The organism is Leclercia sp. UBA2479 (assembly GCF_002341985.1).
GTDB lineage: Bacteria > Pseudomonadota > Gammaproteobacteria > Enterobacterales > Enterobacteriaceae > Enterobacter > Enterobacter pneumoniae.
On sequence record NZ_DDPB01000009.1, the window covers coordinates 1,078,932 to 1,136,386 of the forward strand.

Genomic DNA, 57,455 nt, shown 5'->3' on the forward strand with positions numbered 1-57,455 from the left:
CGCCCAGCGCGCGGTCTGTGCCAGCGTTTCCTGCTGGAACGGCACCACTTCACTGGCCAGCAGCGGCGCATCCGCCCGAGAAAGCTGCAGCGCCAGCAACCCGCCGGTGAACTGTTCGCTCAGCGTGACGCTTAGCTGGCGAGCCTTCAGGGTGCGGGCAATCTGCGCAGGCAGCCCTTCTGTTCCCTCAAAGATCAGGCTCTCTCCCGCCACGCGCTGCACCTCAGGCCATAGCGCCAGCATGGCCTCCTTTTGCGTCGCCGGGCCGGTCAGCTTCAGTTCAATAATCGGCATGGAGGAGCGGTAGCCCATCGAGACGCCTGGCGGCAGCGGCAGGCTGTCGAGGCTCTGGGCAAGATCGCTTTCAGAGCGGCCAAAGGTGGTCAAACGCAGACACAGCGGCGGCTCAGGCAGAGTGAAACGCGCGCGCAGGCGCGGCAGAATTTGCTGCTCGACCATCACTTTAAATTCAGACGGCACGCCCGGGGTGAAGAACATCAGGCAGCGGTTAAGTTTAATGGCAAAGCCACAGGCAGTGCCGACGGGGTTATCCACCAGCTCGGCGCTGGCCGGGATTTCGGCCTGCTTGCGGTTGCTGGGGGCCATGACGCGACCGCGCTCGGAGAAAAAGCGCTCCATCTGCGCCAGCCACGCTTCGTGGAGGACCAGCCCTTCGCCTTTCGCCGTGGCGGCGGCCAGCGCGCTAAGATCGTCCCCGGTTGGGCCAAGGCCGCCGTTCACAATCAGCACGTCAGCGTGCTCGCTGCGTTCGCGCAGAATGTTCACCAGCGACTCAAGGTCGTCGCCTACCGTATTGCGGCGCGTTAACGGTAATCCCTGTTCAAAGAATAAATCGGCGAGCCAGGCCGCATTGGTATCGATAATTTGACCATGCAGCACTTCATCGCCGGTGGATAACATCTCCACGTTAATCATTGTGTTCTCCCGCTTTAATAGTCAAAACACTATAGCGCAATTGGGAGAGGGGGGAAGCGATAAACTGGCGCGGCAGGCCGCCGCGCCGGGGGGATTAGAAGCCTGCGCTCACGCCCACGTATGGTCCGTCGGCCAGGGCGTTGTCGCGGTTGCCGTTTTTACCGGCCAGGTTCAGATAGCGGTAGCCTGCTTCGATGGTAACAGGACGCATGATGGTCCAGCGCGCACCGGCGTTAGCTTCCTGATAGCTGTCGATACCGCTGGAGAGCGAGTCCGGAGAGTAGTAGTACTCGCCGAACAGGCCGAAGCTGTCGCCAATTTTCCACTGCAGCCCGCCGCCAACGGCCGCCGCGTACCCTTCGTCACCGTCGTTCGGGTTGGTGTAGATACCTTTACCGCCCACGGTTGCCAGGAATGGCCCCAGCGGAACGTTAAGGCCAAGGCCGAGGCTTGCCGCATCGCCGTCGTCGTCGTTATGCGTCCAGCCGCCCGTCATCGCCAGGCCGGAGGTTTCCGTCCCCAGGCCAAAGCCCAGATGGGTGTACTCTTTACCCGCCGAGCCGTTAAAGGAAATTGCGTTTGCTGCTACTGAAACAAACATCAGGCCTGCGCCCAAAAATGCCACTTTTTTCATTGTCGTGTCCCGCACGTAATAATTAGAGATCTCCCAAAACCGCGAGATTTTAACCTGCGTGTCTTTGGGATCAAGCACTCTGTGTGCGTCAGGCAATTAGTTTGTAACGGTTTGATAATTTCGGTATTTACAGCATCAATAAAAAGCGCATTTTCACTGCGCGTTAACTGAAGGTGGGCGCTTACCCTCTACAACATCTCACCGGGTCTGGCGATGTACACCGAACAGCCGGATTTCGGCTAACTATCTTCTCAGCAGGGCATTAACCCACTGTTTTAACGCCTGGCGGGAGATCTTTATCCCGCCATTTTTCAGCTCTGGCGGCAGCACCAGCCAGTGGACCGGCTGCTCAAAGCGCGCCAGCTTACCCTGAACCCACTCCGGTAATTCCGTGATGTCCGTGCCCGGCTCACATTCCACCACCGCGACCGGGCGTTGCCCGAACTCTGCGTCGTCCAGCGGGACGATAAACACCTGGTTTACCCGCGGATGGGTGACGATGATGCGCTCCAGCGATTCCGGCTGGATCCCCTCTCCCCCACTGAAAAAGAGATTGTCCATGCGGCCCAGAATGGTCAGGCGACCGTTGTGCCACTCACCGCGATCGCGGGTGGCAAACCAGCCCTGCTCGTTGACCAGCGGCAAGAGTGCGCCGTCTCGCCAGTAGCCCGCCGCCATGCTCTGCGCCCTGATCCAGACTTCACCGTTCACCACCTGCACCTCTCTGCCCGGGAGCGCGCTACCCACGTCCGGCGCGCCGTCAGCCTCTTTGGCGCAGACGGTGGAGGCAAACTCGGTCAGTCCATAGCCGCAAAAAGTCCGAATACCTGCTTCGCGTGCCCGTGCAGTCAGTTCAACGGGGATTTCCGCCCCGCCGAGCAGCACGGCTTTCAGCGCGATGCGGCACTCGCCATTAAGCAGTCGCCACAGCTGTGTTGGCACCAGCGAGGCGTGGGTGCAGCCCTGTAGCGCCTGCTCCAGAGGCTGCTTCTCACGCACCGTTAGACGCGCCCCGGCCTGGAGCCAGCGCCACAAAATCCCCTGGCCGGAGACGTGAAACAGCGGCAGGGATAGCAGCCAGTCGTCGTCATCGCCGTAAGGCATCAGCGACAACACGCCTGCCGCGCTGGCAAGATGCGCCGCACAGGTGTGTACCGCCGCCTTGGGTAAGCCGGTAGAGCCGGAGGTGAGCGTCATCGACGCCAGACGCTCCGGCTGCCACGGGGCGGCATAATCACCGGGTTGGTCATCCAGTGTGAGCCGCGAAAGCCCGTCAAACGCGCCGTCAAGCAGCAGCGCGAAGCGCAGCGTCATCTGCGGGATCAGGACGTCAAGCAGAGGGCGCGGAAGCTGCGGATTGACCGGAAGAATACGCGCGCCGCACTGCAACAGCGCCAGCCACGCCAGCAGCGTCTGGGGATGGTTATGGGCGAGCAGCATCACGCCGTCGCCCTCACCTAGCCCCTGACGCTGGAAGCCTGTCGCCAGCCTGTCCACCCGCTCGCACAGCTGCTGCCAGCTCAGCGCATCGTCGTTTAACCGCAGCGCGGGTTTATCCGCACGCTGCGCGCGCCAGTGTCGCCAGGGCCAGTCGGTAAAGATCATAGCAACGGCTCCAGCGCCTCGACCCCGAGGCACGGCAGAGCACTGTCCGGCCATGTGCGGATCAGCTGCGCCTGCATCAGGTTCAGCGTGTCGAGACCCGGAATGGTTTCCGGTGTTAACCACGCGGCGAGGCGCGCCAGTTGAGTCAGTCCGAGGCTGGACTCAATAGACGAGCTGATCACCGCCGTCAGCCCTACGGCATGGGCCGCCGCGACCTGCTCGCGCACTTTCTCCAGGCTGCCGGTAAGCGTGGGTTTGATCACCACCGCGCTCACGCCAGGCTCGGCAATGAATGCAAAATCCGCCTCGCGCAGGCTTTCATCCCACGCAATTGCAATGCCCGTTTCACGGGCAAAGGCACGGGAGTCATCGCGGGTTTTGCAGGGCTCTTCAAGGAAGGCGATACGGTTGCGGTACGCAGGATTAACGTACTTCGCAAACTGCTGAGCCTTGAGCGGCGTCCAGGCGCGGTTGGCGTCCAGACGCAGGTGCAAATCGGGGATCGCTTCGAGCAGCAGATTCGCCACCATGCCGTCGCGCACCGCTTCGTACAGTCCGACCTTAATTTTCGCCACTTTTTCGCCGGGCATGGCGGAGAGCAGCGCAAATAGCTCATCCGGATCGCCGGTACAGAGCGGTGCGGCGCGATAGTTCGCCGCGTCGGGCAAGCGGCCCTCAAGCTCAGCCAGCGCGCAGCTGACACCGAAGGCAGCGGAGGGGATGTCCGGCAGTGCCGGTTCGGCCCCCTCGCGCCAGGCGCGCGCCCAGGCAAGCACTGCAGCCTGCGCCTCCTCCAGCGACTCCTGACTAAAGCCCGGAAGGGGCGAAACCTCGCCCCACCCTTCGCGCTCGCCCTGCCGGAGATGCACGAACAGCCCGTCACGGGTTTTTAATCGCCGTTCACGCAGTACCACGCCCGCGTCCATGGGTATCTGCCAGCGGTAAACCTGCGCGCAACGCATTACGGGTTCCGTTTGTATTTGCTGAAGTCTGGCTGACGTTTTTCGTTGAACGCGTTACGTCCTTCCTGACCCTCTTCGGTCATATAGAACAGCATGGTGGCGTTACCCGCCAGCTCCTGCAGACCCGCCTGGCCGTCGCAGTCGGCATTGAGTGCCGCCTTCAGGCAGCGCAGCGCCATGGGGCTGTTTTGCAGCATTTCGCGACACCAGCGGACGGTCTCTTTTTCGAGATCGGCGATAGGTACCACGGTGTTCACCAGGCCCATATCCAGCGCTTCCTGAGCGTTGTACTGACGGCACAGAAACCAGATTTCGCGCGCTTTTTTCTGACCCACGATGCGAGCCATATAGGACGCCCCCCAGCCGCCGTCGAACGAGCCGACTTTCGGGCCGGTCTGGCCGAAGATGGCGTTTTCAGCGGCAATGGTCAGGTCACACATCATGTGCAGCACGTGGCCGCCGCCGATGGAGTAGCCCGCGACCATGGCAACAACTGGTTTTGGACAGGTGCGGATCTGGCGCTGGAAATCGAGCACGTTCAGGTGGTGCGTACCGGCATCATCCTGGTATCCACCGTAATCGCCACGCACTTTCTGGTCACCGCCGGAGCAGAAGGCTTTGTCGCCTTCACCGGTCAGAACGATGACACCGATATTGTCGTCATAGCGTGCATCCGCCAGCGCCTGAATCATCTCTTTTACGGTCAGCGGGCGAAACGCGTTGCGCACCTGCGGGCGGTTGATAGTGATTTTGGCAATGCCATCAGCTGATTTGTGGTAACGAATGTCGGTATAGCCTTCGGAGCAGTCTTGCCATTCAACCGGTGCGTAGAGCATGTTTTCATCAGGATAGATCATAGCGTTTCCTTAACGGGAAGTCGGAGTATCTGACACAGCCGGGCAGTCACCGCAGCGGGATTATCCCGATGGGCGTTGTGTCCGGCATGAGGAATTGCGAAACAGGTGGCGGCAAGTTCGCCAGCGATGTGAGCGAATTTGTTATCCCGCTCGCCAAAGAGATAATAAAAAGGGAAAGCGGGCTGGCTGATGCCCGGACGCAGGTCCGGCTGCTCTGCCAGCGAAGTTGCCTGTAACATGGCGGCCAGCGTGCGGCCATTGTTCTTACTACGCAGGGCAATGAGCTGTTGGCTCTGCCCCGCCGTGAGCGAGGCAAAAACGGGCTGCTGATACCAGTCGGTAAAGACTTCCGGCAGGGGTTCATGGCGAAACCGCTCCGCCCAGCCGGCATCCGACACCCTGCGCTGGTGACGTTCGTCAGGGTGGCTCAGGCCCGGATGCGCGCCTTCGACAATCAGGCCCTGCAGCCCTTTCGGCCCCTGACAGGCATGATACATTGCAATGCGGCCGCCGAGGGAGTACCCCACCAGCCAGTAATTTAGTATGTTGTAACTAATTAGCGTAGCACGCAGTAGCCCATCGACCTGGGCGAAATCCGCGACGGCAATATCGGCCGACCCGCCATGGCCCGGGAGGTCAAGATAGAGCCGGGGCATAGCGCTAAGTTGCTCGCCCACCGGCTGCCACTCGGCAGCATCGCCGGAAAAACCATGCAGAAATACCAGCCAGGGTTGGCCGACTGTGCCCGCCTGCACTTCTCCGGTGAGGATCACAGGTGGCTTACCTGTGCGAGCATGTTCTGTAGCATCTGCGCGCCGTCGCTGTCATTAACAATAACCTCGATCAGCGTGGCGCCCGGCTTACTCCAGGCACTGTTAAGCGCCATATCAAGCTCGGCCCAACTTTGTGGGCGCTGGTATTTAAGGCTAAACATGGCCGCCGCATGTTCAAAGTTTATGTTCTGCGGCATGAGGTAGAACTGCTCGCGTTCGCGCGGCGGTGTGGGTAACAGAGAGAAAATTTGCCCGCCATTATTATTCACCACCAGCAGCACAAAAGGTGCCGAAGCCTGGCGCAGCAGCGCCAGCGCATTCAAATCGTATAACGCAGAGAGATCGCCCACGATAGCCAGCGTGGCTTTGGCGGTCGCACGCTGCACCCCTGTAGCGGTCGAGATCAAGCCGTCGATGCCGCTTGCTCCCCGATTACTGTAAACCGGATAGCCCGCCGGCAATCGGGAAAAGGCGTCGATCAGGCGGACAACAAGGCTATTACCGACAAAGAGCTGCCCCTGCTCGGGCAGACAGTGCCGGATACGGTGCGCCAGCTGCGCTTCACCAAACTGCTCGCTATGTTGCTCGACGAGCGCCCAGGCCTGGCGGGAGAGTTCAGGAATAGTCGTCGCCCAGGGTTTACGCTTTTCAGCCGGATGCAGGTCGAGCCACTCCGCAACCCCCGATACCAGGCGGCGCCCGCGGTGGTGGGCCGGATCGAGTCGCCCTTCGCGGTTTTCGACCAGCCAGTACTCTTCGGGTTCGCAGGTGGCCTGCCACTGCAGCAGCCGTTTGCCCGTCAGACTACTGCCCAACTGTACGACGATTTGCGCCTGCTGGAGTTCGGTCACCGCGCGGGCGTTTCCGAGCCAGAGGTCGGCGCAGGGTAACGGCTGCCCGGTCTGGGATAACACATCGCCAATCAGCGGCCAACCCAGAGTCTGGGCCCATTCGGCCACCCGCTTTCCTTCGGCGGCGCTCATTCTGCCTGCCACGATCACCCCGCGTTTCTGGCGCCAGAAGAACCAGTCGCGCTGTTTCGGGCTGACAAGCTCAGCGGGGGCGCTCAGCCAGGGTTTATCGCTCTGCCACCAGTCGCCCAGCGCCTGCTGCCAGTCAAGATCGGCATTATCCATTTCGCCATACAAAGGCTCGGCGAAAGGACAGTTAATGTGCAGTGCGCCCTGACGCAGTGATCCCACGGCGTTATCGACCGTGGATACCAGCCAGCGCGCGGGGATATCCCGCGTTGGCCGAGGAAGTGAGAGCGTTTGTGAGGGGTGGGTAGCGAACATAGCCTGCTGGCGGATGGCCTGATTCGCGCCGCAGTCGATCAACTCCGGAGGACGGTCAGCGGTCAGCAGGATCAGTTTTTCCCCCGTCAGCCCGGCCTCAATCAGTGCCGGATAAAGATTAGCCACCGCCGTGCCGGAGGTCACAATTACCGCCACCGGCTCGCGGCTCGCTTTTGCCAGCCCAAGCGCCAGATGTCCCAGACCACGCTCATCAAAATGGGTGTGATGTATAAAAGCCGGGTTGTCGGCAGCGGCCAGCGTCAGCGGCGTAGAGCGGGAACCCGGTGCGATACAAATATGCCTGACGCCATGGCGAGTCAGGGCTTCAAGAATGACCGTCGCCCAGCGCCGGTTAAAAGAACTTACTGACATGAGGTTGTCCGGTATCAAATATGCGACACAGTATAAATAATAGAAAAAATCGTAATTTTGATATGAATCGGTATTGCGCGACTTTGACTTAATCCCTAAGGAGCAAAGAGCGCAGCCCTGCGGCTTTGTTTTCTATCTCTTGCCACTCCTGTTCGGGATCGGAGCCGCTGACGATCCCCGCTCCGGCGTACAGACGGACACGGTTTGCCGTCACCCGCGCTGAACGCAGCGACACGCAAAACTCGCTCTGCTCGAGGCTGAGATACCCGGCGGAACCGGCATACCACTCCCGGTCAAAGGATTCATGATGGGCGATAAAGTCCCAGGCCGCCTGACGCGGCAACCCCGCCACGGCGGCGGTCGGCTGTAACAACAGCAGGCACTGTTCATCATCCGGCTGTCGTAGTGCGGTCCAGATGCAGCGACGCAGATGCTGCACTTTACGCAGGCGCACAACCTGCGGGGGCAACACCTCCAGCGGCTGGGTGTGATGCTGCAAGCGCTGACAGATATCTTCGACCACCAGCATATTTTCACGCTGGTTCTTGTCGTCGTTCATCAGCCAGTCGGCCAGGCGGCCCGCGCGATAATCATCGCTGTGGCTGGCAACGGTGCCTGCCAGTGCCTCGGTGCGCAGTAACTCGCCCCTGCGCCGCCACAGGCGTTCAGGCGTAGAACCGAGAAAGGCGTTATCAGCATCAAGCTGCATAAAGAAGTGGAAGCAGCGTAAGTTAACGCGCCGACTGGCAGCCATCAGTGCCGCAGGATTGACCGGGCGGTTAAACTGCAGGTCGGTGGCCCGCGCCAGCACCACTTTGTCAAAATCATGGCGGGCGATAGCCTCTGTGGCGCTGGTTACCAGCGCTAACCATGCGGCCTTGTCAGGGAGATGCGTTTCGCTCACGCTGTGCAGGGAGAGCGGAACAATCGGCCTGGCGACATTTAGCGAAAGTAAAAATGCGCGGGCGGTTTTAGCGTCGTCATGCAGAGAAGTGTCGCTCCAGAGCTGCAGGCGAAGAGTGGCGCGCCCGCCATGCCGCAGCCAGGTCAGCCGCGGCAGGAAGAGTTTGCCCTGATGCGGATCGAAGGCGTTTAAGCCGACAATGCGGGTAGCCGGGCTGTCGGGAAACAGATGTAAAAACTGCCGGGCGGCCGCCAGCGATGAAAAACGTTGAATAGCCCCCAGCGCCGCCAGCTCTTCATCGCCGTTGCGCTGCTGCCAGTAGAATTGCGGATAATATTGCTGCGCGTTGAGCCACGCGAGCGGGTCGAAGGCATCATTAAGCGGGAAGGTGACGTCATATTGGCGTAAGCCTGGCGTCGCGGGAATATCCTGGTCCAGCTGGCTGCAGAGTCCCTGCAGCGCGGTAGTCATTGAATGCACGCAAACCTCTCCCTGCTAAAACCCTACATTATACGGGGTACTAGCATTAAAAGGCAGTACCCCCGATTTAGCAGGGAGAAGGATGAGTGCGATTAGCGGCGAGCGAGCAGGAGACCCAGAATCAGACCTGCGGCCGCGCCGACGCCAACGCCTTGCCACGGTTTTTCATGCACATAGTCATCTGCGCGATAAACCGCCTGTTTCGCCCGATAGTAATAGTTATCGGAGGCATTACTGACGCGAGCCTTCACTTCGTGCAGCGCCTGCTCGGCGCGCGCTTTAAGCTCAATGTATTTTTGATCGGCCGGATCGCCAGAAGAGCGCAGTACCTCTTCCAGCGTTTCGCTTAACAGCGCCAGATCGTCATCGACACGAGAATCCCAGGATTGATATGACATAGTTATCTCCATGTAGTTGTACCAGTTCGCTAACTATAGACAATGCCTGGCGATTTCGCCTGTTACGCTTCCTTCGCCATGCCGACGTGAGGAATGCCATCTTCGTCATAGATTTCGGTGACCGGGCGGAAGCCAAAGTGAGCATAGAACGGCTGAAGATGTGCCTGCGCCCCCAGATATAACGCCTTGTCAGGCCACTGTTTTTGACACGCAGCCAGCGCTTGCTCCATCAGTTGATATCCCATTTTTTCGCCCCGCGCTTTGCTGCTGACGATTACCCGCCCGATGGCCACCGGCTCCAGATCATCCTCACTTTTCAGAATCCTCGCATACGCCACCAGTTCGTTATCTCTCCAGCCCAAAATGTGGCGGTTCTCCCCCACCAGATCGTCACCGTCAATATCCAGATAGGGGCAGGTTTGCTCAACGACGAACACTTCACAGCGCAGTTTAAGCAGGGCATAGAGGGTCGAAACGGTAAGCTCGCGATGGTGTAAATCTTGCCACTGAATCATGTCAGGCTCCTTATGGGTTATCATCCCGTTATACTAAATGCTTTCGGTTCGGCAAAGGGTGTTACCGCGTTATGGAACTGCTTTTTCTGGGTACGTCTGCAGGCGTACCGACACGACAACGAAATGTGACGGCCATGCTGCTCGATTTACAGCATCCTACCCATGCAGGGTTGTGGTTATTCGACTGCGGCGAAGGCACCCAGCATCAACTGCTTGAAACGGCTTATCATCCGGGCAAACTTGATAAGATTTTTATTACCCACCTGCACGGCGATCACCTTTTCGGCCTGCCGGGTTTGCTGTGCAGTCGCTCGATGGCAGGCAATGCCCGGCCGCTGACCCTCTACGGCCCGGCGGGCATTCGCGAATTTGTCGATACCACGCTGCGTCTGAGCGGCTCCTGGACGGACTACCCTCTTGAGATCGTCGAGATAGGCGAAGGGATCGTCCTGGATGATGGGCTGTACCGCGTTACTGCCCTGCCGCTTAATCATCCCGTCGAGTGCTATGGCTACCGCATAGAGGAGCAAGATAAACCGGGCGCGCTGGATGCGGCCGCCCTGGTCGCCGAGGGTATTGTGCCCGGCCCCTTATTCCAGCGCCTGAAACGTGGCGAAACCGTGACGCTGGAGGACGGGCGCGTCATTAATGGGCAGGATTATCTCTCTGCCCCACTGCCCGGGAAGAAACTGGCCATTTTCGGGGATACCGCCCCCTGCCCTGCCGCACATCTGCTGGCAGAGAGCGTCGATTTGCTGGTGCACGAGGCCACGCTGGAAACGGCGATGGAAGAGAAAGCCAACAGTCGCGGGCACAGCTCTACCCGTCAGGCGGGGCAATTAGCGCGTCAGGCTGGAGTGAAAAAGCTGATAGTGACCCACGTCAGCTCACGCTATGACGCGCAGGGTTGCCAGACGCTACTGGCAGAGTGTCGTGAATACTTTGCGAATACCGAGTTAGCCGACGATTTCACTCAAGTCAGCGTTTAGTCCTTCACTTTTCCCTCCGCGTGCCGATAACGATTAAAAGGCAGGCATTTCACTTGAGGGTAAAATGGATAATTTCCAGAAAGACATTGATGACAGGGCGAATCTCACCCTGTCGAACCGATTTGAGCTATTGCTGTTCCGTCTCGGCACCTCGATGCACGAAAACAAGTCCGAGCTGTTTGGCATTAACGTATTTAAGCTGCGTGAAATTGTGCCGATGCCGGAGTTCACCAAACCTGCGGGCATGAAGTCACCGCTGATGGGGATGGTGAATATTCGCGACCAGGTGATCCCGGTTATCGACCTGGCCGCCGTGGCTGGCTGTAAACCCTCCACCGGCCTCAATATCCTACTGATTACCGAATACGCCCGTAGCGTACAGGCATTTGCGGTTGAGTCCGTCGAGAACATTATGCGTCTGGACTGGAAGCAGGTTCATGCTGCCGAAACCGCCGTCAGCGGCCGTTACATTACCAGTATTGCCTGCCTGGACGAGCAGACGGACACCAACGATCTGGCGATGGTGCTGGATGTGGAACAGATCCTGTACGATATCACCCCGGCCAATCACGATCTGCATGCTACCAACCTGAAAACCACCAAGTTCAATATCAAACCTGGTGCGGTGGCCATCGTGGCGGAAGATTCTAAGGTTGCGCGCTCAATGCTGGAGAAGGGTCTGCAGGCGATGGCGATCCCGGCACAGCTGCATATCACTGGGAAAGAGGCCTGGGAAAAGATTGGTGTGCTGGCGGCTCAGGCGCAGGCAGAAGGGGTGCCGATCACCGACAAGATCTCGCTGGTGCTGACCGACCTGGAAATGCCCGAGATGGACGGCTTTACGCTGACGCGTAAGATCAAAACCGACCCGGTGTTGAAGGACATTCCGGTGGTGATCCACTCTTCACTGTCAGGAAATGCTAACGAAGATCATATTCGTAAAGTGAAGGCCGACGGGTATGTGGCGAAGTTCGAACTGAATGAACTGTCGTCGGTGATTGAAGAGGTGCTGGACCGTTCAATGAAGAGAATTGACGGGCCGCTGATCAGCCGTAAGCAGCTGGCGTAAGATCGGTGCGGGCTGATGCCCTCACCCACGGGGAGAGGGAGTAAACATCAAAAACCCGCCGAGGCGGGTTTTTATTTGGTGCGGGTCTGGTGCCCTTTCCGCGGCGAGAGGGTGTAAACATAAAAAAACCCGCCGGAGCGGGTTTTTGTTTTTAGCTTGCTTACATCAGCGGCATCGCGTGTTGCACGATGGTGATAAGCGGCTGCGGCCAGATACCAAAGATCAGCACCAGCAGCGCGGAGATCAGCACCACGATACCACCGGCGCTGTACTGCCAGTTAGACGGCGCATCGCGGTTGAGCTGCTGAGGCGCGCTCAGGTAAAGGCTCACGGCAACACGCAGGTAGTAGTACAGACCAATCGCGGAACCGATAACCACACCGGCGGTCAGCCACCACAGGCCAGCCTGCACACCGACGGCCAGCACGTAGAACTTACCGATAAAGCCCAGGGTCATCGGAATACCTGCCAGGGACAGCATCATCACCGTCATCACCGCAGACAGAATCGGACGGTGCCAGAACAGACCACGGTAGGAGAACAGTGAGTCGGCATCCGGGCCACGGTATGGGCTGGACATCAGGCTCACCACGCCGAACGCGCCGAGGCTGCTGAACAGATAACCGGCCAGATAGACGCCTACGGTTTCCATCGACATTTCACCGCTCTGCAGCGCAATCAGCGCCACCAGCAGATAACCCAGATGGGAAATAGACGAGTAGCCCAGCAGACGCTTGATGTTGGTCTGGCTCAGCGCCATCAGGTTACCGAAGATGATGGAGACAAACGCAATAATGCCCAGCACCACGCGTACCGCTTCGCTATCACCCACCGGTGCGTACAGGAACAGACGCATCACCACCCCGAAGATAGCGATTTTGCTCGCCGTCGCCAGGAAGGTCGATACCGGTGCCGGAGCACCCTGGTAAACGTCTGGCGTCCACAGGTGGAACGGCACCAGAGAGAGCTTGAAGCCCAGGCCAACAATCATCATACCCAGGCCTGCCAACAGCAGCGGCTCATGCAGCATACCGTCGCCCAGGCTCTTGCCGATAGCCAGGAAGGAGAGGTTACCCGTCTGTGCGTACAGCAGTGCGATACCGAACAGCAGGAACGACGACGCGGCAGCGGACAGGATCGTGTACTTGATCGCCGCTTCCAGCGAGCGTTTCTGGCGGAAGGCGTAGCCAATCAGACCGAACAGCGGCAGCGAGATCAGCTCAATACCGAGGAACAGCGCGGCCAGGTGGTTCGCATTCGCCAGCAGAATGCCGCCCAGTGCGGCAATCAGTACCAGCAGGTAAAACTCTTCTTTGTTGTCCTTGTAACCTTCCAGCCACGGATAAGCAAAGGTACAGGTCGCCAGGCTCGCCAGCAGAACCAGACCGGTGTACAGCATGGCGTAGCCGTCAACGCGCATTAGCGGCGTGACATCCATCGCGCCCGCCTGGCCAACAAACCAGAGGGAAACCAACGCAGCGTTCATACCCAGAACCGACAGGGTCGCATTCAGGAAGTGATTGCGTCGCCACGCAATGGAGAGCATCACAACCACCACCGTCAATCCGACGATCAGCAGCGGTAGCAGCGCAATCAGTTGTTGTGGAGTTATTGTCATGGCGATTTACGGCCTTGTAGTAGAAGCAGAATTAACAAACCACTGCTGGATGTTACCCATCGCGCTGTGCGAGGTATCCAGAATCGGCTGCGGGAAGAAGCCCAACAGCACCAGCAGTACGACCAGCAGCAGGATGATGAACAGCTCACGCAGCGACATCCCCGGCAGCTCTTTGGCAGCGATTTCACTCTTCGCTTTACCGAAATAAGCGCGGTGCAGCATCGCCAGGGAGTAGACGGAAGCGAACACCAGACCAAAGGTAGAAATCACGGTAATAACCGGCACCACTTTGAAGCTGCCGAACAGAATCATAAATTCGCCGACGAAGTTACCGGTGCCAGGCATCCCCAGCGTCGCCACCGCGAAGAACATCGACATCGCCGGCAGCCACTTAATTTTGCTCCACAGACCACCCATCTGACGCATGTCGCGGGTGTGCAGACGTTCGTACAGCTGACCACACAGGATGAAGAGACCGGCCGCAGAGAGACCGTGCGCAATCATCTGAATCACCGCACCCTGGTACGCCAGCTGGCTGCCGGTGTAGATAGCAATCAGCACGAAGCCCATGTGGGAGACAGAGGTGTAAGCAATCAGACGCTTGATGTCGTACTGCGTGAAAGCCATCCACGCGCCGTAGAAGATACCGATCACACCGAGCCACATCGCAATCGGCGCAAATTCAGCAGAGGCGTTCGGGAACAGCGGCAGTGCGAAACGCAGCAGACCATAGGCCGCGGTTTTCAGCAGGATGCCTGCCAGGTCAACGGAACCTGCCGTCGGTGCCTGAGAGTGCGCATCCGGCAGCCAGCCGTGCAGAGGAACCACCGGCATTTTCACCGCGAAGGCAATGAAGAAGCCCAGCATCAGCAGATATTCAACACCGTGAGACATTGGCGTCTTCAGCAGATCCTGGTAGTTGAAGGTCCAGACACCGGTCGCGTTGTAGTGCACGAATACCAGCGCCAGAATCGCAATCAACATCACCAGACCGCTCGCCTGGGTATAGATGAAGAATTTGGTAGCCGCCGTGATACGCGTTTTACCGTCGGATGCCTTATGGCCCCACAGCGCGATCAGGAAGTACATCGGCACCAGCATCATCTCCCAGAAGAAGAAGAACAGGAACATGTCGATGGCAAGGAACACGCCGATAACGCCGCCCAGGATCCACATCAGGTTCAGGTGGAAGAAGCCCTGGTACTTTTCGATTTCTCGCCAGGAGCAGAGCACCGCCAGAACACCGAGCAGACCCGTCAACACCACCATCAGCAGCGACAGGCCGTCAATAGCCAGGTGAATGGTTATGCCAAAGCGTGGGATCCACGGCAGAATAAACTCCGACTGCCACTGCGGAATGCCCGCAGACTGCGTCAGGGAGTAGCCACCCTGCAACCACAGTTGCAGGCCAAGCGCGAGCGTCAATCCCATGGTAATCAGCGCAATCCAGCGCGGCATCTTCACGCCAAAGCGTTCAGTCTGCCAGCACAGGAAGCCGCCGATGAAGGGAATTAATATTAGCCAGGGTAGTAACATGGCGATTTGCATTCCTTTTTAAGGCCCCCAGCAGGGGCCTGATTTTCAACGAATTCGAATAAAATTCACTTAACGATCAACGCAATACCATCAGCAGCGCCAGCACGACAACCGCACCGATACTCATGGACGCTACATACCAGCGCAGATAACCGTTCTCGCTGAACAGCAGGCCTTTACCTGCAAAGCGAGAGAGGATTGCCGGGATGTTCATCAGGGAGTTCAGTGGATCGCGCTTAATCAGCCACGCAATGCCGAGGAACGGTTTCACGAAGATCATGTCGTACAGCCAGTCGAAGCCCCACGCGTTGTACCACCAGGTGCCCAGCAGACGGCCCGGCGCGCTGTTAGCAACCGCAGTCACCAACGTACGTTTGCCCAGCCACAGCCATGCCGCAATCAGGATGCCCGCAATCGCGACCACACCGGAGGTGATTTCGAGGGTCAGAACGCGACCGTGCTCAAGCTCGGTGGTTGCCGGCAGTACGCCCTGCAGCGGTGGCACGATCATCGCGCCAACGAAGGTGGAGAGTACCAGCAGTACAATCAGCGGCAGGTGGTGGGTAATCCCCTTCCCTGCGTGAGCGTGAATTTGTTCTTTACCGTGGAAGACGATGAAAATCATACGGAAGGTGTACAGGGAGGTCATGAATGCACCGACCAGACCCGCAACCATCAGATTGATATGACCATTCGCCATGGCGCCCGCAAGGATTTCGTCCTTACTGAAGAAGCCCGCGGTGATCAGCGGCAGTGCCGCCAGCGCCGCGCCGCCCACCAGGAAGCAAGCGTAAACCAGCGGGATGGACTTACGCAGTCCGCCCATTTTGAAGATATTTTGCTCGTGGTGGCAGGCCAGAATCACCGAACCGGATGAGAGGAACAGCAGCGCTTTAAAGAACGCGTGAGTCATCAGGTGGAAAATGGCCGCGTCCCACGCCTGAACGCCCAGCGCCAGGAACATGTAGCCGATCTGGCTCATGGTGGAATACGCGAGAACACGCTTGATGTCGGTCTGCACCAGAGCGGCGAAACCTGCCAGCACCAGCGTTACGGCACCCACGATACCCACCAGATGCAGAATTTCCGGGGTCATCAGGAACAGACCATGGGTACGCGCAATCAGATAAACCCCTGCGGTCACCATGGTTGCGGCGTGGATCAGCGCGGAGACAGGCGTTGGGCCCGCCATCGCGTCGGCCAGCCATGTCTGCAGCGGCAGCTGTGCGGATTTACCCACAGCACCACCCAGCAGCATCAGCGTCGCCCACCACAGCATGTTATTACCTGCCTCGAAGTGCGCCGGCGCCAGTTCCACCATTTCGCGGAAGTTCAGCGTGCCCAGTTCGTTGTAGAGAATGAACAGCGCAAAGGCGAGGAAGACGTCACCCACGCGGGTTACGACAAACGCTTTCATGGCCGCTGCGCCATTCTTCGGATCGGTGTAGTAGAAACCGATCAGCAGGTAAGAGCAGAGCCCCACCCCTTCCCAGCCGAGATACATCAGCAGCAGGTTATCGGCCAGCACCAGAACAACCATGCTGGCGATAAACAGGTTGGTGTAGGCGAAGAAGCGGGAGTAACCCTCTTCACCGCGCATATACCAGGAGGCGAACATGTGGATCAGGAATCCCACGCCGGTGACCACAGAGAGCATGGTCAGCGACAGTCCGTCCAGCACCAGGTTAAAGCCGATGTTGAAATCACCGACCGACATCCAGGTCCACAGTGGAACGCTAAAGGCCTGACGCCCGTTATTAAAGAAGTCGATACCCGCATACGCCGTCACCAGCGCAGCCAGACCGACAGACCCCATACCAACGGTGGCAGAGAGATTCTCAGACCAGCGGCCGCGTGAGAACGACAGCAGCAGGAAGCCAATCAGCGGAAAAATAATGGTTAAGGCAAGCATGTTCATCCACGCAACTCACTTACTGAATCGATGTTCAGGTTCTGGCGGCGACGATGGAGCTGCAGCAACAGCGCCAGGCCAATACTCGCTTCGGCAGCCGCGAGGCTGATAGCAAGAATGTACATCACTTGACCATCGGCCTGGCCCCAGTAGCTCCCGGCGACCACAAAGGCCAGCGCCGAAGCGTTAATCATGATTTCCAGTCCAATCAGCATAAACAGCAGATTGCGGCGGATAACCAGACAGGTTAAGCCCAGGACGAACAAAATCGCAGCGAGGATCAGTCCATGTGTTAAGGGGATCATGCGCGCTCCTCCGTTTTTCTTTTCGCGCGGTCGTCAGTGCGGTTGCTCAGCACCTCGCCGACGCGCTCTTCGCGGCCAACGTGGAAGGCAACAACCAGGCCCGCCAGCAGCAGCATTGAGGCCAGCTCAACCGCCAGAACGTACGGGCCAAACAGGGCAATACCCACGGTTTTAGCGCTGATCGGCGTGCCGTCGATGCCCTGATCGTTAACGCCCAGAATGGCGTAAACAATCACCGCCAGCATGATGGCCGACAGAATCGCCGGGCCAATCCACACCTGCGGTTTTAACCACTGACGTTCCTGCTCAATTTCGGAGCCGCCCAGGTTCAGCATCATCACCACGAAGACGAACAGCACCATAATGGCACCGGCGTAAACGATGATTTCCAGCGCACCGGCGAAGTGCGCGCCCAGCGCAAAGAACACCCCGGAAATAGCCAGCAGCGAGATGATTAAATAGAGCAGCGCATGCACCGGGTTGGTGTGCGTAATCACTCGCAGCGTAGCCAGGATGGCGATAAGGCCACAGATATAAAAAGCGAATTCCATTGCCCTCTCCTTACGGTAACAGGCTCTTGACGTCGATAGGCTTAGCTTCGTTCTCTGCTTCGCCCTTATCTTTGCCGTCGATTGCCATACCCGCCATCCGGTAGAAGTTATATTCCGGGTATTTGCCCGGACCGGAAATCAGCAGATCCTCTTTCTCGTACACCAGATCCTGACGCTTGTACTCACCCAGCTCGAAGTCTGGAGTCAGCTGAATCGCCGTGGTTGGGCACGCTTCTTCACACAGACCGCAGAAGATGCAGCGTGAGAAGTTGATGCGGAAAAACTCCGGGTACCAGCGGCCATCGACCGTCTCTGCTTTCTGCAGAGAGATACAGCCTACCGGACAGGCTACCGCACACAGGTTACAGGCTACGCAGCGCTCTGAACCGTCCGGATCGCGCGTCAGCACGATACGGCCACGGTAGCGCGGCGGCAGATATACCGGCTCTTCCGGGTACATCCGGGTTTCGCGTTTTGCAAACGCGTGCAGGCCGATCATCCAGATACTGCGTACCTGGGTGCCGAAACCTACCAATAATTCTTTTAAGGTCATGGTCTAAAGCCCCTTATGGCTGCTGCCAGAGAATGACAGCCGCCGTTACCAATAAATTGACGAGCGTCAGCGGCAGGCACACTTTCCAGCCGAAGGACATTACCTGGTCATAACGAGGACGCGGTAACGCTGCACGAATCAAAATAAACATCATCATAAAGAACGCGGTTTTCAGCGCGAACCAGATGAATGGCGGTAAGAACGGGCCATGCCAGCCACCAAAGAACAGCGTTACCATCAACGCGGAAATGGTGACGATACCGATGTACTCGCCCACGAAGAACAGACCGAACTTCATACCGGAATATTCAATGTGATAACCGTCGGCCAGTTCCTGTTCGGCTTCTGGCTGGTCAAACGGGTGACGGTGACACACCGCCACGCCTGCGATAGCAAAGGTAACAAAACCAAAGAACTGCGGGATAACGTTCCAGATGTCGGCCTGGTTGTTGACGATGTCGGTCATATTGAATGAACCGGCCTGCGCCACCACGCCCATCAGGGAGAGCCCCAGGAACACCTCGTAGCTCAGGGTCTGCGCGGAAGCACGCATCGCACCCAGCAGTGAGTATTTGTTGTTACTGGACCAGCCTGCGAACAGTACCGCGTAAACCGCGAGGCCTGCCATCATCAGGAAGAACAGGATGCCGATGTTCAGGTCAGCCACAACCCAGGTCGGGCTGACGGGAACGATAGCAAACGCCAGCAGCAGCGAGGTAAAGGCGATCATTGGGGCCAGCGTAAAGATGACGCGATCCGAGAATTTCGGGATCCAGTCCTCTTTAAAGAACATCTTGATCATGTCCGCGACCAGCTGGAGTGAACCACCCCAGCCCACGCGGTTCGGCCCGTAACGGTTCTGGAACAGACCGAGCAGGCGACGTTCACCAAAGCTCATGAATGCACCGCAGGTGACCACCACCAGCAGAATCACAACCGCCTTCAGAATGCTCAGCAGGATGTCGATAAGATCCGGCGTTAACCAACTCATGCTTTTGCCTCCTGCAGGTTATCAAGACGCGCACCCGCCAGAACTGGCGCGATGCCAGGCATACCCATCGGCAGACCCACCTGGCCGGCGGTCAAACCTTCGGAGATAATCAGCGGCAGGCTGATCGTCTGGCCATCGTAGCTGAAAGCGATGTTCGCACCCGCGTTAACGCCAAGCTTCGCGGCGTCCGCCGGATTGAGCTTGATGTACGGCTGCGGCATACGGGTCTGGAAGACCGGAGAGCGCTGGGACATTTCATCGCTACCGAACAGATGGTAGTAAGGTGCAATACGCCAGTTACCCTCTTCCGCCTGGAAGCTCGCCGGCACGGTCGTGAAGAAGTCCAGACCGGTTTCAGAGGCTTCAATCAGGCGTACGCCCGGATCGCCGTGGCGCAGGGAGCCGCCCACTTCAGCCTGGAACTTGTTCCATGCCTGCGGTGAGTTCCAGCCCGGAGCCCATGCGAACGGAATCTGTGAACGCGGTGCAGACGGCTGGTTGTTCCCTTCCATCGAGAAGGCAAACATCGTGTCTTTGTCCTGCGGCTGACGAGGCTCATGCACGCTGATGTTGGCACGCATCGCGGTACGGCCGCTGTAGCGGTGCGGCTCACGCGCCAGTTTCTGACCGCGAATACGGAAGCTCGCTTCCGGCGCCGCGTCTTTGATACCGGCCAGTTGAGGCAGTTTTTCGACTACCGCATCAATAACGTGGTCGAGCTGCGTCCAGTCCACTTCACGGCTGAGCAGGGTGCTGTGCAGCGAGTGCAGCCAGCGCCAGCTTTCCAGCATGATAATGTTGTTGTCGTAGTAGGCCGGGTCGTAAACCTGGAAGAAGCGCTGTGCGCGTCCTTCGTTGTTGATGACCGTACCGTCGCTTTCGGCGAAACTTGCCGCAGAGAGCACCAGGTGCGCTTTGTCCATAATCGCGGTGCGCTGATGGTCAATGACCATCACCAGCGGCGCTTTTGAAAGCGCTGCGTCAACGCGAGCGGCAGAGGCGTGGCGATGCAGGTCGTTTTCCAACACCACAACGGCGTCAGCAGAACCGGATTCCAGTTCGCTTAACGCGTCTTCCAGCGAGCCGCCGCCAATCATACCCAGACCGATGCTGTTCACCGCACGGGCAATCATGGTGATACCCACGTCCGCGCCGCGGCCTTTCAGGGCTTTAGCAACGTTCGCTGCCGCCTGAATGATTTCGGCACTACCGGCGTTGGTGCCGGAAATAATCAGCGGTTTCTTCGCGCCCGCCAGGGCCTGAACAATTACGTCAACCTTGTTTTGCAGGTCTCGATCCAGTTCAACGGCCGGAGAGTTACTATCGAGCGCATGCGCGATGGCGAAGCCCAGGCGTGCCTGATCTTCCACCGGTGCACAGTAGGTCCACGCGGCGATGTCGTCCAGACGGGTATTGTCGACGTTGGTTACAAACAGCGGATGCTTCGCGCGCTGACCGATGTTCAGGATCGCCGCAATCTGCCAGTCAGCCACTTTCTGGGCCGCTGCCATTTCACGCGCTTTACCTTTCACCGCCTGACGAACCGCCAGAGCCGCACGTGCGCCGGTCTGAGTCAGATCTTCACCCAGCACCAGCACCGCGTCATAAGATTCAATTTCGCGCAGCGCAGGGGTGTGAACGCCACCTTCACGCAGCACTTTCAGTACCAGCTGCAGACGTTCCTGCTCTGACTTCGCGATACCGGTATAGAAGTTTTCTGCCCCAACCAGCTCGCGCAGCGCGAAGTTGCTTTCGATGCTGGCGCGCGGGGAGCCGATACCGATCACCTTCTTCGACTGACGCAAAATATCAGCCGCGCCCTGCATCGCCTGCTCGGCGTTCAGGGTGATGACGTCATCGCCACGGCGCTGAACCGGCTGACGCGGACGGTCTTTCAGGTTCACGTAGCCATAGCCGAAACGACCGCGGTCGCAGAGGAAGTAGTGGTTAACGGTACCGTTGTAACGGTTTTCGATACGACGCAGTTCGCCGTAACGCTCACCCGGGCTGGTGTTACAGCCGAGGGAACACTGCTGGCAGATGCTTGGTGCAAACTGCATGTCCCATTTACGGTTGTAGCGCTCGGAGTGCGTTTTATCTGTGAATACGCCGGTCGGGCAGATTTCTACCAGGTTACCGGAGAATTCGCTTTCCAGCACGCCATCTTCCGGACGACCGAAGTAGACGTTGTCATGCGCGCCATACACGCCCAGATCCTGACCGTCTGCGTAATCTTTGTAGTAACGCACGCAGCGGTAGCAGGCGATGCAGCGGTTCATTTCGTGAGAGATGAACGGCCCCAGGTCCTGGTTACGGTGGGTACGCTTAGTAAAGCGATAGCGACGGAAGCTGTGACCGGTCATGACGGTCATATCCTGAAGGTGGCAGTTACCGCCCTCTTCACACACCGGACAGTCGTGCGGGTGGTTGGTCATCAACCACTCCACCACGCTTTCGCGGAACTGTTTGGCTTCTTCGTCATCAATCGAAATAAACGTGCCTTCGGTGGCCGGCGTCATACAGGACATCACCAGGCGACCACGCGTGTCTTCCGCGTTTTGATATTGCTTTACCGCACACTGGCGGCAAGCACCGACGCTGCCCAGCGCCGGATGCCAGCAAAAGTACGGAATATCGAGGCCAAGAGACAGACAAGCTTCTAGCAGGTTGTCCGCCCCGTTGACTTCGTATTCTTTGCCGTCTACATGAATCGTAGCCATTAGCATGCTTCCAGTTGGCTCGAATTGCTTCGAGCGTTAATCAAAATTCTTTTTATCACCCTTACCCTACCCCTCTCCCTGAAGGAGAGGATAGAGCCCGGTTTTCTCCCTCTCCCTTGAGGAAGAGGTCCGGGGCAAGGGGGAATTACCAGCGTGCTTTGAGCAGGTTCGGCTGAATACCATTGATCGAATGGGTATTGCTGAACGGCTGCTTGATGCCCGCTTCGAATTCTTCGCGGAAATATTTAATCGCGCTCTGCAGCGGCTCGACGGCACCCGGTGCGTGGGCACAGAAGGTTTTACCTGGGCCCAGGAATCGACACAGTTGCTCAAGTGTCTCGATATCACCAGGCTGACCTTCGCCACGTTCGATAGCACGCAGAATTTTCACGCTCCACGGCAGTCCGTCACGGCATGGCGTACACCAGCCGCAGGACTCGCGGGCAAAGAACTCTTCCAGGTTACGCACCAGCGGAACCATGCCGATCTCGTGGTCGACGGCCATCGCCAGCGCCGTACCCAGACGGCTACCCGCTTTACCAATGCTTTCAAATTCCATCGGCAGGTCGAGGTGAGCTTCGGTCAGGAAGTCTGTTCCTGCTCCACCCGGCTGCCAGGCTTTGAACTTCAGGCCATCACGCATGCCGCCCGCGTAGTCTTCAAGAATCTCACGCGCGGTGGTACCGAACGGCAGTTCCCAGACGCCAGGATTCTTCACGCGGCCGGAGAAGCCCATCAGCTTGGTGCCGGCATCTTTGCTTGAAGAGATGCCCTGATACCACTCCACGCCATTGGCGAGGATCGCCGGAACGTTACACAGGGTTTCGACGTTGTTAACGCAGGTCGGTTTACCCCACACGCCGGAGCTGGCCGGGAACGGCGGCTTGGAACGTGGGTTCGCACGGCGACCTTCCAGGGAGTTAATCAGCGCGGTCTCTTCACCGCAGATATAACGCCCTGCCCCGGTGTGCACGAACAGTTCGAAGTCAAAACCGGTGCCCAGAATGTTTTTACCGAGCAGACCGGCTTCGGTCGCTTCGGCAATCGCGCGACGCAGGTTTTCTGCCGCTTCGATATACTCGCCGCGCAGGAAGATGTAGCCACGGTAGGCTTTCAGCGCAAACGCGGAGATCAGCATGCCTTCCACCAGCAGGTGCGGCAGCTGCTCCATCAGCAGGCGGTCTTTATAGGTACCTGGCTCCATTTCATCAGCGTTACACAGCAGGTAACGGATGTTCATGGATTCGTCTTTTGGCATCAGGCTCCACTTCAGACCGGTGGAGAAGCCCGCGCCGCCGCGCCCTTTCAGGCCAGCATCTTTAACCGCATTGACGATCTCATCCGGGGCCATACCGCCGAGCGCCTTGCGCGCGCCAGCATAGCCGTTTTTCGCCTGATACTCTTCCAGCCACACCGGCTGCTTGTCGTCGCGAAGACGCCAGGTCAGCGGATGGGTTTCGGGAGTCAGAATAATATTTTTCATTATTTATACTGCTCCAGCAGGTCAGGAATCGCTTCCGGCGTCAGATGGCTGTGAGTGTCCTCATCAATCATCATGGTCGGCCCCTTGTCGCAGTTACCCAGGCAGCAGGTTGGCAGCAGGGTAAAGCGACCATCAAAGGTTGTCTGGCCCGGCTTGATATTGAGTTTCTTCTCAATGGCGGCCTGAATGCCCTGATAGCCCGTGATGTGACAAACAACGCTGTCACAGTAGCGGATCACATGGCGGCCTACCGGCTGACGGAAGATCTGGCTGTAGAACGTGGCTACGCCTTCAACGTCACTTGCCGGAATACCCAGCACTTTTGCAATCTCATAGATCGCCCCATCCGGCACCCAGCCACGCTGTTTCTGAACGATTTTCAGCGCTTCAATGGACGCCGCACGCGGGTCTTCGTAGTGGTGCATCTCGTGCTCAATGGCGGCACGCTCTGCTTCACTCAGCTCAAAAGCCTCGGTCTGTGGTTGTTGATTCTCGTGCATAATTAGCGGTCCACATCTGACATAACAAAATCGATACTACCCAGATAAACAATCAGGTCGGAGACCAGACTGCCGCGAATGGCGGCCGGGATCTGTTGCAGGTGCGCAAAACTTGGCGTACGCACGCGGGTACGGTAGCTCATGGTGCTGCCGTCGCTGGTCAGGTAGTAACTGTTGATACCCTTGGTCGCTTCAATCATCTGGAAGGATTCTTGCGCCGGCATGACCGGACCCCAGGAAACCTGCAGGAAGTGGGTGATCAGGGTTTCGATATGTTGCAGCGTGCGCTCTTTCGGCGGTGGCGTGGTCAGCGGGTGATCCGCTTTAAACGGCCCTTCCGGCATGTTGTTGAGGCACTGCTCAAGGATGCGCAGACTCTGACGCAGCTCTTCCACTTTCAGCATCACGCGGGTATAGCAGTCGGAAACACCACCGCCAACCGGGATTTCAAAGTCGAAGTTCTCGTAGCCAGAGTATGGACGGGCTTTACGCACGTCGAAATCGATACCGGTAGCGCGCAGACCTGCACCTGTTGTGCCCCACTCAAGCGCTTCTTTCGCGCCATAGGCAGCAACGCCCTGAGAGCGGCCTTTCAGAATGGAGTTGCGTAGCGCAGCTTTCTCGTAGGAGGCGAGACGTTTCGGCATCCAGTCGAGGAACTCACGCAGCAGACGGTCCCAGCCGCGCGGCAGGTCGTGTGCGACGCCGCCAATACGGAACCAGGCCGGGTGCATACGGAAACCGGTGATTGCTTCCACCAGATCGTAAATTTTCTGACGGTCGGTAAAGGCGAAGAAGACCGGGGTCATCGCACCGACGTCCTGAATGAACGTGGAGATGTACAGCAGATGGCTGTTGATACGGAACAGTTCAGACAGCATAACGCGGATTACGTTAACGCGATCCGGCGTGGTGATCCCTGCCAGTTTCTCAACGGCCAGCACGTATGGCATTTCGTTAACGCAGCCGCCCAGATACTCGATACGGTCGGTATACGGAATATAGCTGTGCCAGGACTGACGCTCGCCCATCTTCTCAGCACCACGGTGGTGGTAACCGATGTCCGGAACACAGTCGACAATCTCTTCGCCATCAAGCTGAAGAATAATACGGAAGGCACCGTGCGCAGACGGGTGGTTTGGACCGAGGTTGAGGAACATGAAGTCCTCGTTATCGGTACCGCGCTTCATGCCCCAGTCTTCCGGCTTGAAGGTCAGCGCTTCCATCTCCAGATCCTGCTTGGCTTTGGTCAGCTCAAACGGGTCGAATTCGGTCGCACGGGCCGGATAGTCTTTACGCAGCGGGTGGCCGGTCCAGGTCTGCGGCATCATGATGCGCGTCAGATTTGGGTGGCCATCGAAAGTCATACCAAACATTTCCCAGGTTTCACGCTCATACCAGTTCGCGTTCGGGAAAATTTTGGTGATCGTCGGCAGATGCATGTCGTTTTCAGACAAGGCCACCTTGAGCATGATATCCGTGTTGCGGTCTATTGAGATCAGGTGGTAGAAAACGGAAAAATCCGCCGCGGGTAACCCGTGACGGTGCGTACGCAGACGTTCATCCATGCCGTGTAAGTCAAACAGCATGACGTAAGGTTTTGGCAATTTCTTGAGGAAATCGACAACTTCCAGTAATTGCTCACGCTTCACCCAAACAACGGGTACCCCGGTGCGGGTGGCCTGAACAGTAAAGGCATCCGGCCCAAAACGGTTGCGCAGTTCGCCAATGACCGGGTCATCCAGGTGATCCCGTGTTTGCCATGCGGCGTCTTGCGCGGTTAAGTCGGTCATATTGTTCACCATTGCAAATGGTCCGTGGTGACTGCCAGGCGGGGCTTCGCGCTATTTGAATAGTGATGTACGAAGCTTTTCTCCACCGCCCGCAGGCGCAAATTAAATTTCGTCAGGCGTACGCAGGTTGGTCACTGCAATACGTTCGCCGCGTTTACGCTCGCGCTCAGACTGCATGTTCGCGCGATAGACACCCTGGTCGCCTACCACCCAGGAGAGCGGACGGCGTTCTTTGCCAATCGACTCCTGCAGCAGCATCAGCGCCTGCATGTAAGCTTCCGGGCGCGGCGGGCAACCTGGGATGTACACATCAACCGGGATGAACTTATCTACGCCCTGGACAACGGAGTAAATGTCGTACATTCCGCCTGAGTTTGCACAAGCGCCCATGGAAATAACCCATTTTGGCTCGAGCATCTGGTCGTACAGACGCTGAATGACCGGTGCCATTTTGGTAAAGCAGGTACCGGCCACCACCATCAGGTCAGCCTGACGCGGAGAGGCACGCAGTACTTCTGCACCAAAACGCGCAACGTCATGCACCGCAGTGAATGACGTCACCATTTCAACGTAGCAGCAAGAAAGACCAAAGTTATACGGCCAGATGGAGTTTTTACGACCCCAGTTGACCATATCGTGCATGGCATTTTCGAGTTTGCCCATGTACACGCTTTTATTGACTTCTTGCTCCAGGGGGTCGGTTACGATCTCCTGTTTTTGCAGGGGGTAACGGTCATTCTCACCGTTAGGATCTATGCGGGTGAGCGTATAATCCATCTTATTGCCTCGCTGTTACTGCTGACGATTAGAGATACTGTTTTCCGGGTTGATACGTTCACGACGTGAACGTGCAGGTGTCCAGTCCAGCGCGCCAATACGCACCAGATAAACCAGACCGGCCAGTAACACTAAAATGAAAATTGCGGCCTCGACAAAGCCTACCCAACCACTTTCACGAATGGAGGTAGACCATGCGAAAAGATAGAGCGCTTCAACGTCGAAGATGACGAAGAACATGGCTACCAGATAGAACTTGGCAGACAGGCGTAAGCGAGCAGTACCTACAGAATCAATACCTGATTCAAAAGGTGTGTTTTTGTGCCTTGCGCGGGCGCGACCGCCCAGGAACCAGCCGCCGACTAACATCAGGCAGCACAGGCCAATGGCTACAATAAGAAAGATTGCGAATGCCCAGTGATGAGCGATGACTTCTGTGGATGTTGACATACTCATTGCTTACTCATCAAAAGTGATACCGACGACACTGCTCTTGCTGGCAGATGGGCATCACATCGATTCATGGGGAGGAACAAATAACCTTACACCAACTGTCAGAAATGAGACATAGACAGCAAAATGATGTGGTTTTTTACTCCTTTCTATAACCTTTTGTCAACTTTAACAAAGGTTTCTTCACATTAAATTACATCGAACGATTCTCGTTAACATTTAATGCCCTTTAACCCTGGCGGGAACATGACATTTGGTCAACTGCATACTGTTGAATCGTGTCCGTTTTGATGTAAAAAAAAGATACCCTCCTATTTTGACAGGATTTGTCGCTGATTCCTCCCCCCAAAGAGGAGTATTTTCTTGATCTGAGACACGCTTTTGTTAATTCAATCAAAAAAACGGCAACATCTTCGCTGTTTTTTTAACATGCAAATTGACAACCATAAGCTGTAAGAATGGGAGTAACGAATACAGCGCGTAGTCCATATAATGTTGATAAACAATAAAATTAACTTTACTTAACAGAAACTTTTCAAATCGAATTGCAAAAAAAGAACCACAGCGCGCGAAAGTGGCGTCAGTGGCTCTTTTTTAACACTTACATTTTGTTACGAGGAAATTGCCGAACTTTTATTCAAAATCTCCTTCGATGACGAGAGAGTCATCCCCTCCTTCCGGGGTAACATTATTGTACTGCCATGGATTCTGATAATTTTCCATTGCCGAGAAGATGGTTTGCGCTAACTCGTTCTGACGAGTCGCGTTATGACACAGCAAATATTCAGTATCGGGCAGCATCGGCAGCCCGTCTGATTTGCCTAATACTCGTAAATCCGGGCTCATCATCTCAACCGGGCGCGCGGTGACCCCCAGTCCGGCTTTCACCGCCGCACGGACGGCTGGCAGGGTTGTTGCTACGTAGGCGAGACGCCAGGGAATATTGGCGGCATTTAATGTGGCCAGAACCATGTCGCGGAACGGGCTGGGGTCATCCATCAGTACCAGCGGGATGGGCTCGCCGCGCTGCAGTTGATACTCGGCTGCACAATACCAGTGAGTAGGTGACGTACGGAGCGTCAGGCAACTGAAATGCTCCATTCGTTGGGTTGTGACGACCAGGTCTACTTCCTGCTCCTGCAGCATCTCCATCATAAACGCATTGCGTTTAACCCTGACGTCCAACGCAATCTTCGGATAAACCGAACTAATACGATTAAGCAGGAAAGGCAAAATAGTATCAGCCGACTCATCAGACGCCCCTACGGTTAAGACACCCTGTAGGTTACTAAACATTAGCGACGTGCAGGCTTCATCGTTGAAGCGAAGTATTTTTCTGGCATAGCCCAGCAGCTGAATACCATGTTCAGTCAGGAGTTTATTGCGGCCGTGGCGGGCAAAAAGCTCTTTTCCGACCAGTTGTTCCAGTCGTTGCATTTGTTGGCTAACAGCCGATTGGGTACGGCAGACTGCCGCAGCCGCAGCTGCAAATGTATTCAGATCGGCGACTGCAACAAAAGTTCTCAGCAGATCGAGATCGAGGTTCAGTATCGGACGATTTGCATTCATCATATCTTTTCACTTACAGGTGGCTCATGCGGAGCTGCCTCGGGTAGAAGCTGTGTGCGTAAAAGTAAAACAGGTCCTTCTGAACAAGAATCCTTGTAATCCCGACCGGCAGACTGCCAGACAGAAAGTTGAAGTCCAGGTATATCCGTCGTCAAACACAACGTATCTGACGATATTTTTATTGGCTTTACGTTCAGTAAATATAAATTTTTACCGGATTAGGTAATGCACGAAAGGCAGTGGCGCTTCAGGCTCAACTTTATCGTAGTCAAGCTAAAGCAGCAATGGGCGTCGCTTCGCTTCTCCGGGTAAAGATAAATCTATTAATAACAATATGCTATTAATGGAGGCACAACTAAGATTTACAACAAGCCGCAATCGCGTACTGCAGGCCTGTTGCATCATCTTAACCTAAATCCATTTTATTTATAAGTCTTATTGCATTCCAGATGATTTAACCCTGTTGATAAGAGTCTAAATTATTTTTATTAATATTAACGAAAGTTACGATTTCACCCTTATTTTGAAATACACAATAATTTAAAAAAAGATTATTCATTAATTATACTTAACATTATATTCACATGATCAACGTTTATATAAAGCGGGATTTGAATCGTGATAATCGCAATTAATTCAGCATTTACGAAAAATTGCCAGGGGAAACCTCTGTATATCGGTCTGCGAAGCCAATGCCGATTGATCCGTTAGCGTAAAATCCAGTAAAAGATGTCACTTGCAAAACTTTACACCAGATTATAACGAACCCGTGGCAGGTCTTATTCGTCGTAACGCAAATAGTAGATTAAAATTTTAATGATAGTTTTTCTTAATTAGCAAAATCTTCTTCTGCTCATGCTTTAAAAAAGGCCTTTCAAGGAGTACATTGTTTCGTGCTGACTTCCACGGCAGGGAGTGGCAATAACAGTTAAAAGGTCAAAGGTTCATGTCCCCTATCGAAAAATCCAGTAAATTAGATAACGTCTGTTATGACATCCGCGGGCCCGTTCTTAAAGAGGCCAAACGCCTCGAAGAAGAAGGCAATAAAGTTCTCAAGCTCAATATCGGTAACCCGGCGCCATTTGGTTTCGATGCCCCGGATGAAATACTGGTTGATGTGATCCGAAACCTGCCTACCGCACAGGGCTACTGTGATTCGAAAGGGCTTTACTCCGCCCGTAAAGCCATTATGCAGCACTACCAGGCTCGCGGGATGCGCGATGTTACGGTAGAAGATATCTATATTGGCAACGGCGTATCAGAGCTGATCGTGCAGGCCATGCAGGCGCTGCTCAACAGCGGTGACGAAATGCTGGTGCCCGCTCCGGATTACCCACTCTGGACCGCCGCTGTCTCGCTTTCCAGTGGTAAAGCGGTGCATTACCTCTGTGATGAGTCATCCGACTGGTTCCCGGATCTGGACGATATCCGCGCTAAAATTACCCCTCGCACCCGCGGCATCGTGATCATCAACCCGAACAACCCAACGGGTGCGGTCTATTCAAAAGAGCTGTTGATGGAGATCGTTGAGATCGCCCGTCAGCATAACCTTATCATCTTCGCCGACGAAATTTACGACAAGATCCTTTACGACGAAGCGCAACACCACTCTATCGCCGCGATGGCTCCGGATCTGCTGACCGTCACGTTCAACGGCCTGTCTAAGACCTACCGCGTCGCCGGTTTCCGTCAGGGCTGGATGGTTCTGAACGGCCCGAAAAAGCACGCCAAAGGCTATATCGAAGGGCTGGAAATGTTGGCCTCTATGCGCCTGTGCGCCAACGTACCAGCCCAGCACGCTATTCAGACGGCGCTGGGTGGTTATCAGAGCATTAGCGAATTTATCGTGCCAGGCGGTCGCCTGTATGAGCAACGTAATCGCGCATGGGAGCTGATTAATGACATTCCGGGCGTCTCCTGCGTGAAGCCAAAAGGCGCGCTCTATATGTTCCCGAAAATCGACATCAAACGCTTTAACATCTTTGACGATCAAAAAATGGTGCTCGACTTCCTGCTGCAAGAAAAAGTGCTGCTGGTCCAGGGAACGGCGTTCAACTGGCCATGGCCGGATCATGTGCGCATTGTTACCCTGCCGCGTGAGGATGAACTTGAGATGGCGGTCAGTCGTTTTGGTCGATTCCTCTCTGGGTATCATCAGTAAACCTTCCGGGCTGCCAATGGCAGCCCGATTTGCATCTGCCCGCCCCTCCCCTCACAATGAAGTCTGTCGCCGTGTTAGACAAAAGGTACCCTATGAGTGAGAGTCATTTCTTTGCCCACCTTTCCCGCCTGAAACTGATTAACCGCTGGCCGCTGATGCGCAACGTGCGGACCGAGAACGTCTCTGAGCATAGTCTGCAGGTCGCCATGGTTGCCCATGCGCTGGCCGCCATTAAAAACCGCAAATTCAACGGACAGGTGAACGCAGAGCGAATCGCGCTGCTGGCGATGTATCATGATGCTTCTGAAGTGCTGACAGGGGATCTGCCCACGCCGGTGAAGTATTTCAATTCGCAGATTGCTCAGGAGTACAAAGCGATTGAAAAAATAGCTCAGCAGAAACTGGTCGACATGGTGCCTGAAGAGCTGCGCGATATTTTTGCCCCCCTGATCGACGAACACCAATACAGCGAGGAAGAGAAGTCTCTGGTTAAGCAGGCAGATGCGCTCTGTGCTTATCTGAAATGCCTTGAGGAGCTCTCGGCCGGCAATCACGAATTCTTGCTGGCGAAAACGCGCCTGGAAAAGACGCTGGAAGCCCGTCGCAGTGACGAAATGGATTACTTTATGCAGGTATTTGTCCCGAGCTTCCACCTGTCGCTGGATGAGATTAGCCAGGATTCCCCACTGTAATTTCCGGGCCGGGTGGCGCTGTCGCCACCCGAATTACGTGCGGTATTAAAATGGAAACAGCACCGGGATCATAATGACGCACACCACCATAACCAGCACGGTAAAAGGCACGCCCAATTTTACGAAATCGCTAAACCGGTAGTTCCCGGGCCCCAGTACCAGCGTGTTAACCGGAGAAGAGACCGGGGTCATAAAGGCGGCTGAAGCGGCCATCGCCACCATCATTGCAAACGGGTAAGGCGAGACCCCCATCGATTTCGCCATCGCCAGCGCAATGGGTGCCATCAGCACAGCCGTGGCGGTATTGGAGATAAACAGACCAATGGTGGCGCACATTACAAACAGGCAGATTAGCATCATGTAAGGCCCATATCCGCCGCCGAGTTCCATCAATCCTTTAACCACCAAATCTACCCCGCCCGTTTTTTGCAGCGCCAGCGCAAACGGCATCATCCCGACGATGAGTATGATGCTCGGCCAGTGGATTGCCTTATAGGCGCTTTGTGCATCAATACAGCGGAATTTCCCCATCAGCAGGCAGGCGATAATCGCCGCAATCGGGTTAGGGATCTCATCCGTTAACATCAGCGCGACCATCAGCACCAGACAGAAAATAGCATGTGGTGCCTGGCTGTGAGCCGGTGAGGCATCACTTACCTCAACGGGCAGGTTCATGACCACAAAGTCGCGCCCGCGCTGGCCGAGCTGGGAGATAAGTTTCCAGTTCCCCACCACCAGAAAAATGTCCCCCAGCTGTAAGGGTTCATCCACCACGGCGCCATCCATTGCCACGCCGTCACGCTTCAATCCCACTACATTGAGCCCATAGCGCGTACGAAAACCGATCTCGCGCGTGGTCTTGCCCAGCAGTTCCGATTCGGGAATCAGCGAAATTTCTGCCATCCCCACGTCCAGCGCCTGATCGGAGAAATACTCTCCCCGCAGCACCATCGGCTCCAGCAACTGCTCACTGCAAAACTCACGCAGATCGACATCGGCAGAGGACATGTCGATAAGTAATACGTCACGGGCGCGGAATTCAGATACACCGTTAACATTCACAATCACCCGCCGAAAACGGCGCCAGCGCTCTACCCCAATCACGTTCGCGCCGTATCGTTCACGCAGTTTAAGATCGTCCAGCCGTTGACCAATCAGGGGGGAGCCTGGGCGGATAGCCAGACGACGGGCCCGCCCGGTCAGGCGATACTCTTTGATCAAATCCCGAAATGTGCGGCGCTTCCAGCCGTCCCGGGATTTATCCTGCGTTTCGCTCTTCAGGACAAAGCGAGTCAGCAGCATGTAGGCAATACCCAGCACCAGAATCACCAACCCCAGCGGCGTGACGCTAAAAAAGCTAAATCCCTGCAGCCCTTCGCGCAAAAGTTCGCTGTTAACCACCAGGTTGGGTGGCGTTGCTACCAGCGTCATCATGCCGCTGATAAGCCCGGCGAAGCTGAGCGGCATCATCAGGCGTGATGGCGGGATCTGCATCCTCATGCAGACGCTTAACACCACCGGGATAAAGATGGCCACTACGCCGGTAGAGCTCATAAAGGCTCCCAGTCCGGCCACGGTCAGCATCAGCAGGATAAGCATTTTGGTTTCGCTGCTGCCTGCGGCGTTCACCAGCCAGGAGCCCATACTGGTGGCGACGCCGGTGCGTACCAGCCCATCACCAATAATAAAGAGTGCGGCAATCAAAATAACGTTCGGATCGCTAAAGCCCGATAACGCTTCGGGGAGCGTGAGGGTGCCGCTTAGCACGAACGCCACTATCACCAGTAATGCCACGGCATCCATGCGCACTTTACCGGTAGCAAAGAGAATGATGGCGAAGACCAGCAGGCTCAATACCCAGATTAATTCACCGTTCACAACAGGTCCTTGTCAGAAAAGAGTGACAGCATACTGCCATAAAAAAGCCCCACAGTTGTGGGGCTAAATCATGGGATTACATTTTCTGCGTCACGGTTACCATTCCGTCGGCCGTTTTGCTGACCTCAATGGCTGCCAGCGAAGTCAGCACAAAACCGGCTTCATTCAGGCGCGGCGCCGTGGCAGGTACATTCACGGCGATGACATGACACCCCGCCGCCAGCCCGGCAAGGACGCCGGCAGCTGCATCTTCCACCACCACGCACTGTTCTGGTGCCAGCCCTAGCAGCTCGGCGCCCAGCAAAAAGGCGTCGGGCTCCGGCTTGCCGCGAGCGACACGCTCGGCGGTGACAAAGACTTCAGGCGTTGGCAAACCCGCCGCTTTATGGCGGGCGTGCGCCACCGGAACCGAGCCGGAGGTGACGATAGCCCACGGAATCTGTGATTCATTCAGGTGACGAAGCAGCGCATGCGCGCCTGGTAGCGCGACGATGCCGTCGGTATCCTTCGCCTCTAGCTGCTCCAGCCAGCGAAACTCGGCCTGAATGTCTTCTTCAGTGCTGCCCGCCATAAAGTGACGTAAAGAGGTAATGGCCTGTTTGCCATGGATGAAATGGAGGACTTCATCATGGCTAATACCGTGCCTGTCGGCCCAGCGGCACCATGAGCGCTCAACCACCGGTAAGGAATCCACCAGCGTACCGTCCAGATCAAACAGAAAACCTTTACACTGCACATCGACCTCCGTCAGGCATTAATGATTTGTTGAATTTCGTTGCTGCTCAGATGGTACTGGCGCGGGCAGGCGTGCCAGACGCTCAGCATACGTTGATATTTGTCCCACATCGGGGTCTGGGCATTAAAGCCATGCGTACCGGCATCGAAGTGGGTGTAACGCCCTTCGGTGTTAACCATAAAACGGACGTAGCTCAGGTAACGCGCTTCGGTGGCAGCATCAAAACCGAGGAAGGTCACACGACGTTCATCAATTATCTGCGCGTCTTTCAGGTTAGCCCATGAGACGTGCAACGCGTGATACATCTCCATGATGTCAATGACAATGCGGCAGGTCTCTTCCTTTAATTCGCCAAACTCGCGATCCAGTTCGCGCATCTGCAGGCCAAAGCCACGTTCGACGATAGTCTGCAGGCGGCGATAGCGCTCTGCGTTGTCGGGATCAAGCATGGTCATCATTTTGTACTGATTAGACAAAATCAGACGTTGAGCATTGGTCATTTCCATCATTCGACTCCTGTTGCGCGAAGCAACCTAAAAAAAAGACACGGTAACTAAGGGTTACTGTGCCTTCTTTTAATGATCGTTTCGATGATCAATCACAAATCATCCAGGAATGTTTTATCAAGTTGCTTAAATGCTTTCTTTAGCGTGTCGGCCAGCGCCTGATAATCGGGCTTGCCCTCAACCGGGGCCAGGGCCTGTCCCGCCTCCTGCAACTTGCCGCGCACTTCATAGAACCACTGCAGCACGGACGGGGGGAGCGGCGTGACGGAGCGTTTACCTAACCACCAGAGCCCCTGCATCGGCAGGCTAAGCGCAAACAGCGCAGTGGCGACGGCCGGTCCAAGCTGGCCGCCAAGCGCTATCTGCCAGCAGAGGGTGAAAATGGCAATCGGGGGCATCAGACGAATGGCGTGACGGGTGGCGCGAATCACACGGTTCTCAATAAAGACAGGCGCAAGGCGTTTTTCCAGCGGCCACGTCTTCGAATAGTGCTGTCCCCGGCGAAACAGACTAAAAAAGTTCACTGAGGGGGTTTCGGGTGTCGACATGGCTTTACCTCAACTTCACATATAAAAATTAAAAAATTCGTGCAAATCCCCAACTGGTCATGACATCGTTCAAAAACTTTTGTCTTAACTACCCAGTATCAGGTATCCTGTGCCGGCCTGAAAAGGCCCTGGACGATAATCGTAAATTCGTCAAGTTTAAGCACATTATGCCATTGCCGGAAAAATGCGCAAAATGGCATAAAATCTTATGTATTCCTTTCGTCATGCCAAAAAGTACTTTCGGCATGATGTTAATCATAAATGTCAGCGGATTCTTGCGCTACGCTACGATTCTCACTGACGTTTTTTTAGCCACGTATCAATAATAGGTACTTCCATGTCGAGTAAGTTAGTACTGGTTCTGAACTGCGGTAGCTCCTCACTGAAATTCGCCATCATCGATGCGCTCAACGGTGACGAGTACCTCTCTGGTTTGGCCGAATGTTTCCATCTGCCTGAAGCGCGTATCAAGTGGAAGATGGACGGCAGCAAACAAGAAGCGGCTTTAGGTGCAGGCGCCGCTCACAGTGAAGCGCTGAACTTTATCGTTAACACTATTCTGGCACAAAAACCAGAACTGTCTGCTCAGCTGACGGCAATCGGTCACCGTATCGTCCACGGCGGCGAAAAATACACCAGCTCTGTTGTGATCGACGACTCTGTCATCCAGGGCATCAAAGACTCCGCCTCTTTCGCGCCGCTGCATAACCCGGCTCACCTGATCGGTATCGCTGAAGCACTGAAATCCTTCCCGCAGCTGAAAGACAAAAACGTGGCTGTATTTGACACGGCGTTCCATCAGACCATGCCGGAAGAGTCTTACCTGTATGCCCTGCCGTACAAACTGTACAAAGAGCATGGCGTACGTCGTTACGGCGCACACGGCACCAGCCACTTCTATGTTACTCAGGAAGCGGCCAAAGTCCTGAACAAGCCGGTAGAAGAAGTGAACATCATCACTTGCCACCTGGGCAACGGCGGTTCTGTTTCTGCTATCCGTAACGGTAAATGTGTTGATACCTCCATGGGTCTGACCCCGCTGGAAGGTCTGGTGATGGGTACCCGTTCTGGTGACATCGACCCGGCGATTATCTTCCACCTGCACGACACCCTGGGCATGAGCGTTGATGACATCAACAAAATGCTGACCAAAGAGTCTGGCCTGCTGGGTCTGACCGAAGTCACCAGCGACTGCCGTTATGTTGAAGATAACTACGAAGCCAAAGAAGATGCGAAACGTGCTATGGACGTTTACTGCCACCGTCTGGCGAAATACATCGGTTCTTACACTGCACTGATGGACGGTCGTCTGGACGCGGTTATCTTCACCGGTGGTATCGGTGAAAACGCAGCAATGGTTCGTGAACTGTCCCTGGGTAAACTGGGCGTTCTGGGCTTCGAAGTTGATCACGAGCGTAACCTGGCTGCCCGCTTCGGCAAGTCTGGCTTCATCAACAAAGAAGGCACCCGCCCTGCTATCGTTATCCCAACTAACGAAGAGCTGGTCATCGCGCAAGACGCGAACCGTCTGACTGCCTGATTCCACACCGCCAGCCTAGCTGGCGGTGCTGTTTTGAAACCCGCCTGATTTCGGCGGTAGCCAAAAGAGGATAAACCGTGTCCCGTACAATTATGCTGATCCCTACCGGAACCAGCGTCGGCCTGACCAGCGTCAGCCTCGGCGTCATCCGTGCTATGGAACGCAAAGGCGTTCGTCTGAGCGTCTTTAAACCTATCGCCCAGCCACGTGCCGGTGGCGATGCGCCAGACCAGACCACCAGCATTGTTCGTAAGAACTCTAATCTGCCCGCCGCAGAGCCGCTGAAAATGTCCCACGTTGAGTCTCTGCTCTCCAGCAATCAGAAAGACGTGCTGATGGAAGAGATCATCGCTAACTATCACGCGAACGCGCAGGACGCGGAAGTGGTACTGGTTGAAGGTTTGGTTCCGACCCGTAAACATCAGTTTGCCCAGTCGCTGAACTTTGAAATCGCCAAAACGCTGAACGCCGAGATCGTCTTCGTGATGTCTCAGGGTACCGATACCCAGGAGCAGCTGAAAGAGCGTATCGAACTGACCCGCAGCAGCTTCGGCGGCGCGAAAAACACCAGCATCACTGGCGTTATCATCAACAAGCTGAACGCACCGGTTGATGAACAAGGTCGCACCCGTCCTGACCTGTCCGAAATTTTCGATGACTCTTCCAAAGCGAAAGTCGTGAAAATCGACCCGGCAAAACTGCAGGAAACCAGCCCGCTTCCAGTGCTGGGCGCGGTGCCATGGAGCTTTGATCTGATCGCGACCCGTGCCATCGACATGGCGCGTCACCTGAACGCCACCGTGATCAACGAAGGCGACATCAATACCCGTCGCGTGAAGTCTGTCACCTTCTGTGCGCGTAGCATTCCGCACATGCTGGAACACTTCCGTGCAGGTTCCCTGCTGGTCACCTCCGCTGACCGTCCTGACGTGCTGGTTGCTGCCTGCCTGGCCGCAATGAACGGCGTTGAAATCGGCGCTATCCTGCTGACCGGTGCTTACGAGATGGACCCACGCGTGAGCAAACTGTGCGAGCGTGCCTTTGCGACTGGCCTGCCGGTATTCATGGTGAACACCAACACCTGGCAGACCTCTCTGAGCCTGCAGAGCTTCAACCTCGAAGTGCCGGTTGATGACCACGAGCGTATCGAGAAAGTTCAGGAATACGTGGCAGGTTATGTGAACGCAGACTGGATCGAATCCCTGACTGCGACCTCCGAGCGCAGCCGCCGTCTGTCTCCTCCAGCCTTCCGCTATCAGCTCACCGAGCTGGCGCGTAAAGCGGGTAAACGCGTTGTTCTGCCAGAAGGCGACGAACCACGTACCGTTAAAGCAGCCGCCATCTGTGCAGAGCGCGGTATCGCGACCTGTGTGCTGCTGGGTAACCCGGACGAGATCACCCGCGTAGCGGCATCTCAGGGCGTTGAACTGGGCGCGGGCATCGAAATCGTTGACCCGGAAGTGGTACGTGAAAGCTACGTTGCACGTCTGGTTGAGCTGCGTAAGAGCAAAGGCATGACCGAAGCCGTTGCGCGCGAACAGCTGGAAGACAACGTGGTTCTCGGTACCCTGATGCTGGAACAGGACGAAGTTGACGGTCTGGTTTCCGGTGCTGTTCACACCACCGCGAACACCATCCGTCCACCGCTGCAGCTGATCAAAACCGCCCCAGGTAGCTCTCTGGTCTCTTCCGTGTTCTTCATGCTGCTGCCTGAACAGGTTTACGTTTACGGCGACTGTGCGATCAACCCGGATCCAACCGCAGAGCAGCTGGCTGAAATCGCTATCCAGTCCGCAGACTCCGCTATTGCCTTCGGTATCGAACCGCGCGTAGCCATGCTCTCCTACTCCACCGGCACCTCTGGTGCAGGTAGCGACGTAGAGAAAGTACGCGAAGCGACCCGTATTGCGCAGGAAAAACGTCCAGATCTGATGATCGACGGCCCGCTGCAGTACGATGCCGCCGTGATGGCAGACGTGGCGAAATCCAAAGCACCGAACTCGCCGGTTGCAGGTCGCGCTACCGTGTTCATCTTCCCGGATCTGAACACCGGTAACACCACCTACAAAGCGGTACAGCGTTCTGCAGACCTGATCTCTATCGGGCCAATGCTGCAGGGTATGCGCAAGCCGGTGAATGACCTGTCTCGTGGCGCGCTGGTAGACGACATCGTCTACACCATCGCCCTGACCGCGATCCAGTCTTCACAGCAGCAGCAGTAACTTTTAGCTGCATTAAAAAGGCGACCCGATGGTCGCCTTTTTTATTTACAGCAGTTCTCTTGCCGCCGACACAATGTCGTGCGCCGTCAGGCCGTACTCGCGTTGCAGGAAGTCCTGCGTGCCCACCTGGCCGTAGCGTTCTTTTACCCCCACCCGCCGCATCGGCACCGGGCACGTTTCCACTAACACTTCAGCCACCGCCGACCCCAGGCCATTGTGAATACTGTGATTTTCACAGGTAACGATACGTCCGGTTTTCTCGGCATAATTTTTCACCAGCATCCGGTCGATAGGCTTCAGGGTGAACATATCGATCACCGCCGCGCTGACGCCCTCCTGTTCAAGCTGCCGCGCCGCCTCCAGCGCCTCTGCGACCATGATGCCGTTAGCAATCAGGGTGATATCGTCTCCTTCGCGTAGCACGTTGCCCTTGCCGATGGTAAAGGTCGAGCCCGGGGCGTAGATGCTCGGGGCTTGCTTACGGATAGTTCGCACCCAGTAAAAGCCCTCGAGGTCAATCAACTGGCGCAGGACATCCTCAAACATGACCGCGTCGGTCACTTCCAGTACCACCGAATGAGCCAGCCCGCGCACAATGCCCATATCTTCAAACGACATATGCGTACCGCCGTTGTGACAAGCGGTAACGCCCGCATCCGAGGCGATGACCTTCACGTTGTTACGCTGATAATCCAGCGACATAAACAGCTGGTCGAAGCAGCGGCGGCTGGCGAAGGCGGTAAAGGTGTGCACAAACGGCTTACGCCCGGTCAGCGACAGCCCCGCTGCGGTACCGATGACGTTGGCCTCCATGATCCCGCAGTTGATGACATGCTGGGGATAATCGCGCGCCACGCCGTCCATCGCCATGGAGCTCATCAGATCCGCTTCCAGGGCGATAATTTCACTCCCCGCTTCAATCTGGCTCGCGACGAATCCGGCATAGACTTTGCGCATCTCGACGGCATCTTTTTGTCCTGTGGGTGCAAGCTTAATCATGTGTGGCCTCCAGCTGGCGAATCGTCTCGGTAAGGGCGGCTTTAACGTCATCAGTCAGTCGCAAATGGTGGGAGTTACTGAGTTGCTCCAGATACGGCACCCCCTGCCCTTTGATGCTGTCCAGGATCACGACCAGCGGTCGCGCATCCGCTTCAGGGATGAGCGATGTCACCTCAAGCAGCCCCGGAATGTCGTCCCCTTTGACCTTGACCACGTCATAGCCAAAGGCGCGGAATTTTCCTTCCAGGTCGAAGGCACAGATGATCTCATCCAGCTCACCGTCCAGCTGTTGTTTATTCCAGTCCACGAAGACCGTCAGGTTATTCAGGCGATGGTGGGCGATAAACTGAAACGCCTCCCAGCACTGCCCTTCGTTCAACTCTCCGTCGCCCACGATGCAGAAGACGCGATTCGCGCGCCCCGCCAGTTTGTGCGACAGCGCCATACCGCCGGCAATGGAGATCCCCTGCCCCAGCGAGCCCGTGGTGGCATCCACGCCACGCGTTTTTAGCCTGTCCGGATGGCTTGGCAGCCGCGTTCCGTTCTGGTTCAGGGTGCTGAGTTCTTCAATCGGGAAGTAGCCTTTGATTGCAAGGGTGCTGTAGAGCGCCGGGCCCGCATGGCCTTTGGATAACACAAAATAGTCACGCTCAGGCCAGTCGGGATCGGCAGGATCAATCTTCATTACCGCGCCGTACAGTACCGCCAGCGTCTCTACCACCGACATACTGCCACCATAGTGCCCGAACCCCAGTTGGGTGAGCGATTTCAGGGTGGCAATACGGATTTCGCGTGCCAGTTGGGTCACTTCATTAACATTCATGATTTGGCTCCGGTATTTTCTTGCGCGCTATTACCCGCACTTTTGTTTTTAGCGAAGAGGTTCCAGGCCACCAGCAGTGCGAACACCGCCACAACCAGACCCGTAATAGCCATTGGCGACAGGTAGCGTGCCAGGTTACCCAGCACAATGCCGATGGCGCCAAAGTCCGCATCAGAGAAGGTGGTGTTGGCAAATCCAATCGCACCCAGCACAGGCAGCAGCAACACCGGCAGGAAGGTAATCAGTAAACCATTGGCAAAGGCGCCTATCATTGCCCCGCGACGTCCGCCCGTGGCGTTGCCAAACACGCCTGCGGTCGCACCGGTGAAGAAGTGCGGCACGACGCCCGGCAGGATCAGCACCCAGCTAAACTGCCCGCAGATAAAGAGTCCAACCAGACCGCCGAGGAAGCTAAACAGGAAGCCAATCAGCACGGCGTTAGGGGCATACGGGTAGACCACCGGGCAGTCCAGCGCAGGACGCGCGTTGGGCACCAGTTTTTCGGAGAAGCCGGTAAAAGCCGGAACGATTTCCGCCAGAATCAGGCGCACCCCCTGCAGGATGATAAATACCCCCGCCGCGAAGGTAATGGCCATGATGATGGCGTAGACCAGATAGTTCTGTCCGCCGCTGAAGGTGGCCTCCACGTACTCACGTCCGGCACTCACCGCCATGATCAGATAGATAATCATCATGGTCAGGGAGATGGAGATAGAGCTGTCGCGCAGGAAGCTTAAATTCTTCGGCAGGTTCATCTCTTCGGTGGAGCGAGAGCCTTTGCCCACCTTGCTGCCAATCCAGCCTGAGAGCACATAGCCGAGGGTACCGAAGTGGCCAAAGGCGATGTCATCATTACCGGTGATGCGCTTCATATAGCGCTGCGCAATGGCCGGGAAGAAGGCCATCACCAGCCCAAGGATCAACGAACCGGTGAAGACCAGCCCCACCCCTTCAAAGCCTGCCACCGTCAGGATCACGCCAATCATGCACGCCATATAAAACGTATGGTGCCCGGTCAGGAAGATGTATTTCAGGCGGGTAAAGCGGGCGACAATAATATTCGCCACCATACCGAAGGCCATGATCAGAGCCGTAGAGGCGCCATATTTTTCCAGCGCAATAGAGACGATTGCTTCGTTATTCGGAATGATGCCCTGAATATTAAAGGCATGTTCAAACATACCGCCTAACGGATTAAGCGATCCCACCAGCACGGTGGCTCCGCCACCCAGCACAATAAAACCCAGAATGGTTTTAATCGTGCCTTTCACCACATCCGAAAACCCTTTTTTCTGCGCCACCAGGCCGATTAATGCAATTAAGCCCACCAGCACCGAGGGTACTTTTAAAATATCAACAACGAAGTTCAGCGATTCAAGGATAAACATATCCACCTCGTCACAGTCAGGGTTAGTGTTTCGCGAACCAGGCGCTAAGCTGCGCTTCAAGTTCGTTGATATCAATGATGTTCTGGATCACCACTAGCTGGCTCTCCGGCACGCTGGCGCTGGCCGCGATATCTTTGGCCATCACGAACAGGTCGGCCGCGCCTGGGGTGGCTGAAGAGAGATCAGAATGCTCCACCTCGGCATCGATATTGAGTTTTTTGAGGACTTTTTTAATGTTCATTTCGACCATAAAACTACTGCCCAGCCCGGAGCCGCAAATCGCCATAATTTTCATTGTTATGCCCTTTTTTGAGTAGAGTACGTCCCCATCACGCTCGAGCGTAATGTGGTTAAAAACGATGTCGGAATTAAAACTAGAAGCGTTCGATAATGGCTTTTATTTCCTCCCGGGTCGTTGCGACATGTAATTGCGCCATATCCTCATCGCTCGAAAATAATTCTGCCAGCGCGGAGATCATTTCGATGTGGCTATGTTTGTCTGGTGCCGCGAGCATGACGATCACATCGACCGGATCAAACTCACCTGCACCAAACGAAATTCCCTCTTTCAACTTCAGCAGCGAAAGACCTAACCCTTTTGCCCCCTCTTCCGGGCGTGCATGCGGCATTGCCAGCCCAGGCGCCAGCACATAGTAGGGGCCAAGCTTCTGGTGTTGCTCGACAATCGCCGTAATGTATTCCGGCGCAATAACGTTCATCTCCAGCAGCGGACGCGCGCAAATTTCAAGCGCCTGCGGCCAGTTTTCCACGCTGTCCTGAAGCTGGATCGTCTGTTCAAAAATCCACTTATTGAGCACGCTTGTTCCTCGTATCAGGGGCTAAGATGGGCAAACTTTATGCAAGCCTACCCAAATTGGCTGCGATCAGGATCACAAAGATAGCGCTACCAATCGTTAACATTCATAAATGTGATAGCGCTATCAAAATGCAATCAGCGCAGCAAATTACAACCAGAAAACGGGATTTAAGGCGTATACTTCGAGCACAGCACGTGACGAACGATAAGAAAAACGTGTGCCAACATGTTGTAAAACAGCAGGAATCTGTATGTCTCTGACCAGAAAAAGGCGAAGTACCGGCAAAGTCACTATTGCAGACGTGGCGCAGCTGGCAGGGGTCGGTACCATGACGGTATCGCGGGCGCTGCGTACCCCTGAACAAGTGTCTGATAAATTGCGTGAAAAGATCGACGCTGCGGTTCATGAGCTGGGCTATATGCCCAACCTGGCCGCCAGCGCGCTGGCATCGGCCTCTTCGTGGACGATTGCTATGGTAGTGCCAAACCTTGCCGAGGCGGGGTGTTCCGAAATGTTTGCCGGCCTACAGCAAGTGCTCCAGCCTGCCGGATATCAGATCATGCTGGCGGAATCACAGCATCGACTTGAGCAGGAAGAAAAATTGCTCGAGACGCTGCTGGCATCGAACATTGCCGCCGCGATTTTACTCAGCGTGGAGCACAGCGAAACGGTGCGCCACTGGCTGCAGCATCGCTCTATTCCGGTGGTAGAGATGGGGGCGATGCGCGCCGACCCTATCGATATGAATATCGGTATTGATAACGTTGCTGCCATGTATGAGCTAACCGAGATGGTGATTCAGCGTGGCTATCAGAATATCGGCCTGCTGTGCGCTAACCAGGAGCAGTGGATTTTCCAGCAGCATTTGCAGGGCTGGTACAAAGCGATGCTGCGTCACCACCTGGCGCCAAACCGGGTTATCAACGCGGCGCTGCCTCCCAGTTTCTCGACCGGAGCATCACAGCTGCCGGAGTTTCTCCTGGCCTGGCCAGAGCTGGATGCGCTGGTCTGCGTCTCAGATGAGCTGGCCTGCGGGGTGCTTTATGAGTGCCAACGCCGGCGAATTAAAGTGCCGGACGATCTCGCCGTTGTCGGTTTTGGCGATAGCGATGTGAGCCGCGTGTGCGTGCCGCCGTTGACCACCATGGCGGTACCGCATCGTAAAATCGGGGTTGAAGCCGGGAAAGCGTTACTGGAACGTCTGAATGACGGAGACTGGCGCGACCATAAACCTATCGCGTCCAGCCTGTGCTTGCGGGAAAGTTGCTGAGGCTTATTCCGCCTCTTCCTCTTTTTCCGGTTTTGCGGATTCGTTTTTGGCGTTGCGGGTCATCCACAGCGCCAGCGCTTTTAATGAATCGGGCGTGAACTCATCGCAACGCGCGGTGATCTCTTCCGGCGTCATCCAGCTGACTTCACTCACCTCTTCTTCCTGAAGCGCAAACGGCCCGTGAGAGACGCAGCTGAACAGCCCACCCCAGACGCGGCAGTTGTCGTCTTCGAAGTAGAACTGGCCATGCTCGGCGAAGGGCACGCCGGCAATACCTAACTCCTCTTCCGCTTCACGACGTGCGGAGTCGAGCAGCACTTCATCGGCCTGAACCACACCACCGGCGGTCGCATCAAGCATACCCGGCATAAAATCTTTCGTTTCGGTACGGCGCTGGACCAGAATTTTACCCATCCCATCATGCACGACGATGTAGGTTGCGCGATGACGCAAGCGCTGCGCCCGCATCTGTTCGCGGCTCGCCTGCGCTATCACCTCATTGTCTTCGCTGACAATATCAACCCACTCTGTACTTGCCAAATGACTCTGCTCCACCATCGGGGAAACCTTCTCTTCATAGCGCTCTCGCGGCGCGTTTACGGTTGAGGTGTAAATTACGGATTAATCGTTGTCTGCGCAATAACCTGACCATTATTCAGCGCCATAACGCACAAATGGTCTCCTTCAAGCCAGCCATAGCTCGCCGGGAATCCCCCTTTCGGGATACTAACGGAGCCGGGATTGAAATGGATGATATCCTCCCGCGCCTCCGCCACTGGAATATGAGTATGACCATAAACCAACACATCGCCAGCGTTCAGCGGCGGCTGTTTATCCGGGCCAAAAAGGTGACCGTGGGTCAAAAACAGACGGCGATTTTCCAGCAAGATTTGCTGCCACGGAGCGGTGATGGGGAACTGGAGCAACATCTGATCGACTTCGCTGTCGCAATTGCCGCGTACGGCAATAATGCGTGAGGCAAATGCGTTCAGACGTTCGGCGACCTGCGCCGGAGCATAGCCTTCCGGCAGCGCGTTGCGCGGACCGTGGTTAAGCACATCACCCAGGATAATCAACCAGTTCGCCCCGCTTTGTGTGAAACGTTCAAGGATCTGTTCAGTTGCGGGCAGAGAGCCGTGGATATCTGAGGCAAACATCAGCTTCATTGATAACTCCTTCTAAAAACCACGGCCTATCTTACCTTATTCAGCCAGCCTTATCAGCCCGGACGCTTCGCGGAAAGGGCCACATAACGCTGCACGGAAGCGCGCTGCCACTGGAACGCGGCATAGTCAGCCAGACGCGGCGGCACCTCATCACCATTCAGTATCAGACGGTTAAGCATCAGCGCCAGATCGGTATCCGCAATACACCATTCGCCAAACAAATTCTGATGCCCCTGAGCCAATAAGGTGCTCGCGGTATCGATAAGTTTACCCGCCGCGCTTTGCGCCCCGGTGCTCAGCGGCGGTTTCTTGGCACCGGCGAACACCACATCGGTGGCGCGCTCTTCGCGTATTGGACCGAGATCGCTACGTAACCAGGCTTGAATTTGCCGCGCCCGGGCGCGTTTTTGCAGATCATGAGGATAGATTCGCTCCCACTCCGGCGGGGCAAATCGTTCCTCAAGGTATTCATCGATGGCCGACGACTCGCTCAGCTCAAAACCGTCGATCTCCAGCACGGGTACCCGGCGGGTTAACGCATAGCCCTGCCACCGGGGATTTAAGTGCTCCCCCTTATCGAGACTCACGGTCTTCAGGGTAAACGGCAGCCCTTTCTCTGCCAGCGCAACGTAAACGCTCATCACGTAAGGGGAAAAGAAATCCGCATCGGACCACAAAGTTATTGCAGGTTGATTCATAGGATGCTCACTGGCTGTAGGGTTTTCATCCAACATATAGTCTGTCGGCCTCTCTGTCACCTGATGAAAAATCACGATGTAGCATCACCACCTATACTCGATCCAGTGCCGTAAAAATGTAGCGACAGGAGTGGAGATGATTGACCTCTATTACGCCCCGACCCCTAACGGACATAAGATCACCCTTTTTCTGGAAGAGGCGCAGCTAGATTACCAATTGATTCGGGTGGATATCAGCCGGGGAGAGCAGTTTCGCCCTGAGTTTCTGGCCCTCTCACCCAACAATAAAATCCCCGCCATCGTGGATAACGATCCCGAGGATGGTGGCCAGCCGTTAAGCCTGTTTGAATCGGGAGCGATCCTGCTCTATCTGGCAGAAAAGTCAGGCACGTTATTGAGCGGGGAGTTGCGCGAGCGGCATGTTACCTTGCAGTGGCTGTTCTGGCAGATGAGCGGATTAGGGCCGATGCTGGGACAAAACCACCATTTCAACTACCATGCACCGCAGCCGATCCCCTATGCCATCGAGCGTTATCAGGTGGAAACGCAGCGGCTTTATAACGTGCTTAACAAGCGGCTGGAAAAAACACCGTGGCTGGCGGGCGATCACTATAGCATCGCCGATATCGCCTGTTGGCCCTGGGTGAACGAGCACGTACGTCAGCGCGTAGACCTGGCGACCTGGCCTGCGGTCAACAACTGGTTTGAACGCATACGTACGCGCCCGGCAACCCAACGCGCCCTGTTAAAAGCGTAATAGAAGCAGGCGTTTTCCGATGAATCCTCATGTATCATGTTGCGGAAAATGACACGGAGGAAGCCTGCAATGTCCCAACACGACGCAATAATCAGAATCAAAAATTTACGCCTGCGTACCTATATTGGTATTAAAGAGGAAGAGCGCGCTAATCGTCAGGATATCGTCATCAATGTGACCATTCACTACCCTGCCGATAAAGCACGCGCCAGCGAAGATATTAACGACGCGCTGAACTACCGCACCATTACCAAGAGCATCATTCAGTTGGTCGAGAATAACCGCTTCTCATTGCTCGAAAAATTAACTCAGGATGTGCTCGATCTCGCACGCGAACATCACTGGGTCACCTATGCTGAAGTCGAAATCGATAAACTTCATGCGCTGCGCTACGCCGACTCCGTCTCTATGACGTTAAGCTGGCAACGCTAAGCGCAACCCTGGAGGTTGTATGCAGATTCTGTTAACCGGCGGAACCGGCCTGATTGGCCGTCATCTGATCCCCCGCTTGCGCCAGCTGGGCCATGAGATCACGGTGGTGACGCGCAGCCCGGAAAAAGCACGGCAGGTACTGGGTAGCGATATTACCCTCTGGAAAGGGCTGGCTGAACGGCAGAATCTCGACGGCTTCGACGCCGTCATCAACCTCGCGGGTGAGCCTATCGCCGACAAACGCTGGACTGAACAGCAGAAGCAGCGTTTATGTAACAGTCGCTGGCAAATTACCCAGCGGCTGGTTGACCTGTTCAAGGCCAGCAATACACCGCCGTCGGTCCTGATTTCCGGGTCGGCGACGGGCTATTATGGCGATTTGGGTGAAGTGGTCGTTACCGAAGAAGAGCCCCCGCATAACGAATTTACCCACAAACTTTGCGCCCGCTGGGAACAGATAGCCTGCGGCGCGCAAAGCGAAACCACCCGCGTCTGCCTGCTTCGCACCGGCGTTGTCCTGGCACCGAAGGGCGGGATCCTGGCGAAAATGCTGCCGGTGTTTAAGCTCGGCCTCGGCGGGCCGATTGGCAATGGACGGCAGTATCTGGCGTGGATCCACGTCGATGATATGGTCAACGGTATTCTGTGGCTGCTGGATAACGATCTGCGCGGCCCGTTCAATATGGTCTCGCCTTACCCGGTGCGTAATGAGCAGTTTGCCCACGCGCTCGGTCATGCGCTGCATCGCCCGGCGGTGGTTCGCGCCCCGGCTACGGCGGTGCGCCTGATGATGGGAGAGTCCGCTGTGCTGGTATTAGGCGGCCAGCGCGCTCTGCCGAAGCGGCTGGAGGCGGCTGGCTTTGCGTTCCGGTGGTTTGACTTAGAAGATGCGCTGGGAGATGTGGTAGGTTAAGCGTAGCGGCCGGTTATGGTACTGTTATTCGCCTGTTTCCCTGCAAGGGCATGACTATGGCGATCATTACCACTCCCCGGCTCTCCCTCTCCCCGTTCGAACCCTCTGACTGGCCCTTTTTCCGCGCCCTGCGTGAAGATCCGGCGATAATGCGCTACATGGCCGCTATTGCCCCTGAGAAAGAGACGCAGCGCCTGTTTGCGCTGCGCCTGACATCGAAACATCTCTTTGTGATTCGCCGCCATGACGATCCCACCCCGCTGGGGGACATCGGCCTGCAAATCAGCGACCACCATCCTGAAGAGGCGGATATCGGTTATACCATCGTGCCCCAGGCGCAAGGCCAGGGCTACGCCAGCGAGGCGCTTCAGGCGGTGTGTGACTATGGGTTTACCCAGGCCGGCGTGAAGGCGGTCAATGCTTATGTACTGGCGGATAACGGCGGTTCAGTGCGGGTGCTTGAGAAAGCCGGGTTTGTCCGTACCCAGGTGCTGGAAAAAGCTTACGAGATTGATGGCGTGCGGTATGACGATTGGGTGTATCGGCTGGAGCCTGATGCGGCCAATTCCCCTCTCCCGTAAAGAGAGAGGAGAAAGCAAAAGGCTACTTCAACGAGCCTTTCAGGAACTGCTGCAAGCGGGCGCTTTGGGGGTTACCTAATACCTCGTCCGGATGCCCCTGCTCTTCGATCTTTCCCTGATGCAGGAAGATAACGTGGTTAGAGACGTTACGCGCAAAGCCCATCTCGTGCGTCACCACCACCATCGTTTTTCCCTCTTCGGCAAGCTGCTGCATAATACGCAGCACTTCGCCTACCAGCTCAGGATCCAGCGCGGAGGTGGGTTCATCGAACAGCAGCACTTCCGGTTCCATTGCCAGCGCGCGGGCAATAGAGACACGCTGCTGTTGGCCCCCTGACAGATGTACCGGGTATTTAATTTGCTGGCGCTCGTCGATCCCCACCTTGGCGAGGTATTTTTCCGCACGCTTGCGCGCGTCTTGTTTGCTTAAGCCCAGCACCTGAATCGGCGCTTCCATCACGTTCTCGAGCACCGTCATGTGGCTCCAGAGGTTAAAGTGCTGGAACACCATCGTCAGGCGCGTACGCAGCATCCGCAGCTGATGCTTATCCGCCACCTTCAGCTGGCCGTCTTTATCACGTACCAGGTTGATGTTCTCGCCGCTGACCACAATTGAGCCTTCGCTCGGCTTTTCGAGGAAGTTGATGCAGCGCAGGAAGGTACTTTTACCCGAGCCGGATGAGCCGATAATGCTAATTACATCGCCGGCGTTCGCCTGGAGCGATACCCCTTTCAGCACTTCATGTTCGCCGTAGCGTTTGTGCAAATCGGTAACGTTTAATTTGTTCTCAGCCATCATATTCTCAGTGCGTCGAAGTAGGTTTGATATGCTGTAACCAGCGCTTCTCCGCCTTGCGGAAGAGGCTAATCAGGACATACGAAATCATTAGATACAACACGGCCGCGATGCCGAAGGCGGTAAAGGGCTGATAGGTCGCTGAGTTAATATCCCGGGCGATTTTCAGCAGATCCGGTACGGTGGCAGTAAATGCCAGTGCGGTGGAATGCAGCATCAGGATCACTTCGTTGCTGTAGGCAGGCAGCGCGATACGCAGGGCCGACGGCAGAATAATGCAACGATAAAGTTTCACCGAGGAGAAGCCATAAGCCCGCGCCGCCTCGATTTCACCATGGGGCACCGAACGGATGGCACCGGCAAAGATCTCGGTGGTGTAGGCACAGGTATTCAGCGTCAATGCCAGTACCGTACAGTTCAGGCCGCTACGGAAAAAGGCGTTTAACATTTCGGTGCCTTTTACAATCTCCAGCGTATACATGCCGGAGTAGAACACCAGCAGCTGCACGTACAGCGGCGTGCCACGAAAAATGTAGGTAAACAGCCAGATCGGGAAGCGGATGAATTTATTGTTTGATACCCGGCCAATGGCGAGAAACACCGCCAGGATACCGCCCATCACCACGGATGAAATCAGCAGCCACAGGGTGATGGCCACGCCGGTAAAGCGATAGCCGTCGGTCCAGAGCAGCGATTTCCAGTACTCCTGAATAATCTCGATCACAGGTCAGCCCTCTTCACACCCACGGAGTAACGACGTTCGAGCAGCAGCAGTACACCATTGGAGACGGTGGTAAAAACCAGATAGATAACGCCACAAACAATGGCGAAGTAGAACGGCTCCCAGGTGCTTTTGCCTGCCAGCTGAGTGGCTTTCACAACGTCTTCCAGGCCCAGCAACGAGACCAGCGCCGTGGCTTTGAGGATTACCTGCCAGTTGTTGCCAATGCCCGGCAACGCAAAGCGCATCATGGCCGGAAACATAATTCGACGGAAGGTCTGAGAGGAGGTAAAGCCGAAGGCGGTGGCCGCCTCGATATGGCCTTTGGGTACCGCGAGATAGGCGCCGCGGAACGTTTCCGTAAAATAAGCACCGTAAATGAAACCGAGGGTGATGATACCCGCCACCATAGGATCAATATCGATCTGCCCCATGCCAATGGCATCGGTCACGCCGTTTAGCGCAATCTGCAGGCCGTAGAAAATCAACAGCATCAGTACGAGGTCAGGTACACCGCGAATAAGTGTGGTATAGCCTTCGAAAATCAACGCCAGCGCGCGATTTGCCGAAAGTTTTGCCCCCGCGCCCGCCAGGCCTATCAGCACGGCCAGCACCACGGAACTGAGAGCCAGTTCCAGGGTGACCAGCGCGCCTTGTAGAATAACGCCAGAAAATCCGTACAGCATACAGCCTGCCCTGTCGTGAGTGTGGTCAACCGTGTCTTTTCCCCTCCCGAAGCGGGAGGGGGCGCACGTTATTTAGCGGGGCTTAACCGCCGTATACGTCGAAATCAAAGTACTTTTTGGCGAGTTTTTCATAGGTGCCGTCGGCACGCATCTCTGCAAAGGCTTTGTTCAGCGCTTCACGCAGCTCGTTATCTTCTTTGCGCAGCCCCATACCGGTGCCGACGCCGAAGAGCTTCTCGTCCTTAATAGACGGGCCGCCGAACTTATACTCTTTTCCGACCGGCTGCTTCAGGAAACCTTCGCTGGCCGCAACTTCATCCTGGAAAGCGGCATCGATACGGCCCGCAGTCAGGTCGGCGTAGATGTTCTCCTGGCCCTGATACGAGACGATTTCAATCCCTTTTGGTGCCCAGTGTTCGTTACCGTAGGTCTCCTGAGTGGTACCCTGCAGCACACCTACGCGTTTACCTTTCAATGACTCAACGGTCGGCTGGATATCGGAGGATTTGGCCACAACCAGACGGGAGTCGGCTGCATAGAGTTTGTCGGTAAAGGCAATCTCTTGCTGACGTTTTTCGGTGATGGAGAGTGACGACATGATGACGTCGATTTTCTTCGCTTTAAGCGACGGAATCAGCGCGTCCAGTGGGTTTTCAACATATGAACATTGTGCTTTGATCCGTTTGCACAGCTCATTCGCCAGATCGATGTCAAAACCGACCAGTTCACCCTTCGCATTCTTCGATTCGAACGGGGCATAAGTTGGGTCAGTACCGATACGAATTTTTTGCGGAATTGCTGCAAATGCCGCGGTGGCGCTGGAAAAGGCCAGAACCAGAGAAAGTGACAATACCAATTTTTTCATATCTATCCTCAACAAACTGTCTTCTTACGGGTTTTCTACGTCGACGGGGTGTAAGTAATGTGCCATTAATCCACGCGACAAGGCAAAAGAATATGCTCGCCCTGCGCCAAAAAGTGCATCATTACTGCTTAATTATTCACTTTATAACCAGCCGGACACGGGACATGCACTCTTCTGGTTCACGCTCACCCGCCATGCACCATAATGACCCACCATTATGGTGCATTCGCTTAAAGCCGATTAATCACCGTAGACATTGAAGTCGAAGTATTTTTTCGCCAGTTTGTCGTAAGTCCCATCTTTGCGCAGGTCGTCGAAGGCTTTATCGAAGGCCGCTTTCAGCTCAGTATCGTCCTTACGCAGGCCGATACCGGTACCGTCACCAAAGTATTTTTTGTCTTTAACCGATGGGCCTGCAAAAGCAAACTCTTTGCCCGCTGGCTGTTTCAGGAAGCCTTCGCTGGCCGCAACTTCATCCTGGAATGCCGCATCAAGACGGCCCGCCGACAGGTCAGAGTAAATCAGATCCTGGTTCTGGTAGGCCACCACATCCACCCCCTTCTCACGCCAGTTGGCATTAGCGTAACCTTCCTGCGTCGAGCCCTGCAGCACGCCCACATGCTTACCTTTCAGCGAGTCGATGGTCGGCTGTACGGGGGAGCCTTTTGCGGCAATCAGACGCGAATCTGCTGCGTAGAGTTTTTCAGAAAACGCGATCTCCTGCTGGCGCTTCTCAGTAATGGAGAGCGACGAGATAATCGCGTCAATTTTCTTGGCTTTGAGGGACGGGATCAGCGCATCGAAATCGCTGCCTACCCAGGTACATTTCACAGACATGCGTTTGCACATCTCATTCCCCAGATCGATATCAAACCCGACGAACTCCCCTTTCGCATCTTTAGATGAGAATGGCGCATAGGTCGCATCGGTACCGATACGTACGGTTTGCGGAAGCGCTGCGTAGCTCCCTGCGGCCGCGCTTAATCCCACCAGCAAAGACAGAGCCAGAACCGTCTTCTTCATACATTTACCCTCAAGTATCGTGATTTTATTATCTGTTGTGTTGTGTGTTGCAGGCATTGTCTTGCAGGTCTTATGCCATTTTGACGTCGGTATAAAAATTCAACGTTTAATATGTTAATGAAAGGTTGCAAGAATGCCTTAATGGTGAAAGATAGCAGGTCTGCCAAACGAACCGCAGCGAGGAGAGGGCAAAAAAGGAATTAAATGTTGAGGATATGATCGCTGTTGCATAATTGCCCTGAAACAGGGCAACGCGGTGTTTTATCGCACTCAGCCAGTGCACATTTTTAGCTACCCTGCCAGCGGGTAAAAAGATCGGCAGGCAGTTCAATGTCGAACTGATCGATCACGCGATTAACCGTTTGATTGATCACGTCATCCAGACTTTGCGGGCGATGGTAGAACGCCGGCACCGGCGGCATAATTACTGCGCCCAGTTCTGCCGCCTGAGTCATCAGACGCAGATGCCCCAGATGCAGCGGCGTTTCACGCACGCACAACACCAGCGGACGACGTTCTTTTAGCACTACATCGGCCGCACGCGTCACCAGGGTGTCGGTGTAGCTGTTCACGATGCCAGACAAGGTCTTAATCGAACAGGGCAGTATGACCATTCCCGATGTTTTAAACGAGCCAGAAGAGATGGTGGCGGCGATATCACGGGCGTCATGAATGACGTCGGCCAGAAACTGAACGTCGCGCAGAGAGAGGTCTGTTTCAAGGGAGAGGGTTTGGCGCGCCGCCTGGCTCATTACCAGATGGGTTTCCACGTCCGGCACGTTACGCAGCACCTGCAGTAAACGCACACCGTATATGGCACCGCTGGCACCTGAGATCCCTACTATCAGTCGTTTCATGATTTTCGCCCTTTCCAGTTCAGGGCTGACTGTGCAGGATTTTGCGAGGAGTTGCAAGCGAGGGCCACTGCCCTCGCTTGCTTCGGCGATTAGCCTTCGTTATGCATCTCTAAGCTTTCAAGATCGTTCTGCATCTGAACCGCTTTTGCGTCGTCATTTCGCAGGGAATCGAGATAGTCGAGATACTGCTGATCGACATCTTTCGTGACGTAAATACCGTTAAATACTGAGCATTCAAACTGCTGAATATCCGGATTTTCCGCACGCACCGCCTCGATGAGATCGTTGAGATCCTGGAAAATCAGGCCGTCCGCGCCGATGATCTGGCGAATCTCGTCCACTTCACGACCGTGGGCAATCAGCTCGTTCGCTGTTGGCATGTCGATACCGTAGACGTTCGGGAAGCGGATTTCCGGCGCTGCAGAGGCCAGATAGACCTTCTTCGCTCCGGCTTCACGGGCCATCTCGATAATCTGCTCAGAGGTCGTGCCGCGTACAATAGAGTCATCAACCAGCAGCACGTTTTTGTCGCGGAACTCAGCGCGGTTGGCGTTGAGCTTACGGCGCACAGATTTACGGCGCAGGTGCTGGCCTGGCATGATAAAGGTACGACCCACGTAGCGGTTTTTCACAAAACCCTGACGATAGGGTTTACCCAGAATACGTGCCATCTCCAGTGCGATATCGCAGGAGGTCTCCGGGATGGGGATCACCACGTCGATATCCAGATCTTCCCACTCACGCGCAATCTTCTCGCCAAGCTTGGTTCCCATATTCACACGGGCGCTGTAGACGGAGATTTTATCGATGAAGGAGTCTGGACGCGCGAAGTAAACATACTCGAACAGACACGGATTGCTGACCGGATTATCCGCACACATGCGGGTGAACAGCTGCCCTTTCTCGGTGATGTAAATCGCTTCGCCTGGCGCGACATCACGCAGGAATTCAAAGCCCAGGGTATCCAGCGCCACGCTCTCAGAGGCCACCATGTATTCGGTACGGCCGTCGCCCATGTCACGTTTACCCAGCACCAGCGGCCGGATACCGTTCGGGTCGCGGAAGGCAACCATACCGTGGCCGATAATCATCGCTACGCAGGCATAAGCACCACGGATCAGACGGTTAGTGGCAGCCACGGCAGCAAAAATGTTATCTGCTTCAAGCGGATAGTGACGGAAGTTGTCCAGTTCACTGGCAAAAATATTCAGCAGAATTTCAGAATCAGAAGTGGTGTTAATGTGGCGACGCTTCTCTTCGAACAGCTTCTGGCGTAACTCGTGCGCGTTGGTCAGGTTGCCGTTGTGAGCAAGCGTGATGCCATACGGGGAGTTTACATAGAAAGGCTGTGCTTCAGAGGCGCTGGAACTACCAGCGGTAGGATAACGAACGTGACCAATACCCATATTACCTTGCAGACGCTGCATATGGCGGGCTTCAAACACATCGCTTACCAGGCCATTCGCCTTACGTAAACGGAAGCAGTTGTTTGCATCAATAGTGATGATACCCGCAGCATCCTGCCCACGGTGCTGAAGCACCGTTAACGCGTCATAAATCGACTGGTTTACCGGCATGAAACCGGCGATACCGACAATACCGCACATTCGTCTTTTCCTCGTTAAGCCACATCTCAGAACCGATCAGGTTCTGGGCAAGAAACTCGACGAGCTTTGCAGATAGTCAAAGAACCATCTGATGATGAAACTGAATTGTGGAATCAGCTGCGATTTCTGCCAGTCTTCACTTTTTGAGAACCCGGTAAAGGTATCAAGGAAGAACAGTATCGCCGCCACAATCAGCGCGCCTCGCAACGCCCCAAAACAGATGCCGAGCACCCTGTCCGTACCTGACAGACCGGTTTTCTCGACCAGCTGACCTATCACATAATTGACGATAGCGCCGACAATCAACGTCGCGATAAACAGTACCGCGATGGCGATTCCGTTTCGGACCAGTTCATCTTCAAAGCCCGTGAACCAGACAGACAGGTAAGTGTAGTAATGACTGGCAACGAAGAAGGCACAGCCCCAGGTTACCAGCGATAACGCTTCACGAACAAAGCCACGGATCAGGCTAACCAGACAGGAAAAACCAATCACCGCAATGATGGCGTAATCAATCCAGACCATATATGTCCCACGATTTAACGCCCTGTCATCCAGTTCGGGGCGAATTCTAACAGAAAAAGAAAACGTTTGCGTAGGGATTTCCTTCCCATGCGTAAATAAAAAAGGCGTTGAAAAAATAGTCAACGCCTGTGGCGGGTTACGTCTCTGCGGACGGATGCCCCGGCCCTTATCGGTTAAGAAACGGGCCTATAGCGCGCGTCAGTTCGCGCTATAATTCATCACCACACCGCTCAATCCTGAGAGCTGATTGAGTTCCCCCAGCGAGCCTTTTAGCTTCTCTTTTGAGGCATCAGGCCCGACGAGAATACGGGTGATTTTACCTTGTACCGGTGTACCAGGTGAAGTGTAAGCGCGATACCCCGCGCCACGGAGTTTGGCAACGATCTCGTTAACCTTATCCGCATTTTTCAGCGCGCCGAGCTGCACCACATACGCTTTGCCAGTCGGTGCGGGCTTCTCTTCCGCCGCCGGTTTCGCTGGAGGCGTTTCCGTGGCTGCGGCCAGTTGGTCGCGAGTATTATCACGCTGCGGCTTCGGCTGCGGTTTCTCGGCAGGCTTCGGTTTTTGTACCGACTTTGGCGCAGGCTGTTCTGCCTGTACCGGCACGGGATCCAGTTCGCCATTATTACTGGCGGCCATGCGCGCAGGATCTATTGACGGGGCAGCGGCATCGCCCGCCTGCACCTCTTCTGCGGCGCCTTCAGGCGGCTGAGCAGGCAGGGCCTGCGTCGCGGCAGGCAGCATATCCGGCTCATCACGGTCGCCAGGTTTTGGTACCAGCGGGATCGCCGCGAACTCATCCTGATAATGTTTTTTCTGCCCGTCGAGCAGCCCCGGGAGGATGATCACCCCCAGCGCTACCAGCACAATGGTTCCTGCTAAACGGTTCTGAAACTTACTTGCCACCGGTTCTCCCCGCGTCCATCACTTCCATGACATGTGCCACCGTGTGGAACGACCCACACACCAGCACGGTATCTTCTGGTCTGGCATCGGCCATGGCTGCATGCCAGGCCTGCTCCACGCTCTCAAAGCGTTTGCCGTCGCCGAGGTGTTCCGTCAGCTGTTCGGCAGACGCGCCGCGTGGACCTTCCAGAGGAGCACAATACCAGCTATCGACCGCACTCTCCATGCAGGCCAGCGTCCCCGCAATGTCTTTATCATGAAGCATACCGATAACCGCCAGGACACGCCCGGTTTTTGGCAAGCTTTTGAGACGTCCTGCAAGGTACGCCGCAGCGTGGGGGTTATGGGCGACGTCAAGTATCACGCGCGGTGCGTCACTGACAATCTGAAAACGTCCCGGCAGTATGGCATGCTGAACGCCCTCCCGAATCGCCTGCTCGCTGACGGCCAACCCACTGGCTCGCAGGGCAGCAAGCGCGGTGGCGGCGTTCGGCTGCGGCACCTGCGGTAGCGGCAAGTTTTCGAGCACGCCCTTCGCGTCGCTAAAGCGCCAGTCGTATTCGCTCACGGCATAATGCCAGTCAACGTCACGGCGCAGCAGCGTGGCTCCCTTCTCCTGAGCCACATCGGCGATGGTATGCGGCATATCGGGCTCCCCCACTACGGCAGGTTTGCCGGCGCGGAAGATTCCCGCTTTTTCGCGGCCAATGCTTTCGCGATCCGGACCAAGCCAGTCGACATGGTCCAGCGCGATGCTGGTCACCACGGCCAAATCCGCATCCACCATATTG

Annotated in this window: 57 protein-coding genes (2 of these 57 cut by a window edge); 11 read left to right on the forward strand and 46 right to left on the reverse strand. The window is 55.7% G+C overall.

The window, feature by feature from the left end:
- The 10 genes from B3B59_RS14760 to B3B59_RS14805 all read right to left on the reverse strand — a co-directional run.
- Positions 1-936, reverse strand: the 5' portion of a protein-coding gene (locus B3B59_RS14760; protein ID WP_286809436.1) for a nicotinamide mononucleotide deamidase-related protein YfaY. 264 nt of this gene lie to the left of the window's left edge; the window shows 936 of its 1,200 coding nt (coding positions 1-936); its start codon is at positions 934-936; the stop codon falls past the left edge of the window.
- Between the two features lie 94 nt (positions 937-1,030).
- Positions 1,031-1,570: a YfaZ family outer membrane protein gene (locus tag B3B59_RS14765; RefSeq protein WP_046884697.1), complete on the reverse strand. Its 540-nt coding sequence runs from the start codon at positions 1,568-1,570 to the stop codon at positions 1,031-1,033.
- A 243-nt stretch (positions 1,571-1,813) separates the two neighbouring features.
- A complete protein-coding gene (menE, locus tag B3B59_RS14770) occupies positions 1,814-3,175 on the reverse strand; it encodes an o-succinylbenzoate--CoA ligase (RefSeq protein ID WP_286809438.1) in 1,362 nt (453 codons plus the stop codon).
- The gene (menC, locus tag B3B59_RS14775; protein WP_046884695.1) at positions 3,172-4,137 is read right to left on the reverse strand and encodes an o-succinylbenzoate synthase; all 966 of its coding nucleotides are present in this window, start codon (positions 4,135-4,137) and stop codon (positions 3,172-3,174) included. The genes menE and menC overlap by 4 nt, the downstream gene beginning before the upstream one ends.
- Positions 4,137-4,994 carry a 1,4-dihydroxy-2-naphthoyl-CoA synthase gene (menB, locus tag B3B59_RS14780; protein WP_029740930.1) on the reverse strand — a complete coding sequence of 286 codons (858 nt, stop codon included), beginning with the start codon at positions 4,992-4,994 and terminating at the stop codon, positions 4,137-4,139. The genes menC and menB overlap by 1 nt, the downstream gene beginning before the upstream one ends.
- Positions 4,991-5,767, reverse strand: coding sequence for a 2-succinyl-6-hydroxy-2,4-cyclohexadiene-1-carboxylate synthase (gene menH / locus B3B59_RS14785; RefSeq protein ID WP_286809439.1), 777 nt, complete (start codon positions 5,765-5,767; stop codon positions 4,991-4,993). The genes menB and menH overlap by 4 nt, the downstream gene beginning before the upstream one ends.
- Complete coding sequence (gene menD, locus B3B59_RS14790) at positions 5,764-7,434, reverse strand: 2-succinyl-5-enolpyruvyl-6-hydroxy-3-cyclohexene-1-carboxylic-acid synthase (protein WP_286809440.1); 1,671 nt, start codon at positions 7,432-7,434, stop codon at positions 5,764-5,766. The genes menH and menD overlap by 4 nt, the downstream gene beginning before the upstream one ends.
- An 88-nt stretch (positions 7,435-7,522) precedes the next feature.
- The gene (gene menF, locus B3B59_RS14795) at positions 7,523-8,818 is read right to left on the reverse strand and encodes an isochorismate synthase MenF (RefSeq protein WP_286809441.1); all 1,296 of its coding nucleotides are present in this window, start codon (positions 8,816-8,818) and stop codon (positions 7,523-7,525) included.
- 92 nt (positions 8,819-8,910) lie between these two features.
- Positions 8,911-9,216, reverse strand: coding sequence for a stress response protein ElaB (gene elaB / locus B3B59_RS14800; RefSeq protein ID WP_233801595.1), 306 nt, complete (start codon positions 9,214-9,216; stop codon positions 8,911-8,913).
- Between the two features lie 62 nt (positions 9,217-9,278).
- A complete protein-coding gene (locus B3B59_RS14805) occupies positions 9,279-9,731 on the reverse strand; it encodes a GNAT family N-acetyltransferase (protein ID WP_286809442.1) in 453 nt (150 codons plus the stop codon).
- Between the two features lie 71 nt (positions 9,732-9,802).
- On the opposite strand from B3B59_RS14805, the gene rnz reads away from it, so the two are divergent.
- Both rnz and B3B59_RS14815 read left to right on the forward strand, forming a co-directional pair.
- On the forward strand, positions 9,803-10,720 hold the full coding sequence (rnz, locus tag B3B59_RS14810) for a ribonuclease Z (protein ID WP_286809443.1): 918 nt from the start codon (positions 9,803-9,805) through the stop codon (positions 10,718-10,720).
- 64 nt (positions 10,721-10,784) lie between these two features.
- Positions 10,785-11,789, forward strand: a complete 1,005-nt coding sequence (locus B3B59_RS14815; RefSeq protein ID WP_040074689.1) for a chemotaxis protein — start codon at positions 10,785-10,787, stop codon at positions 11,787-11,789.
- 160 nt (positions 11,790-11,949) lie between these two features.
- On the opposite strand, the gene nuoN is transcribed toward B3B59_RS14815, so the two are convergent.
- The 14 genes from nuoN to lrhA form a co-directional block, all read right to left on the reverse strand.
- Positions 11,950-13,407, reverse strand: a complete 1,458-nt coding sequence (gene nuoN, locus B3B59_RS14820; protein WP_046884689.1) for an NADH-quinone oxidoreductase subunit NuoN — start codon at positions 13,405-13,407, stop codon at positions 11,950-11,952.
- 6 nt (positions 13,408-13,413) lie between these two features.
- On the reverse strand, positions 13,414-14,943 hold the full coding sequence (nuoM, locus tag B3B59_RS14825; protein WP_040074686.1) for an NADH-quinone oxidoreductase subunit M: 1,530 nt from the start codon (positions 14,941-14,943) through the stop codon (positions 13,414-13,416).
- A gap of 76 nt (positions 14,944-15,019) precedes the next feature.
- Positions 15,020-16,861: an NADH-quinone oxidoreductase subunit L gene (nuoL, locus tag B3B59_RS14830; protein ID WP_040074685.1), complete on the reverse strand. Its 1,842-nt coding sequence runs from the start codon at positions 16,859-16,861 to the stop codon at positions 15,020-15,022.
- Positions 16,858-17,160, reverse strand: coding sequence for an NADH-quinone oxidoreductase subunit NuoK (gene nuoK / locus B3B59_RS14835; RefSeq protein ID WP_040074684.1), 303 nt, complete (start codon positions 17,158-17,160; stop codon positions 16,858-16,860). Before nuoK ends, nuoL begins: the two co-directional genes overlap by 4 nt.
- Positions 17,157-17,711: an NADH-quinone oxidoreductase subunit J gene (gene nuoJ, locus B3B59_RS14840; RefSeq protein ID WP_040074683.1), complete on the reverse strand. Its 555-nt coding sequence runs from the start codon at positions 17,709-17,711 to the stop codon at positions 17,157-17,159. The genes nuoK and nuoJ overlap by 4 nt, the downstream gene beginning before the upstream one ends.
- Positions 17,712-17,721: 10 nt before the next feature.
- Entirely contained in the window at positions 17,722-18,264 is a 543-nt protein-coding gene (gene nuoI / locus B3B59_RS14845; protein WP_003861491.1) for an NADH-quinone oxidoreductase subunit NuoI, read from the reverse strand.
- A 13-nt stretch (positions 18,265-18,277) separates the two neighbouring features.
- Complete coding sequence (gene nuoH, locus B3B59_RS14850) at positions 18,278-19,255, reverse strand: NADH-quinone oxidoreductase subunit NuoH (RefSeq protein ID WP_040074682.1); 978 nt, start codon at positions 19,253-19,255, stop codon at positions 18,278-18,280.
- Positions 19,252-21,975 carry an NADH-quinone oxidoreductase subunit NuoG gene (nuoG, locus tag B3B59_RS14855; protein ID WP_212477681.1) on the reverse strand — a complete coding sequence of 908 codons (2,724 nt, stop codon included), beginning with the start codon at positions 21,973-21,975 and terminating at the stop codon, positions 19,252-19,254. Before nuoG ends, nuoH begins: the two co-directional genes overlap by 4 nt.
- Positions 21,976-22,120: 145 nt before the next feature.
- A complete protein-coding gene (nuoF, locus tag B3B59_RS14860; protein ID WP_046884688.1) occupies positions 22,121-23,458 on the reverse strand; it encodes an NADH-quinone oxidoreductase subunit NuoF in 1,338 nt (445 codons plus the stop codon).
- Complete coding sequence (gene nuoE, locus B3B59_RS14865) at positions 23,458-23,958, reverse strand: NADH-quinone oxidoreductase subunit NuoE (RefSeq protein WP_006176513.1); 501 nt, start codon at positions 23,956-23,958, stop codon at positions 23,458-23,460. The genes nuoF and nuoE overlap by 1 nt, the downstream gene beginning before the upstream one ends.
- 2 nt (positions 23,959-23,960) lie before the next feature.
- On the reverse strand, positions 23,961-25,763 hold the full coding sequence (gene nuoC / locus B3B59_RS14870; protein WP_154298765.1) for an NADH-quinone oxidoreductase subunit C/D: 1,803 nt from the start codon (positions 25,761-25,763) through the stop codon (positions 23,961-23,963).
- 90 nt (positions 25,764-25,853) lie between these two features.
- Positions 25,854-26,528 (reverse strand): NADH-quinone oxidoreductase subunit NuoB, encoded by a 675-nt coding sequence (gene nuoB, locus B3B59_RS14875; protein ID WP_032612787.1) that lies wholly within the window; start codon positions 26,526-26,528, stop codon positions 25,854-25,856.
- A 15-nt stretch (positions 26,529-26,543) separates the two neighbouring features.
- Complete coding sequence (gene nuoA / locus B3B59_RS14880) at positions 26,544-26,984, reverse strand: NADH-quinone oxidoreductase subunit NuoA (protein WP_032612789.1); 441 nt, start codon at positions 26,982-26,984, stop codon at positions 26,544-26,546.
- A 630-nt stretch (positions 26,985-27,614) separates the two neighbouring features.
- The gene (gene lrhA, locus B3B59_RS14885; protein WP_233801589.1) at positions 27,615-28,553 is read right to left on the reverse strand and encodes a transcriptional regulator LrhA; all 939 of its coding nucleotides are present in this window, start codon (positions 28,551-28,553) and stop codon (positions 27,615-27,617) included.
- A 943-nt stretch (positions 28,554-29,496) separates the two neighbouring features.
- On the opposite strand from lrhA, the gene alaA reads away from it, so the two are divergent.
- Positions 29,497-30,711: an alanine transaminase AlaA gene (gene alaA, locus B3B59_RS14890; protein ID WP_046884686.1), complete on the forward strand. Its 1,215-nt coding sequence runs from the start codon at positions 29,497-29,499 to the stop codon at positions 30,709-30,711.
- A gap of 92 nt (positions 30,712-30,803) precedes the next feature.
- A complete protein-coding gene (yfbR, locus tag B3B59_RS14895) occupies positions 30,804-31,403 on the forward strand; it encodes a 5'-deoxynucleotidase (RefSeq protein ID WP_040074673.1) in 600 nt (199 codons plus the stop codon).
- A gap of 45 nt (positions 31,404-31,448) precedes the next feature.
- Here yfbR and B3B59_RS14900 read toward each other — a convergent pair whose 3' ends face one another.
- The 4 genes from B3B59_RS14900 to yfbV form a co-directional block, all read right to left on the reverse strand.
- Positions 31,449-33,281, reverse strand: coding sequence for an SLC13 family permease (locus B3B59_RS14900; RefSeq protein WP_286809446.1), 1,833 nt, complete (start codon positions 33,279-33,281; stop codon positions 31,449-31,451).
- A gap of 76 nt (positions 33,282-33,357) precedes the next feature.
- Complete coding sequence (locus tag B3B59_RS14905; protein ID WP_286809447.1) at positions 33,358-34,017, reverse strand: sugar phosphatase; 660 nt, start codon at positions 34,015-34,017, stop codon at positions 33,358-33,360.
- 11 nt (positions 34,018-34,028) lie between these two features.
- Positions 34,029-34,523, reverse strand: coding sequence for a YfbU family protein (locus B3B59_RS14910; protein WP_040074667.1), 495 nt, complete (start codon positions 34,521-34,523; stop codon positions 34,029-34,031).
- A gap of 92 nt (positions 34,524-34,615) precedes the next feature.
- Positions 34,616-35,071 (reverse strand): terminus macrodomain insulation protein YfbV, encoded by a 456-nt coding sequence (yfbV, locus tag B3B59_RS14915; protein ID WP_040074666.1) that lies wholly within the window; start codon positions 35,069-35,071, stop codon positions 34,616-34,618.
- A gap of 337 nt (positions 35,072-35,408) precedes the next feature.
- Between yfbV and ackA the strand changes: the two genes are divergently transcribed.
- Both ackA and pta read left to right on the forward strand, forming a co-directional pair.
- A complete protein-coding gene (ackA, locus tag B3B59_RS14920) occupies positions 35,409-36,611 on the forward strand; it encodes an acetate kinase (protein ID WP_207292150.1) in 1,203 nt (400 codons plus the stop codon).
- Positions 36,612-36,688: 77 nt separating this feature from the next.
- Complete coding sequence (pta, locus tag B3B59_RS14925) at positions 36,689-38,833, forward strand: phosphate acetyltransferase (RefSeq protein WP_040074663.1); 2,145 nt, start codon at positions 36,689-36,691, stop codon at positions 38,831-38,833.
- 45 nt (positions 38,834-38,878) lie between these two features.
- On the opposite strand, the gene B3B59_RS14930 is transcribed toward pta, so the two are convergent.
- The 5 genes from B3B59_RS14930 to B3B59_RS14950 all read right to left on the reverse strand — a co-directional run bounded on the left by B3B59_RS14930 (position 38,879) and on the right by B3B59_RS14950 (position 42,861).
- Positions 38,879-39,832 (reverse strand): transketolase family protein, encoded by a 954-nt coding sequence (locus B3B59_RS14930; protein WP_040074662.1) that lies wholly within the window; start codon positions 39,830-39,832, stop codon positions 38,879-38,881.
- Positions 39,825-40,655 (reverse strand): transketolase, encoded by an 831-nt coding sequence (locus B3B59_RS14935; RefSeq protein ID WP_212477673.1) that lies wholly within the window; start codon positions 40,653-40,655, stop codon positions 39,825-39,827. Before B3B59_RS14935 ends, B3B59_RS14930 begins: the two co-directional genes overlap by 8 nt.
- Complete coding sequence (locus tag B3B59_RS14940; RefSeq protein ID WP_040074659.1) at positions 40,652-42,043, reverse strand: PTS ascorbate transporter subunit IIC; 1,392 nt, start codon at positions 42,041-42,043, stop codon at positions 40,652-40,654. The genes B3B59_RS14935 and B3B59_RS14940 overlap by 4 nt, the downstream gene beginning before the upstream one ends.
- 22 nt (positions 42,044-42,065) lie before the next feature.
- Complete coding sequence (locus B3B59_RS14945) at positions 42,066-42,338, reverse strand: PTS sugar transporter subunit IIB (protein WP_040074658.1); 273 nt, start codon at positions 42,336-42,338, stop codon at positions 42,066-42,068.
- Between the two features lie 79 nt (positions 42,339-42,417).
- Positions 42,418-42,861 (reverse strand): PTS sugar transporter subunit IIA, encoded by a 444-nt coding sequence (locus tag B3B59_RS14950; RefSeq protein ID WP_046884681.1) that lies wholly within the window; start codon positions 42,859-42,861, stop codon positions 42,418-42,420.
- A gap of 250 nt (positions 42,862-43,111) precedes the next feature.
- On the opposite strand from B3B59_RS14950, the gene B3B59_RS14955 reads away from it, so the two are divergent.
- Positions 43,112-44,131, forward strand: coding sequence for a LacI family DNA-binding transcriptional regulator (locus B3B59_RS14955; RefSeq protein ID WP_040074654.1), 1,020 nt, complete (start codon positions 43,112-43,114; stop codon positions 44,129-44,131).
- A gap of 3 nt (positions 44,132-44,134) precedes the next feature.
- Here B3B59_RS14955 and yfcD read toward each other — a convergent pair whose 3' ends face one another.
- The 3 genes from yfcD to yfcF are packed head-to-tail and all read right to left on the reverse strand — an operon-like array spanning position 44,135 to position 45,995.
- Positions 44,135-44,689, reverse strand: coding sequence for an NUDIX hydrolase YfcD (gene yfcD / locus B3B59_RS14960; protein ID WP_040074653.1), 555 nt, complete (start codon positions 44,687-44,689; stop codon positions 44,135-44,137).
- Positions 44,690-44,745: 56 nt separating this feature from the next.
- Positions 44,746-45,297 (reverse strand): phosphodiesterase, encoded by a 552-nt coding sequence (gene yfcE / locus B3B59_RS14965; protein WP_046884678.1) that lies wholly within the window; start codon positions 45,295-45,297, stop codon positions 44,746-44,748.
- Between the two features lie 53 nt (positions 45,298-45,350).
- On the reverse strand, positions 45,351-45,995 hold the full coding sequence (gene yfcF, locus B3B59_RS14970) for a glutathione transferase (protein ID WP_046884921.1): 645 nt from the start codon (positions 45,993-45,995) through the stop codon (positions 45,351-45,353).
- 136 nt (positions 45,996-46,131) lie between these two features.
- Here yfcF and yfcG point away from each other — a divergent pair, with 136 nt between their 5' ends.
- The 4 genes from yfcG (at position 46,132) to B3B59_RS14990 (ending at position 48,678) form a co-directional block, all read left to right on the forward strand.
- Positions 46,132-46,752 carry a GSH-dependent disulfide bond oxidoreductase gene (yfcG, locus tag B3B59_RS14975; protein WP_046884677.1) on the forward strand — a complete coding sequence of 207 codons (621 nt, stop codon included), beginning with the start codon at positions 46,132-46,134 and terminating at the stop codon, positions 46,750-46,752.
- A 69-nt stretch (positions 46,753-46,821) separates the two neighbouring features.
- Positions 46,822-47,184: a dihydroneopterin triphosphate 2'-epimerase gene (gene folX / locus B3B59_RS14980; RefSeq protein WP_040074650.1), complete on the forward strand. Its 363-nt coding sequence runs from the start codon at positions 46,822-46,824 to the stop codon at positions 47,182-47,184.
- A gap of 19 nt (positions 47,185-47,203) precedes the next feature.
- The gene (locus B3B59_RS14985; protein WP_286809448.1) at positions 47,204-48,097 is read left to right on the forward strand and encodes a TIGR01777 family oxidoreductase; all 894 of its coding nucleotides are present in this window, start codon (positions 47,204-47,206) and stop codon (positions 48,095-48,097) included.
- A gap of 56 nt (positions 48,098-48,153) precedes the next feature.
- The gene (locus B3B59_RS14990) at positions 48,154-48,678 is read left to right on the forward strand and encodes a GNAT family N-acetyltransferase (RefSeq protein ID WP_046884675.1); all 525 of its coding nucleotides are present in this window, start codon (positions 48,154-48,156) and stop codon (positions 48,676-48,678) included.
- 22 nt (positions 48,679-48,700) lie between these two features.
- On the opposite strand, the gene hisP is transcribed toward B3B59_RS14990, so the two are convergent.
- The 10 genes from hisP to folC all read right to left on the reverse strand — a co-directional run.
- Entirely contained in the window at positions 48,701-49,474 is a 774-nt protein-coding gene (gene hisP / locus B3B59_RS14995) for a histidine ABC transporter ATP-binding protein HisP (RefSeq protein WP_040074647.1), read from the reverse strand.
- A 7-nt stretch (positions 49,475-49,481) separates the two neighbouring features.
- A complete protein-coding gene (gene hisM, locus B3B59_RS15000) occupies positions 49,482-50,198 on the reverse strand; it encodes a histidine ABC transporter permease HisM (RefSeq protein WP_040074646.1) in 717 nt (238 codons plus the stop codon).
- Positions 50,195-50,881, reverse strand: coding sequence for a histidine ABC transporter permease HisQ (locus B3B59_RS15005; protein ID WP_040074645.1), 687 nt, complete (start codon positions 50,879-50,881; stop codon positions 50,195-50,197). Before B3B59_RS15005 ends, hisM begins: the two co-directional genes overlap by 4 nt.
- 82 nt (positions 50,882-50,963) lie before the next feature.
- Positions 50,964-51,746, reverse strand: coding sequence for a histidine ABC transporter substrate-binding protein HisJ (hisJ, locus tag B3B59_RS15010; RefSeq protein WP_207292154.1), 783 nt, complete (start codon positions 51,744-51,746; stop codon positions 50,964-50,966).
- A 240-nt stretch (positions 51,747-51,986) separates the two neighbouring features.
- Positions 51,987-52,769, reverse strand: a complete 783-nt coding sequence (argT, locus tag B3B59_RS15015) for a lysine/arginine/ornithine ABC transporter substrate-binding protein ArgT (RefSeq protein WP_040074643.1) — start codon at positions 52,767-52,769, stop codon at positions 51,987-51,989.
- Positions 52,770-53,056: 287 nt separating this feature from the next.
- Positions 53,057-53,626, reverse strand: coding sequence for a UbiX family flavin prenyltransferase (locus B3B59_RS15020; RefSeq protein ID WP_286809449.1), 570 nt, complete (start codon positions 53,624-53,626; stop codon positions 53,057-53,059).
- 89 nt (positions 53,627-53,715) lie between these two features.
- Positions 53,716-55,233 (reverse strand): amidophosphoribosyltransferase, encoded by a 1,518-nt coding sequence (gene purF / locus B3B59_RS15025; protein ID WP_040074641.1) that lies wholly within the window; start codon positions 55,231-55,233, stop codon positions 53,716-53,718.
- A gap of 36 nt (positions 55,234-55,269) precedes the next feature.
- Positions 55,270-55,758 carry a colicin V production protein gene (gene cvpA / locus B3B59_RS15030; RefSeq protein ID WP_040074640.1) on the reverse strand — a complete coding sequence of 163 codons (489 nt, stop codon included), beginning with the start codon at positions 55,756-55,758 and terminating at the stop codon, positions 55,270-55,272.
- Positions 55,759-55,956: 198 nt separating this feature from the next.
- Entirely contained in the window at positions 55,957-56,664 is a 708-nt protein-coding gene (gene dedD / locus B3B59_RS15035) for a cell division protein DedD (protein ID WP_046884673.1), read from the reverse strand.
- Positions 56,654-57,455, reverse strand: the 3' portion of a protein-coding gene (gene folC, locus B3B59_RS15040; RefSeq protein WP_286809450.1) for a bifunctional tetrahydrofolate synthase/dihydrofolate synthase. It continues 467 nt past the right edge of the window; only the last 802 of its 1,269 coding nucleotides appear in the window; its start codon lies beyond the right edge, outside the window; it ends in the stop codon at positions 56,654-56,656. The genes dedD and folC overlap by 11 nt, the downstream gene beginning before the upstream one ends.

Excerpts from the sequence above, each read along its gene's own strand:
- menC (WP_046884695.1), bottom strand. The coding sequence starts at position 4,137 with ATGCGTTGCGCGCAGGTTTACCGCTGGCAGATACCCATGGACGCGGGC.
- nuoK (WP_040074684.1), bottom strand. The coding sequence starts at position 17,160 with ATGATCCCCTTAACACATGGACTGATCCTCGCTGCGATTTTGTTCGTC.
- B3B59_RS14805 (WP_286809442.1), bottom strand. The coding sequence starts at position 9,731 with ATGATTCAGTGGCAAGATTTACACCATCGCGAGCTTACCGTTTCGACC.
- nuoC (WP_154298765.1), bottom strand. The coding sequence starts at position 25,763 with ATGGTGAACAATATGACCGACTTAACCGCGCAAGACGCCGCATGGCAA.
- hisJ (WP_207292154.1), bottom strand. The coding sequence starts at position 51,746 with ATGAAAAAATTGGTATTGTCACTTTCTCTGGTTCTGGCCTTTTCCAGC.
- B3B59_RS14985 (WP_286809448.1), top strand. The coding sequence starts at position 47,204 with ATGCAGATTCTGTTAACCGGCGGAACCGGCCTGATTGGCCGTCATCTG.
- nuoI (WP_003861491.1), bottom strand. The coding sequence starts at position 18,264 with ATGACCTTAAAAGAATTATTGGTAGGTTTCGGCACCCAGGTACGCAGT.
- menB (WP_029740930.1), bottom strand. The coding sequence starts at position 4,994 with ATGATCTATCCTGATGAAAACATGCTCTACGCACCGGTTGAATGGCAA.
- folX (WP_040074650.1), top strand. The coding sequence starts at position 46,822 with ATGTCCCAACACGACGCAATAATCAGAATCAAAAATTTACGCCTGCGT.
- nuoH (WP_040074682.1), bottom strand. The coding sequence starts at position 19,255 with ATGAGTTGGTTAACGCCGGATCTTATCGACATCCTGCTGAGCATTCTG.
- nuoB (WP_032612787.1), bottom strand. The coding sequence starts at position 26,528 with ATGGATTATACGCTCACCCGCATAGATCCTAACGGTGAGAATGACCGT.
- menD (WP_286809440.1), bottom strand. The coding sequence starts at position 7,434 with ATGTCAGTAAGTTCTTTTAACCGGCGCTGGGCGACGGTCATTCTTGAA.
- B3B59_RS14910 (WP_040074667.1), bottom strand. The coding sequence starts at position 34,523 with ATGGAAATGACCAATGCTCAACGTCTGATTTTGTCTAATCAGTACAAA.
- nuoN (WP_046884689.1), bottom strand. The coding sequence starts at position 13,407 with ATGACAATAACTCCACAACAACTGATTGCGCTGCTACCGCTGCTGATC.
- cvpA (WP_040074640.1), bottom strand. The coding sequence starts at position 55,758 with ATGGTCTGGATTGATTACGCCATCATTGCGGTGATTGGTTTTTCCTGT.
- nuoF (WP_046884688.1), bottom strand. The coding sequence starts at position 23,458 with ATGAAAAATATTATTCTGACTCCCGAAACCCATCCGCTGACCTGGCGT.
- B3B59_RS14935 (WP_212477673.1), bottom strand. The coding sequence starts at position 40,655 with ATGAATGTTAATGAAGTGACCCAACTGGCACGCGAAATCCGTATTGCC.
- purF (WP_040074641.1), bottom strand. The coding sequence starts at position 55,233 with ATGTGCGGTATTGTCGGTATCGCCGGTTTCATGCCGGTAAACCAGTCG.
- B3B59_RS14930 (WP_040074662.1), bottom strand. The coding sequence starts at position 39,832 with ATGATTAAGCTTGCACCCACAGGACAAAAAGATGCCGTCGAGATGCGC.
- yfcG (WP_046884677.1), top strand. The coding sequence starts at position 46,132 with ATGATTGACCTCTATTACGCCCCGACCCCTAACGGACATAAGATCACC.
- yfbR (WP_040074673.1), top strand. The coding sequence starts at position 30,804 with ATGAGTGAGAGTCATTTCTTTGCCCACCTTTCCCGCCTGAAACTGATT.
- B3B59_RS15005 (WP_040074645.1), bottom strand. The coding sequence starts at position 50,881 with ATGCTGTACGGATTTTCTGGCGTTATTCTACAAGGCGCGCTGGTCACC.
- yfbV (WP_040074666.1), bottom strand. The coding sequence starts at position 35,071 with ATGTCGACACCCGAAACCCCCTCAGTGAACTTTTTTAGTCTGTTTCGC.
- ackA (WP_207292150.1), top strand. The coding sequence starts at position 35,409 with ATGTCGAGTAAGTTAGTACTGGTTCTGAACTGCGGTAGCTCCTCACTG.
- B3B59_RS14945 (WP_040074658.1), bottom strand. The coding sequence starts at position 42,338 with ATGAAAATTATGGCGATTTGCGGCTCCGGGCTGGGCAGTAGTTTTATG.
- nuoE (WP_006176513.1), bottom strand. The coding sequence starts at position 23,958 with ATGCACGAGAATCAACAACCACAGACCGAGGCTTTTGAGCTGAGTGAA.
- nuoG (WP_212477681.1), bottom strand. The coding sequence starts at position 21,975 with ATGGCTACGATTCATGTAGACGGCAAAGAATACGAAGTCAACGGGGCG.
- rnz (WP_286809443.1), top strand. The coding sequence starts at position 9,803 with ATGGAACTGCTTTTTCTGGGTACGTCTGCAGGCGTACCGACACGACAA.
- lrhA (WP_233801589.1), bottom strand. The coding sequence starts at position 28,553 with ATGATGAATGCAAATCGTCCGATACTGAACCTCGATCTCGATCTGCTG.
- B3B59_RS15020 (WP_286809449.1), bottom strand. The coding sequence starts at position 53,626 with ATGAAACGACTGATAGTAGGGATCTCAGGTGCCAGCGGTGCCATATAC.
- alaA (WP_046884686.1), top strand. The coding sequence starts at position 29,497 with ATGTCCCCTATCGAAAAATCCAGTAAATTAGATAACGTCTGTTATGAC.
- B3B59_RS14955 (WP_040074654.1), top strand. The coding sequence starts at position 43,112 with ATGTCTCTGACCAGAAAAAGGCGAAGTACCGGCAAAGTCACTATTGCA.
- B3B59_RS14815 (WP_040074689.1), top strand. The coding sequence starts at position 10,785 with ATGGATAATTTCCAGAAAGACATTGATGACAGGGCGAATCTCACCCTG.
- nuoJ (WP_040074683.1), bottom strand. The coding sequence starts at position 17,711 with ATGGAATTCGCTTTTTATATCTGTGGCCTTATCGCCATCCTGGCTACG.
- menE (WP_286809438.1), bottom strand. The coding sequence starts at position 3,175 with ATGATCTTTACCGACTGGCCCTGGCGACACTGGCGCGCGCAGCGTGCG.
- elaB (WP_233801595.1), bottom strand. The coding sequence starts at position 9,216 with ATGTCATATCAATCCTGGGATTCTCGTGTCGATGACGATCTGGCGCTG.
- yfcE (WP_046884678.1), bottom strand. The coding sequence starts at position 45,297 with ATGAAGCTGATGTTTGCCTCAGATATCCACGGCTCTCTGCCCGCAACT.
- argT (WP_040074643.1), bottom strand. The coding sequence starts at position 52,769 with ATGAAGAAGACGGTTCTGGCTCTGTCTTTGCTGGTGGGATTAAGCGCG.
- nuoM (WP_040074686.1), bottom strand. The coding sequence starts at position 14,943 with ATGTTACTACCCTGGCTAATATTAATTCCCTTCATCGGCGGCTTCCTG.
- nuoA (WP_032612789.1), bottom strand. The coding sequence starts at position 26,984 with ATGAGTATGTCAACATCCACAGAAGTCATCGCTCATCACTGGGCATTC.
- B3B59_RS14990 (WP_046884675.1), top strand. The coding sequence starts at position 48,154 with ATGGCGATCATTACCACTCCCCGGCTCTCCCTCTCCCCGTTCGAACCC.
- B3B59_RS14940 (WP_040074659.1), bottom strand. The coding sequence starts at position 42,043 with ATGTTTATCCTTGAATCGCTGAACTTCGTTGTTGATATTTTAAAAGTA.
- yfcD (WP_040074653.1), bottom strand. The coding sequence starts at position 44,689 with ATGGTGGAGCAGAGTCATTTGGCAAGTACAGAGTGGGTTGATATTGTC.
- nuoL (WP_040074685.1), bottom strand. The coding sequence starts at position 16,861 with ATGAACATGCTTGCCTTAACCATTATTTTTCCGCTGATTGGCTTCCTG.
- hisP (WP_040074647.1), bottom strand. The coding sequence starts at position 49,474 with ATGGCTGAGAACAAATTAAACGTTACCGATTTGCACAAACGCTACGGC.
- B3B59_RS14765 (WP_046884697.1), bottom strand. The coding sequence starts at position 1,570 with ATGAAAAAAGTGGCATTTTTGGGCGCAGGCCTGATGTTTGTTTCAGTA.
- yfcF (WP_046884921.1), bottom strand. The coding sequence starts at position 45,995 with ATGAATCAACCTGCAATAACTTTGTGGTCCGATGCGGATTTCTTTTCC.